Origin of the sequence: Kitasatospora nipponensis (assembly GCF_039528135.1) — a bacterium.
Lineage (GTDB): Bacteria > Actinomycetota > Actinomycetes > Streptomycetales > Streptomycetaceae > Kitasatospora > Kitasatospora nipponensis.
The window spans coordinates 1-44,745 of record NZ_BAAALF010000054.1 but is presented as its reverse complement, the minus strand read 5'-3'; the positions used below and the strand labels follow the sequence as shown (position 1 = coordinate 44,745).

25 protein-coding genes are annotated in these 44,745 nt (G+C 71.4%); 8 read left to right on the top strand and 17 right to left on the bottom strand.

The window, feature by feature from the left end; translation table 11 throughout:
• Positions 1–397 precede the first annotated feature (397 nt).
• Positions 398–2,443, top strand: coding sequence for a hypothetical protein (locus tag ABD323_RS17385; protein ID WP_344442540.1), 2,046 nt, complete (start codon positions 398–400; stop codon positions 2,441–2,443).
• 255 nt (positions 2,444–2,698) lie between these two features.
• Here ABD323_RS17385 and ABD323_RS17380 read toward each other — a convergent pair whose 3' ends face one another.
• The 5 genes from ABD323_RS17380 to ABD323_RS17360 form a co-directional block, all read right to left on the bottom strand.
• A complete protein-coding gene (locus tag ABD323_RS17380) occupies positions 2,699–3,682 on the bottom strand; it encodes a C40 family peptidase (RefSeq protein ID WP_344442539.1) in 984 nt (327 codons plus the stop codon).
• Between the two features lie 193 nt (positions 3,683–3,875).
• Positions 3,876–4,763 (bottom strand): M56 family metallopeptidase, encoded by an 888-nt coding sequence (locus ABD323_RS17375; RefSeq protein ID WP_344442538.1) that lies wholly within the window; start codon positions 4,761–4,763, stop codon positions 3,876–3,878.
• Positions 4,763–5,128 carry a BlaI/MecI/CopY family transcriptional regulator gene (locus ABD323_RS17370; protein ID WP_344442544.1) on the bottom strand — a complete coding sequence of 122 codons (366 nt, stop codon included), beginning with the start codon at positions 5,126–5,128 and terminating at the stop codon, positions 4,763–4,765. Before ABD323_RS17370 ends, ABD323_RS17375 begins: the two co-directional genes overlap by 1 nt.
• A 261-nt stretch (positions 5,129–5,389) precedes the next feature.
• A complete protein-coding gene (locus tag ABD323_RS17365; RefSeq protein WP_344442537.1) occupies positions 5,390–5,797 on the bottom strand; it encodes a hypothetical protein in 408 nt (135 codons plus the stop codon).
• Between the two features lie 44 nt (positions 5,798–5,841).
• Positions 5,842–12,147 (bottom strand): RHS repeat domain-containing protein, encoded by a 6,306-nt coding sequence (locus ABD323_RS17360; protein WP_344442536.1) that lies wholly within the window; start codon positions 12,145–12,147, stop codon positions 5,842–5,844.
• 734 nt (positions 12,148–12,881) lie between these two features.
• On the opposite strand from ABD323_RS17360, the gene ABD323_RS17355 reads away from it, so the two are divergent.
• Positions 12,882–17,489: a hypothetical protein gene (locus ABD323_RS17355; RefSeq protein WP_344442535.1), complete on the top strand. Its 4,608-nt coding sequence runs from the start codon at positions 12,882–12,884 to the stop codon at positions 17,487–17,489.
• Positions 17,490–17,806: 317 nt separating this feature from the next.
• On the opposite strand, the gene msrA is transcribed toward ABD323_RS17355, so the two are convergent.
• From msrA to ABD323_RS17340, 3 genes are all read right to left on the bottom strand, one after another.
• Positions 17,807–18,313, bottom strand: a complete 507-nt coding sequence (gene msrA, locus ABD323_RS17350) for a peptide-methionine (S)-S-oxide reductase MsrA (RefSeq protein ID WP_344442534.1) — start codon at positions 18,311–18,313, stop codon at positions 17,807–17,809.
• Positions 18,314–18,439: 126 nt separating this feature from the next.
• Positions 18,440–19,366, bottom strand: coding sequence for a hypothetical protein (locus ABD323_RS17345; RefSeq protein ID WP_344442533.1), 927 nt, complete (start codon positions 19,364–19,366; stop codon positions 18,440–18,442).
• 4 nt (positions 19,367–19,370) lie between these two features.
• A complete protein-coding gene (locus ABD323_RS17340) occupies positions 19,371–19,775 on the bottom strand; it encodes a hypothetical protein (protein WP_344442532.1) in 405 nt (134 codons plus the stop codon).
• A gap of 144 nt (positions 19,776–19,919) precedes the next feature.
• Between ABD323_RS17340 and ABD323_RS17335 the strand changes: the two genes are divergently transcribed.
• Together ABD323_RS17335 and ABD323_RS17330 are read left to right on the top strand one after the other, a co-directional pair.
• Positions 19,920–23,306 (top strand): CHAT domain-containing protein, encoded by a 3,387-nt coding sequence (locus ABD323_RS17335; RefSeq protein ID WP_344442531.1) that lies wholly within the window; start codon positions 19,920–19,922, stop codon positions 23,304–23,306.
• A 5-nt stretch (positions 23,307–23,311) separates the two neighbouring features.
• On the top strand, positions 23,312–24,736 hold the full coding sequence (locus ABD323_RS17330; RefSeq protein WP_344442530.1) for a tetratricopeptide repeat protein: 1,425 nt from the start codon (positions 23,312–23,314) through the stop codon (positions 24,734–24,736).
• 189 nt (positions 24,737–24,925) lie between these two features.
• On the opposite strand, the gene ABD323_RS17325 is transcribed toward ABD323_RS17330, so the two are convergent.
• From ABD323_RS17325 to ABD323_RS17315, 3 genes are all read right to left on the bottom strand, one after another.
• Positions 24,926–25,765 (bottom strand): putative protein N(5)-glutamine methyltransferase, encoded by an 840-nt coding sequence (locus tag ABD323_RS17325; RefSeq protein WP_344442529.1) that lies wholly within the window; start codon positions 25,763–25,765, stop codon positions 24,926–24,928.
• Between the two features lie 202 nt (positions 25,766–25,967).
• Entirely contained in the window at positions 25,968–27,575 is a 1,608-nt protein-coding gene (locus tag ABD323_RS17320; protein WP_425556038.1) for a M1 family metallopeptidase, read from the bottom strand.
• 121 nt (positions 27,576–27,696) lie between these two features.
• Positions 27,697–27,981, bottom strand: a complete 285-nt coding sequence (locus ABD323_RS17315; protein WP_344442528.1) for a hypothetical protein — start codon at positions 27,979–27,981, stop codon at positions 27,697–27,699.
• A 261-nt stretch (positions 27,982–28,242) separates the two neighbouring features.
• Between ABD323_RS17315 and ABD323_RS17310 the strand changes: the two genes are divergently transcribed.
• Complete coding sequence (locus ABD323_RS17310; protein WP_344442527.1) at positions 28,243–30,948, top strand: ATP-binding protein; 2,706 nt, start codon at positions 28,243–28,245, stop codon at positions 30,946–30,948.
• A 93-nt stretch (positions 30,949–31,041) separates the two neighbouring features.
• Here the strand turns inward: ABD323_RS17310 and ABD323_RS17305 are convergent, their stop codons facing one another.
• From ABD323_RS17305 to ABD323_RS17280, 6 genes are all read right to left on the bottom strand, one after another.
• On the bottom strand, positions 31,042–31,449 hold the full coding sequence (locus tag ABD323_RS17305) for a PPOX class F420-dependent oxidoreductase (protein WP_344442526.1): 408 nt from the start codon (positions 31,447–31,449) through the stop codon (positions 31,042–31,044).
• Between the two features lie 366 nt (positions 31,450–31,815).
• Positions 31,816–32,601 (bottom strand): HAD family acid phosphatase, encoded by a 786-nt coding sequence (locus ABD323_RS17300; RefSeq protein ID WP_344442524.1) that lies wholly within the window; start codon positions 32,599–32,601, stop codon positions 31,816–31,818.
• A 256-nt stretch (positions 32,602–32,857) separates the two neighbouring features.
• The gene (locus ABD323_RS17295; RefSeq protein ID WP_344442523.1) at positions 32,858–35,353 is read right to left on the bottom strand and encodes an endo-beta-N-acetylglucosaminidase; all 2,496 of its coding nucleotides are present in this window, start codon (positions 35,351–35,353) and stop codon (positions 32,858–32,860) included.
• A 47-nt stretch (positions 35,354–35,400) separates the two neighbouring features.
• Entirely contained in the window at positions 35,401–36,336 is a 936-nt protein-coding gene (locus ABD323_RS17290) for a carbohydrate ABC transporter permease (RefSeq protein ID WP_344442522.1), read from the bottom strand.
• A complete protein-coding gene (locus ABD323_RS17285) occupies positions 36,333–37,262 on the bottom strand; it encodes a carbohydrate ABC transporter permease (protein ID WP_344442521.1) in 930 nt (309 codons plus the stop codon). Before ABD323_RS17285 ends, ABD323_RS17290 begins: the two co-directional genes overlap by 4 nt.
• Positions 37,262–38,590, bottom strand: a complete 1,329-nt coding sequence (locus ABD323_RS17280; protein ID WP_344442541.1) for an ABC transporter substrate-binding protein — start codon at positions 38,588–38,590, stop codon at positions 37,262–37,264. Before ABD323_RS17280 ends, ABD323_RS17285 begins: the two co-directional genes overlap by 1 nt.
• A 211-nt stretch (positions 38,591–38,801) precedes the next feature.
• Here ABD323_RS17280 and ABD323_RS17275 point away from each other — a divergent pair, with 211 nt between their 5' ends.
• From ABD323_RS17275 to ABD323_RS17265, 3 genes are all read left to right on the top strand, one after another.
• The gene (locus ABD323_RS17275) at positions 38,802–39,842 is read left to right on the top strand and encodes a LacI family DNA-binding transcriptional regulator (protein WP_344442520.1); all 1,041 of its coding nucleotides are present in this window, start codon (positions 38,802–38,804) and stop codon (positions 39,840–39,842) included.
• A 64-nt stretch (positions 39,843–39,906) separates the two neighbouring features.
• Entirely contained in the window at positions 39,907–44,406 is a 4,500-nt protein-coding gene (locus ABD323_RS17270) for a glycoside hydrolase family 38 N-terminal domain-containing protein (RefSeq protein WP_344442519.1), read from the top strand.
• On the top strand, positions 44,403–44,745 hold a 343-nt coding region (locus tag ABD323_RS17265; protein ID WP_425556037.1), incomplete at its 3' end, for a DUF7158 domain-containing protein. The genes ABD323_RS17270 and ABD323_RS17265, both read left to right, overlap by 4 nt.

The window sequence follows — 44,745 nt, the reverse complement described above, 5'->3', positions numbered from 1 at the left end:
GACCTCCGAGGTCGAGCGGGCCCAAATCAAGCGCGGCACCGGCTACTGACCGTCGTAGCCGGCACCCGTCCGGCTGCAGGGGGCGCCCGCAGGCAGGCCGCCCCCTGGCGTGAGACCGGGTCGGGTGCGGTGGACATCCGTGGTCGAGGACCGGGACGCGGTCCAGGTGGACCGCCGATGCCCGAGTTGCCGCCCGGCGGGGTCCATGTCGTGATGGTGCACGTGAACGCATCGGGCTGACGGCTGCCCAGTCGCACCGGGACCGAGCAACGGCGTGAAGCTCGCGTCATCCAGTGCGGACTCGCTCGACGACCCCGGGGAGGCCACCTCCCCGACACAAGGCATGGCGACGCCGTGCACGAGGGGTCCCAGGTGCCCGGCCGACTGGAGGACGAGGATGGCACAGCAAGATGCTTCGGCTGCGGGTGGGCGCAGTGCCGTGGTGAAGATCGGCTTCGCGCTGGGACTGGTCCTCTTCGTGCAGGCCTTGTTCGCGCTGTGCCTCGTCAGCGCCCAGCAGTTGCTCGTGCCACGGAACATGCCCTTCGGCGTGACCGGGCAGCCGTCACCCGTGGTCGCCGCGGTGGCATCGAAGGTGGGGCTGGACCTGACCTCCTATCCGAACCCGTCGGCTGTGACGGACGCGGCCCAGCGGGGCGAGCTGTACGGCGCGTACGTCAGCAACGGTTCGGCCGACACGCTGATCCTGGTCCCGGCGAAGAGCTTCTTCGCCCAGACGGAGCTGGAGCCGGAGTTCCTGGCAGCGGCCCACGACCTGGGCCAGCAGGTCACCGTGCAGACGGTCAAACCGCTCCCCTCCTCGGACCCGGTCGGCGCAGTGACGTCGCTGTTGCTGGTGCCGCTGCTGATCGGCGGTTATCTGGCCGCCGTCCTGGTCTACAAGGCGGCCCACGGCATCGCCGCCGCGCCGTGGCGTGGGGCCATCCTGGTCGGCTACGCGCTGGTGGGCGCGCTGCTGACCGACCTGATCGCCGGGCTGGGGATCGGCGCGTTCTCCAGCAACCACTTCTGGTCGCTGCTGCCGTGCTTCTGGCTCATCACCTCGGCGGTGGCGCTGGCCGCTGCCGGGTTGCAGGCCATGGTGGGCAGGATGGGCACCCTGCTCGTGGCCCTGCTCTTCATCATCGTCGGAGGCCCGCCGGCCGGAGGGTCGGGTACCTTCCTGCTGCCGGTGTACTGGCGCAACATCGGAGTGATCTTCCCGGCGCAGAGCGCGGTCAACCTGATCAACCACGTGCTCTACTTCGGCGCGAGCAACATCTCCACCCCACTGATCGTGCTCTTCCTCTACGCCTTCGCCGGCATGGCCGTCATCGGCTGGTACGGCCGCATCCGCCCGGCCGGAGCGGGTGCCCCGGCCGGGCGGCCGGAAGTCGACACGACGGCGCCGACGGACCCCGCGGCGACCCCTGCCGGCCGCCGACGGGCCCTGGTCGCCATCCTCGCGGCGCTCGGCATCTGCGCCGTCATGCAATGCCTCTTCGCCACCAACTACATGAGCGCCTCGCACGCCCCCAAGGCCACCAACCTGCCGTTCGGCGCGGTCGGCACCTCGCCCGTCCTGCCCGCGGCCCAGAAGAACATCTCCCTGAAGGTCACCCAGTACCCGAACGAGGCCGCCGCCAAGACCGCCATGGACGAGGCCCGGGTCTTCGGCGCCCTGATCTCCTCGGGCACCTCGAACACCCTGATCGTGGTGCCGTCCATGAGCGACATCGCACCGCTCGATCTCGCGGTGCGGTTCGAGGAGGCGGCCAAGGCGACCGGCCAGGTGCTGACGGTGCAGCAGTACGCCCCGACGCCGCTGGCGGCCAAGGACCCGTTCGGCCTGGTCCAGGGGCTCATGCTGGTTCCGCTGCTCATCGGCGGCTACATGAGCTCGACCATGCTCATGTCCGTCACGGGCAGGGCGGCAGGACGCTGGCGCGCCGCCCAGCTGGCCGGATTCGCCGTCGTGAGCGGCCTGGTGGTCGATCTGATCGTCTGCTACTGGCTGCAGGGGTTCCCCAGCAGCAAGTTCTGGATCACCTGGCCCATCTGTACGCTGATCGTCGTCGTGGTCGCCGCCGTCGCCGCGATCCTGCAGAAGCTGCTCGGTCCCGTGGGCACCCTGCTGACGGTCGTCGTGATCATGCTGTTCGGCAACCCGTCCTCCGGCGGCGCGAACGGCGTGCCCTACCTGCCCGCCTTCTGGCGTGACATCGGGCCCTACCTGCCGCCGCGCAACGCCTACATCCTGCTGCACCACACGATCTACTTCGACGGTCACGGAACGGGCCAGGCACTGACCACCCTGCTCATCTACCTGGGTGTCGCCGCCGCCGTCCTCATCGTGCTCGACCTGCGCCGCACCGAGGCCTCGGTGCCCACCGACGCCACCGAAGCCGCAGCCATGGCCGTCCCCATCGGCGCCACGCCGTGAGCGCACCGCACTGAGCCACCGCCGACAGGACGGTATGGCTGATCAGGAGCAGGCCGACCGGACAAGGCGCCGGTGACCGAGACCGCGCCCCCGGCCGCGGGGCTGACCACGGGCAGGGAGCACGGAGCTGTGCGGGGACGGGCGGTCACGCCTTTCAGTCTTCCGCATTCGGGTTCGGTCGGCTCCTGCGGACCTGGAGGCCCAAGCCGGTCCAAGGCCAAGGCGGAGCTCGCACCGGACGTACCCGTGGGATCGTCAGGGGCGTACGGCGCCCATGTAGGAGCCGCCCATGGCATCGAGTGGAAGGACCATCACGTTCTCGCCGGTACGCGGGGCGTGGATCATCTGGCCGTTGCCGATGTAGATGCCGACGTGATGCAGGTCGCCGAAGAAGAACACCAGGTCTCCGGGTTGCAGGTCGGCCTTGGCGACGTGCTGGCCGGCATTCCACTGGTCCTGCGAGACGCGGGGCAGTGCCACGCCGGCTGCGGCCCAGGCGGCGCCGGTCAATCCTGAGCAGTCGAACGAACCCGGCCCGGTGGCACCCCACACATACGGCTTGCCGAGCTGGGCGTAGGCGAAGCGCACCGCGTCGGCGGCGCGGCCGGTGGCCGGGCCGTTGTACGTCGGCCGACTGGCGGAGCGCGACGCGGCGGCCGCGGCGGTGCTCTGGGCGTTGACCTTCGCACGATCGGCGGCGCTGAGCTTGTTGAGCAGCGCCTGCGCCTGCGCGAGCCTGTCCTGGACGTCCTTCTTCTCAGCTGCCATCGCGGTGGTGCTGCTGGCGAGTTCGGCCAGGGTCGCCGCGGCGTCCTTGCGGTCCTGGTCCATGCGGCGCTGCTCGCCCTGGAGCTCCTTGAGCAGGGCCGTGGTGCTGTCGGTCGCCTGGTTCTGGGCGGACGCCCGCTGCAGGTAGGAGTCCGGGTCGGCACTGAGCACCAGCTGGACGGACGGGTCGATCCCGCCGTTGCGGTACTGGGCGGAGGCGACGGCTCCCAACTGGGTCCGCAGCTGGTTCATCCTGTCCTGGCCGGCGGCGATGCGGTCCTGCATCTGGTTGGCAGTGGCCTGGAGCTGCTGCTGGCGGGCCTTGAGGCCGTCGTACTTCTCCGTCGAGACCTCGGCCTGCTCGTTGAGCTTGTCGACCTGCTCCTTGACGGACGCCACGGTCGGGATGGGCTCGGCGTGGGCACCGGCGGCGGAGCTCAGGACCACGGTTCCGGCTGCGGCCGTGGTCATGACCGCGATGCGGACTCGACTCTGAGGGCTCGGCTTTCGGTGGCTTCCCATCGGACAGCAGGCTCCTTCGGCTTCGACGTGCCGCGGCACCCGTGGGCAGGGCAGGCCGTGGCAGGGTGAGCCTCAGCCGCCTCACCTTCTAAGTAACTTAGTAGATAGGGGGTGGGGGAGCGCAACCACCCCCACCCGATCATCACGGTCCGCAGGCGAGCAGAACCGGCACCGCCGGCAGCACGGTGAGTACCAACCACCAGGCGGCACAGAGGGCGGGCGGCAGCGGGCGGGCGGGCTGAAGCAGTCGCCGCACCCGCTGGACCGCCGCGTGGGACCCGGCGGCCAACGTGCCGCGCGGAGTTCCGCCCCCGGCGACGATGCACAGCGCCTGCGCCAACACACGGGGCGTGCAGTGCCGCAGCGCCGCGTCATCGGCGGCCATCTCGACCAGCACGGGCACCTGCCGAGCCATCTCCCGCGCCAGCGGGAGCCGGCCAAGTGCGTCGCCCAGCGCCTTGGCGGCACCTACCCACAGATGGTGCCGACCCGCCAAGTGGGCCCGCTCGTGGGCGACGACGGCCTCCCGGTGCGCGGGCGCGAGCCGCTCCAGCGCCCCACGGGTGAGGACCACCCGACCTCCGCGGCCAGGCACGCACCAGACGGCCGGGCGATCGTCCTCCACCACACACCAGTCGTGCTCGGTGTCCTGGCGGCCGGCCACGGCCAGCACCGCGCGATGCCGAGCCCTGGTTCGCGCGGTTCGGACCCAGCCGGTACCCACGACGGCGGCCACCGCCGTCAGCACGATCGCACCGAGGGAAAGGGCCTGGTCGTGCCCGGCTGCGCCCTCGGCCGGGGAGGCGACCGCCGACCAGGACAGCCACCGACCGGGCCGCTCCCGCAGATGGCCGGGTTCCGAGACGGCGTGGACCACCATCACCACCGCCGCAGCGAAGGAGAGGACCAGCGCGGCCCACGTAGCCAGCGCGATCCGCGGTGCCCGCAGAGCCCAGGAAGAGCCGGACAGGAGCCTCGGCGCGCCCCAACCCGCGAGGGCCAGACAGAGGGCCAGGAGGGGAAGGACCATCACTCGTGCCGACCGCTGTCTTGCTCCAGCAGCTCGCGCAACGCGCGGGCCTGCTCCTCGTCCATACCCTCGACGAAGAGCATCAGCGCCGCCTGCTGGTCGGAACTCTCCGCCAGTACCTCGCGCATGAGCGAGGCCGTGTACGCCTCGCGCGAGCACACCGGCTCGTAGACCCACGCACGCCCCACCTTGTGGCGCCGCAACCACTCCTTGTGGAACAGCACATCCGCCACCGTGTTCACCGTGGTGTACGCCACCGGTCGGGACCGGTTGAGATCATCCACCACCTCCCGCACCGTGGCAGGCCGCCCCCACTCCCACAACCGCTCCATGATCTCGGCTTCCAGCTGACCGAACCCGCGCACCACCACGCTCCCTTCCGCCCGTCACCCTAGTCGCTGTCGTCGTTCCGATCTTGAGAGCTGCTGATCGAAGTGAGCCGACCCCCAGGGCCGGCCCCGACCCGCAGGCCAGCTGGAGCGCCGGCCAGCTGGGCACCAACTCGCCGAGCGATCACCACTCCGGTGGAGGCGGTCTTCCGGAGGGCTGAGCGGCCGGGAGTGCCGAAGGGGTGCCGACCTGGCCGGTCGGCACCCCTTCGGCGTTCTCCTTCCTGACGTCCTCAGCTACGAGCCGGCCGAGGCCGAGGCCGAGGGACCCAGCGGCGGCTGGTCGAAGAGCGGTCCGTAGCCATCCTTGAAGGTCACCTGGCCGGCCTTGAAGCAGATCCGGTAGATCGTGCCGTCGATCGTCGAGACGTCGTCCTGGTAGTAGACGCAACTGTCCGAGGAGGCCGGCACATCCCGCACGTGCGGGATGTCCGCGGTCTGGAGCGGAGTCCCGAGCCTCGTGGCGAGATCCTGCTGCGAGTCACCCGTCTTGACGGCCAGGTACTGGTCCTCGGAGATGTATCCGTGTCCCTTGGGGGGACTGAACCGGTCCGAGACCCAGTTGTACCCGGCGATGAGGAGTCCACCGATCACTGCCACCGCCACCACAGCGACCGTGGTCACCACGGCTGCCTTCTTGCTCATTTCGCGCCTCTCGGGGGAACAGCGGGGTCAGGGAATTGGGGGAATCAGGGGATCGTCAGGGTATTCGACTGCCCGAAGATCCAGTAGTTCTGCGCCAGGCCGCTGTCGTGCAGCCGGGTCAGGTCGCTCAGGGAGAAGTCCTTGAGCGGGGTGCTGAACTTCGAGTCGAAGTCGTAGTACTTCCGGATCTGGTAGCGGAATTCGACGGCCCCGGCGGCCGTTCGGGTGGCCGAGACCCGGTAGTCGAAGTCCGCGAACGAGAGATACCAGTCGATCTTGCCCAGGGCGTGCGACTCGAACGGGTTCTTGCTGACCGGGACCTTCCCGGCGTCACCGTTCTGCCACTGGCTGACGAAGCCCGGCTTGCCCTGCGCCGTCGAGCTCTTCAACCCGTCCTCGACGACCTGCTTCATCGCGTTCTGCACCTGCGGCACATTCGTGTAGAGGGTGTCGACCGAGTCTGCGGTCAGACCGATGGTCTCCCCCTTGCCGTTCAGGTAGTGGTCCAGCAGGGTGGACGCCATCTGGTAGTCGAGCAGCCTGGACAGCTGGGCCTCGTCGTTGAGCAGGTCCCAGTTGTGGTGGTCCGCGGCGGTCGCCTGGATCGAACCGGACTGGTTCACCACCGGGTCGTCCGCCGTCCGGCACATGTCCGAGCCCGGGCAGCTCGGCGGGTCGCCGAAGCCGGGCGGCTGCGGCACGTCGGAGGCGCAGAAGTGCCCGTTGTAGTGCTCGAACTGGCCGCAGGTCGGCTCGGTCGGCGTGTTCGGGCCCTGCGACCCGTCGTCGTGGCACGGGCCGCCGCTGCAGCCCACCGGGCGGTCGCTGCCCGTGCAGGTGTCCAGGCAGTTGCGCATCATGCCGGTCGGGTCCGAGCCGGCCACCGGGTTGCCGCCGGCGTAGTTGTACCCGCCCAGTTGCTGCGGGTCGTTGGCCTCGAACATCGGGTCCGCGTTGATGAACCGGCCGAGCATCGGGTCGTACTTGCGGGCGCCGACATCGCTGTAGCCGGTGCCGGCGTCCACCGGCTTGCCGAGGTAGCCGCGGGTCGGGTCGATCCAGTTGGCACTGGTCGTGCCACGGACCTGGCCGTAGGGGGTGTACTGCTTGCGCGCGACCTTCTGCGTGGTGCTGTCCATGGTGAGGGTGGCGGTGCCGTGCGGGTCGGACAGCACGTACACCAGGCCGCCGCCCGGCAGGTTGGAGGCGACCGCCACCGCCTGGCCGCCCAGCGAGTACGTCCGGACCGCGCCGAGCAGCACGTTCGGGGTGACCGAGGTGTTGACGACGATCTCGGTGTCGCCGGCGAAGAGCGTGGTCTGCCCGGCACCGATGTCACGGCGGATCAGCTGGTTGCCCTCCGCGTCGTACAGGTACTTGGTGACGCTGCTGCCCTGCGTGACCTGGTCGATCCGGCCCTCGTCGTCCCAGTGCAGGGTCTGCCCGGTGCCCGCGCTGGGCGTGCGGCCGATGGTCGCGCCGATCTGGTTGGAGGTGAAGGCGGTGGTGCTGGTGCCGGTGGGACCGGTGGTGCTGGTGCCGGTGAGGGTGTGCGGCTGCGGGCCGTTCGGGCAGGTGCCCGTGCAGCCGTTGGTGTAACTGGTGGTGGTGTCACCGCTCGCGCCGTTGATCGCGTGGTCGGTCTCACTGGTGCGGTCGCCGACCGCGTCATAGACGAAGGACTGCCAGTAGGCCGCGGTCCCGGTCGCGATCGTGGCACCCGTGGGGTTCACGCCCGCGGCCGGGCAGGCGCCCGTCGCCGTCCAGGCCTGGGAGAGCCGGTCCAGGCTGTCGTACTGGTAGCACTGGGTGTCGGTGACGGTGTTCCCCGTGTCGGACTGCTTGTCCGTGGTGGAGGTGGGGTTGCCTGCGGTGTCGTAGGCGTAGGAGGTGTCGTCGACGGCCGGGCCGGGCGCCTGGAATCGGCTCGTCAGAACATCGGTGAGCCGGCGGGTCTGGTCATCGCGGGTGTACGTGGCCCAGGCCGGGTTGGTGGACGGACCGAAGGTGATCTGCGAGATCTCGTTGAAGTTGGAGTAGACCACCCCACCCACGTAGGTGCCGAGCGCGCTGCTCACCGTGCTGGGCTGACCGAGCGCGTCGTGGCCGTAGCTGATCGCCTCGCCGAGCAGGCCGGCCACCCGCTGGTCGGTCTGGCCGGTCATCGACTGCGTGTTGACGGAGTAGGAGTAGGAGGTGGTGTACGTGCTCGGCAGCGGCGCCTCACTACTCGGCAGGGTGATCTTCGTGCCGGTGGACTTGCCGAGCGAGGTGTAGCCGGTGTTCGCGACCGTGTAGCCGCCGGTGGTGCCGGGGACGTAGCGCGTCGAGGACGTCAGCTTGCCGGCCTGCAGCGTGTCATAGGTCCAGCTGGCGAACTGGAAGTTGCTGTTGCTCTTGTCCGTGGAGGCCAGCTTGCGGCCCAGCAGGTCGTAGCTGGAGTCCAGTTCGACGCCGCGCGAGTCGGTCACCGAGACCTGGTCGCCCGCGTCGTCGAACCCGTATGTGGTGGTCCCGGTGTCCGCGTCGGTCTGCTGGATCTTCCGGGCGAACAGGTCGTACTGCATCTGCCAGACGCTGTTGTCCGGGCCGGTGACCTGGGTCTGGTTGCCGGCACCGTCGAAGGCGTACTTGGTCCGACTGATCGTGCCACCGGCGACGGTGTACCCGCTCTGCGAGGAGCCGGAGACCTGCGGAGCAGTGGTGTACTGGTCGAGTTCGGTCCGCTGGCCGCGGGCGTTGGTGAACGTCGTGCTCGCCACGCCGCCACTCGGCGGGACCACCGTGCTCCGGTCACCGGCAAGGGCGGTGACCGTTGCCGAGGTCTGGGCACCCAGGTGCTCCTGGGTCACCAGGTCGGCCCGGCCCATGCCGTCGTAGTCGGTGACGGTGGTGGCGGGCATGTTCGCCTGGGCGGCCGAGACCAGCTGGGCGGCCGGCGCGCCGGCCACGTTGTAGGAGTCGTTGCTGAGGACCTTCCAGCCGTGCGAGTCGTACTGGGTGTCCGACACCAGCATGGAGGAGTTCTCCGCCGTCGACTGGGTCTGACGGCTCCTCAGCAACGCGTCGTAGAGCGTCTCGCTGACCAGGTAGGAACCGTTGTCCTGAAGGTTCTTGCTGGTCACCACCGAGGGGCCGGTGGCCGAGATGGCGTACGTGAAGAGCATGTTGGCGGGCTGACTCGCCGCCTTGGACTCGTTCGGCAGCCAGACCGCGGTCGTCCGGCCCAGTGCGTCGTAGGTCAGGTCGGTCTTCAGGCCGGCCGCGTCGACCTTCTCGACCGGCAGGTTCCGAGCCGGATCGTAGGTGATGGTCGCGCTCTGGTACGTCGGGGTGGCACCCGCCGTGACCTGCTTCGTCACCGTGACCTGGGTCGGCACGCCGCCGATGGCCGGGGAGTAGCCGGTGGTCGTGGTCTCGGCCAGGCTGGAGCCGTTCGACGCCTTGGAGTTGGGGGTTCGGACCACGCTCGCCGGTCGCCCGTAGGAGTCGTAGGAGTTCGCGGCCGTCGCGGTGTAGACGGTGCTGCCGCCGCTCACCCCGGAGGCCTTCTCGGTGAGGGTCGCCTCGCCCTTGACGGGGGCGGTGCCGGCGGGGCTGGCGCCGTCCCAGGTGTAGGCGTTGCCGTCGTAGGAGGTGCGCTGGTCGGAGATCAGCGTGCCGCTCTGCGCCGCACCCGCGCTCGGGCAGTCCTGCGCCCGGGTGACCGTCTCGGCCGGGAGGGTCAGCAGCTCACCGGAGTTGGAGAGGTACTTCGTCCAGGTGCACTTGGCGGTGTTCACCGGATCCGTGATGTCACCGCGGTCGGCCACCTGGACGGGCAGGCCGGTGGTCGGCTGGCCGAGGGTGGTGTTGTAGAAGCTGTCCGTCTCGGTGTTGCGCGAACCGCCGGTCACCGCCTGCTTGGTGTAGCTGTTGGCGGTCAGCACCATCTGCGCGGTGAGCGCCGGCAGGCCGGTGCGGGCCCGGCTGGCCGTCGGGCCGATGCTGGTCGGGAGCGTCACGGTGGCGTGATCCACCGCACCGTTGTCAACCGTGTAGGTATCGGTCTCGAAGGTGCGGCCGCTGAAGGCGTTGCTGTCCTTCGCCGTGTACTTGGAGTCCTGCGAGGTCAGGGTGACGGAGCGAGTTCCGGAGTTCGGCAGGGTGTCGCCGTCCATGCCCTGGAAGTAGTACGACTTCGCAAGGGTGGTCTGGTCGTAGACGTTGACGCCGTTGCGGACGTGGAAGTTCTTGGCCTCACCGGTGCGGGTCTCGACCCACTGGTAGCCGCGGAACTGCCCGTACGTCCGGTTGGTGTCCTTGACGAGCTCGTTGTCGTCGTAGTGCCAGGCCGCCGGACCGTAGTTGTACGTCGTCAGCAGCTCCGGCATGGTGCCGTCCTGGTTGGCGTTGTGCAGGTCCTGGGTCCAGACACTGTGCACCGAGTACTTCTGGAACCAGTCGATGGTCGGGTTCAGGAAGCCCGGTGGCGTCCAGGAGACGGGGTAGCACGGCTGCGTGTTGGTGGACGGGTCCGACGGGGTGTTGGACGTCGTGCAGGTCGGGGTGTTGTAGCTGACCGTGACCTGCGCGCCGGTCTCGGTCGTGATGTTGCTGACCCGGTCGTGGTACATCGGCGAGATGTTGCTGATCGTGCCCACCCGGTTGGGCAGTTGGTCCGGCGGATCGAAGCTGGTCGCTGGATTGACGATCGTGCCCTGGCCGCCGGCGGAGGTGTCCTGGCCGGTGCGCTGGATCGAGTCGAGCCAGAGCGTCGGGGCGTGGTCGCCACCGTCCGGGTAGGACTGGTTCAGCGTGAACTTGTCGACCTGCTGGGTGGTGCCGTTGTTCTGGATCTGCGTCTGGATCGACGTCAGGCGCTTGCGCGACCAGTAGGACGGGCCGTGGTTGGTGCAGTTGGTGCTGTCGGTGCAGTTCTGGTCGATCGGGACGTCCGGCCAGTACGCGGCGTTCGCCGTGGTGAACTGCGAGTCCGCACAGGTGTTGCCGGACGGCGTACCGGCGAGGCAGCGCTCGGCGGTGGTGAAGACGATCTGCTCCGGTGCGGTGCCCGCGTAGACGGTGGAGGCGGTCATCCCGTAGTCGATGCGCTTGAGGTAGCCGCCGCGGGTGTACGTGACGCCGGTCTTCTGCATGTCGGCGCCGTACATGTTCGTCTCGGGCTGGTAGTAGTACGCGGTCGCGTTGCTGTGCAGGTCGACGACGTAGTCCAGGTTCCACCGGTAGCCCTGCACGCAGGACGAGGTGGCGAACGTCGAGCCGTTGCACGGGTCACCCGCGTGCGCACCGTAGACCGGAACGGTGTAGACCGACTGCGTGGTCTCCTTGCCCGACGAGTACCCCGGCAGCTGACTCATGCCGAAGTAGTACTGCACGCCGTTCTGCGTGACCCGCCAGTACTCACCGTTGTACGTGCCGTTCGTCCCGCCGGTGAGCTGCTCGACCTTCTCGGTCGAGCTGTCCGAGGAGGCGTGGAAGGTGTGCGTCACGTCGTCGTAGACGATCTGCGTCGACTGCCCGCCGAGGGAGAGGGTCAGGAGCTGGCCCGCCCAGCACTCGTCGCCGCTGTACTGGGGCGCGCCCGAGCTGGAGTCCGCTCCACACGACTTGTAGGTGCGCTCGACGAAGCTCTCCGGAGTTCCCCAGCCGTCACCGGCCCAGGAGGACTGGTTGTTCGTGCCCGCCGTGCGCCCGTCCTGGCTCGACGAGTCGTAGGAGAGCGAGACGTTCGGGGCAGCGCCGCCGATGGCCGGGGGCACCGGGACCGGGTAGGTGTAGGCGAACGCTCCGGTGTTCCCGGACATCGACCAGGTCCCCGCCGGGGTCAGCGAGGTGGCCGAGTAGTCACCGGACGAGCCGGAGGTCCCGGAGGTGGCTGCCAGCACCATCGCACCGGACGGGCTCGCCGTCATCGGAGCGGCCATCGCCATCGCGCTCGGAGCACCGGGTGCACTCGGCGCGCCCGTCTGGCTCAGCGTCACCTGGGCAGTGAGCGGCGAGCCGGCCTTCGCGGGCAGCGGGGTCTGGGTCTGACATTGCGCCAGCTGAGGCGTGGTCAACGCACAGGCCGGCAGCTGCACCAGGTGCAGCCGCGAGGCGTAGTCGCCGCCGAAGGCCGAGGCGAAGGACGACGGATCCACCGAGACGGAGACCGGTCCTGATGACGCGTCGGCCGACTCCGCGGTGAACAGCACACCGTGGATGCCGGCCTGCTGCGCCAGGGACTGGTCCGCCACCGTGATCTTCACCTTGGCAGGGGTCGGACCGGCTGCCACCTGCGCCCGCGCGCCACTGGCCGGCTCCGTCGCACCACCCACCAGGATCGGCAGCGCACCCGCACGCTGCATCTTCCCAACGACGGGAGCCACCGCCGCCCTCGGCGCCGGCCCGCTTCCCGCAGCAGCAGCCGGAGCACTCAGGTCGACCACCGCACTGCCCGCCCCCGGCAACGTGGCCGCCACCGTCGGGTCGTACTTCTGGAACGCGGCAGGCGACTTGCCGGTGCCCGGCGCCTGTCGGGTGTAAGGGACCTGACGGTCCCGCGGCACGGCCGGTGCGTGCGGCTTGGCCTTCGGCGACTGTGCGACGGCTCCGGTGGGCGCCAGCGTGAACGACAAGAGCAGGGCCGTGACGGCTGTCGCGCCGACTCGCCCAAGACGCCTTATTCGACGTCTCGTTGAAGGATGGTGTGAATACACTCTGTTCGCAATCTCCCGGCGCCCGCCAGTGAGATTGCCACCCCCCCGGCGTGACGCGTGCAACTGATGGGCAATCAGATCAGCGCAGGTGCGCGGCCCATACGGCGGACACGATCTCACATCGATAATCAAGAATTGGCAAAATCCTCACGGAATTTTCAAGGATCTCTGCAGTTCAAAAGCCTCATACGGGCGTTGATCACCATCAGTCGGGTCAACTCACCAGTGGCGGTGGGGCATTCCGGCGCCCCACAATGCGCCTCACACGGGTGCCTGCAAATCGGCACCCCGATGCACGAGGGGGACCTGGCCTGATGGCCTTTCAATCGCACGCGCCTGGCCACAGAGCGAGAGGGCGCCGGATAGCGCGCGCCCTCGCCGGCTTGACCGCCGCAGCGCTTACCGCCGGTCTGCTCACCGCGGCCTCAGTTCCCGCAGCCGCGGCCGCCCAGCCGACGATCCCGGCCAACCTGCCGCAGGCGCCGAAGATCGACCCGGCCGTCGCCCAGGCCCAGCAGGCCGCCGGTCAGGCCGCGAAGAAGAGCGGCAAGCCCGTCGTCGTCGATGCGCTCACCACCGAGAACACCCAGACCGTCGCCAACGCCGACGGCACGTTCACCCTCACCCAGAACGCCGCACCGGTCCGGGCGAAGAAGAACGGCAGCTGGGTCAAGGTCGACACCACCCTCGCCAAACGCGCCGACGGCACCCTCGCCCCCGCCGCCACCGCCTCCGACGTGTCCTTCTCCGCCGGCGGCAACGGCCCCATGGTCACCCTCAGCCGCGCGGGCAGGAAGCTCTCCCTCAGCTGGCCCACCGCGCTGCCCGTCCCTGCCGTCAGCGGCGACACCGCCACCTACGCGAACGTCCTGCCGGACGTCGACCTCGCGCTCAGCGCCCACGAGGACGGCGGCTTCAGCCAGGTCCTGGTCGTCAAGAACGCCGCGGCTGCCGCCAACCCGGCGCTCGGCAACCTGCGCTTCGGCCTCCAGGCCGACGGCCTGACCGTCAACCAGACCGCCGGCGGCGCCCAGGCCCGCGACGACCAGGGCCAGGTCGTCTTCCGTGCCGACCCGGCCCAGCTCTGGGACTCCGCGACCACCGCCCCCAAGCCGGCCGTCGCAGTCGCGCCACACGCGCACATGCTCGCCGCCTCCGACCAGGTCTCCGTTCCCAAGGCCGACCCCACCCCCTCCGGTATCAAGGGCCCCGGCGACGTGGCCCGCCACGCGCTCATGCCCGTCAACGTCGACCAGCACAGCCTGACCGTCACCCCGGACAAGGCGCTGCTCACCGACCCGGGCAACCAGTACCCGCTCTACGTGGACCCCTCCTGGTCCGGCAGCCCCTCGGTCGTCTCCTGGGCCTCCATCAACGACAAGGGTGCCCGGGACACCTCCGGCACCGTCGCCCGTCTGGGCTACGAGGGCAACTGGAACGGCTGCGGCAGCTACTGCTACAGCACCTACCGCTCGTACTTCGAGATGAACGACAGCGGGTTCCAGGGCGCCAACGTCACCTCGGCGCACTTCTACCCGTACTACAACTGGGCCGCCTGCTCCTGCGCCGAACCCACCCAGATCTGGCTGGACCCCGACTTCGACGCCAACTGGATCACCTGGAGCAACAAGCCCTCCGGTTCCTCCTCCTCACTGATCACCACCTCCTCGGACTGCACAGGCAACGGCGGCGGCTGCGGCTACGGCTACATCCCCAACGCCTACGACGTCACCTCCGCGGCCAAGGAGGCCGCCGGCGGCGGCCGCCGCACCTTCGAGGTCGACGCCCAGAGCGAGTCCGACCAGAACCAGTGGAAGAAGATCGACCCCACCCAGACGTACTGGTCGGTCACCTACTACGTCGCCCCGTACGTCAACTACGTCACCAGCGGGCCCATGGTCACCGCCTTCGGCGGCAACTACATGAACTCCAACAACATCACGATGACCGCCACCGGCGGCGACAGTGACGGCGAGGCGGTTCGCTCCGGCTACGAGATCTGGAACACGAGCGGCTACGGCGGCAACGCGACGACCGCCGTCGCCGGCGGCCTGTTCACCGGATACTCCGCCAGCGGCGGTTCCTACACCTACTCCGGCCTGCCCGACGGCACGTACGCCTGGCGCGGCGTCACCAACAGCCAGAGCGGCAACATGTGGTCCGGCTGGGGGCCCTGGACCTGGTTCCAGGTCGAGACCGCCAAGCCCAACGCCCCGGCCATCAGCTCCCCGCAGTTCCCGGCCAACCAGTTCGGCGCCTCGCTGAACGACCAGGGCTCCTTCACCATGACCACCTACGGCAACACCGACGTGGTGGGCTACGTCTTCGCGCTCGACGGCGACCTCGGTTCCGCCAACTGGAGCCAGCAGTCCCAGCCGTCGACCTTCACCAACGGCAGCACGATCAACCGCGGCCAGCAGTACTGGGCGCCGGCCAACGGCACAGTGGCCACCGTCCAGTTCTCCCCACTCACGGTCGGCCCGCACCGCCTCTACGCCCGCGCGCTCAACCACTCCGGCCTGCTCTCCGCCGCCCAGACCACGTACCTGTTCTACGCCGGTCTGACCACTCCGACGTACGTCTACGGCGACCAGTTGGTCAACGGCTACACCGCCACCAACGACGACCACAGCACCACCGCGCTCGCCGCGGCCCAGGCCACCGTCAGCGCCGGTGCGGTCATCCAGGTCCAGAACAACTGCTGCAACATCCAGTTCGCCGACGGGGCCCAGGCACTGTTCACCGACAGCGCCACCGGCCACACCGCGCTGAACGACAAGGTGGCGTTCAACTTCGATGTCCCGCACGACGGTTACTGGGACATCGGGGCGAACTTCACGCAGTCGGCCGGCTTCGGCCAGCTGAAGCTGGTGCTCGACGCGGGCAGCGCGAACGCCGCCACGCTGACCAACAGCTTCGACGGCTACAGCAGCTACGTCACCACCTCCTACCAGGACTTCGGGCTCCCGAAGAACTCCTCGGGAGCTCCGGTGCTGCTGACCAAGGGCTCGCACACACTGACCATGACCATGGTCGGTAAGAACGCCGGCACCGTCGGCTACGGCTACAAGGCCGGCATCGACGTGCTGCGGCTGGCCCCGATGAGCGCGACCTGCGCCATCAACAACCTGACGGCCTGCCAGAACAACACCGCCGTCAGCCAGAACTACTACACCAACGCCGGTGACGCCGACGGCAACGGCAACAGCTACTCCGCCTCCGAGCTGTCCGCCGCCGGCTGGACCCCGGGGGCGCCGCTCACGGTCAACGGCGCTCCGATGACCGTGCCGAACTACTCCAACGGCAAGGCCGACAACATCGTTGCCGGCGGCCAGACCATCACCGTGCCGGCCAGCGGCTTCGCCAACACCGGCAACGCCGTGGTCTTCCTCGGCTTCGCCACCGGCGGCAGCGTCAACGGCGCCACCGGCACCATCAGCTACGCGAGTCCCTGCGGCATCAAGACCACCCAGGACTACACCATCGACACCGCGCCCGACTGGGTGCTCGGCAACGCCTACCAGGTGTCGACCCAGCTGCAGCACCGCAACACCCCGAACAACACGCAGGACACCAACGCGCCCAAGCTCTTCGCGCTGAGCGTCCCGTTGGCCTGCCCGGGCCAGGCGATCAGCAGCATCCAGCTGCCGGTGGTCTCCAACGGCGTGAAGTCGGGCGTCACCACGCTGCACGTGCTCGGCGTCGGCATCCGGCCGACCTCGTTCACCGACACCGGCCACACCACGGCCTGGACCGGCACCTTCGCCGACCGCCAGGACACCTCGCACACCAGCCTCGGCGCGGTCACCCAGCGCTCCGCGGTGCGGATCAGCGTGGCCGGCCAGAACGCCCGGATCCACCTGTCCAACACCCTGGGCAGCCAGCCGGTGACCCTGGACCACGTGACCCTCGCGCACCAGTCGAGCGGCAACGTGCCCACCGGCACCCCGGTCGACCTGCTCTTCAACGGGTCGAAGAGCGTCACCATCCCGGCCGGCGGCGACGTCACCAGTGACTCACTGGCCTTCGCCACCACCGACCGCGAAACCCTGCTGATCTCGTACCACCTGGCCACCGCCGTCACGGACGCGGTCCACCACTACGGCTACAAGGGCAGCACCTGGTACTCGGCCGCGGGCACCGACGCCACCGCGGCCACCACCGGCACCCCGTTCACCAGCACCGACGACAACCTGTACTGGTTGTCCGGCGTCGACGTGAACACCACCAACAACACCACCGGCAGTCTGCTGCTCCTCGGCGACCAGACGGTCAACTCGGACACCACCGCGGCCGACGGCGGCCACCGCCTCAGCGACCTGATCGCCAACGACCTGGCGGCCGGCAACAGCAACGCGGTGCCCTACGGCATCCTCAACGAGGGCCAGAACACCTGGGACCTCAGCCACGACCTGCTGCCCTCCGTCACCAACAGCGCCGCGCCCTCCAACGCGAGCAACCCGGCCGACCGGTACGTGCTGAACCAGACCAACGTCCGCACGGTCCTGATCTCGCTCGGCACCACCGACATCCTGGACAACGTCGCCGCCGGTGACGTCGAGGCCCGGCTCAGTCGGCTCTCCAAGGAGATCAGCGCCTACTACTCGGAGACCGGCCTGAACAACCCGTACGGCCAGATCACCGTGTACGTCGCGACCATCCCGCCGGACCTGCGGATGACCCCGGCGCAGGACCTCGTTCGCCAGGTCGTCAACGCGTACATCCTCGGCTCGGGCGGCACCAGCTACCTGGGCGGGAACGCCAGCGGCGTGGTCGACTTCTCGGCGGCGGTCACCGCCGCGGGCACCGGTACCTCGACGGTCCAGGGCGACCTGGCCGCGAACTTCAAGTACCAGGACACGACGTCGCTGAACTACTACCCGAACACGCTGTACTACCAGGCCCTGGCCGACAAGTACGTGGCCGCGGTCAATGCCAACGGCGGCACCGTCGGCGTCCAGCCGATGATCGTCAAGTCCTCGCTCCGCTGACGCTCACCTGAATGACCGTCAAGGCCCGGCCTCCTTTCGGAGGCCGGGCCCTGACGTTGCCCACACGGCGCCGACCGATCGATCACCCGATCGACGAGCTCGTGCCGCATCTGCGACCGGGTCCGTACGGTCTTCGGCTCCTGCACTCGCAACCGTTGATCGCATCAACTTGTCCACGGTGTCGACTGGTTGACGGTGGCAGGCCAAAGGAGGCGCTGAACCGGTTCGCGCTCCTCTTCGAGGACCCCGAGCACCCCTGAGGTCGGCGCGACCGACGACCTCGAGCGGACCCCGGGCCGGCCCAGGCCAGGGCCGGCCTAGGCGTCGGCGCGGCGGGGCAGCTTCCAGCCCGGGCGGGGGAAGTGGCAGGTGTACCCGTTCGGGAACTTCTGCAGGTAATCCTGGTGCTCGGGCTCGGCCTCCCAGAAGTCCCCGGCGGGGGTGACCTCGGTGACGACCTTGCCCGGCCACAGGCCCGAGGCGTCGACGTCGGCGATGGTGTCCTCGGCGACCCGCTTCTGATCGTCCGTGAGGTAGAAGATCCCCGAGCGGTAGCTGGTGCCGATGTCGTTGCCCTGGCTGTCCTTGGTGGACGGGTCGTGGACCTGGAAGAAGAACTCCAGCAGGGCCCGGAAGTCCGTCCGGGCGGGGTCGTAGACCACCTCGATGGCCTCGGCGTGGTTGCCGTGGTTGCGGTAGGTGGCATTGGGGACCTCACCGCCGGTGTAGCCCACGCGGGTGGACACCACCCCGGGCCGGCGGCGGAAGAGTTCCTCCATGCCCCAGAAACAACCCCCGGCGAGGATGGCCTTCTCGGTCGCCATGGTTCCACTCCCTCAGTGACGGACATCGGCTTTCGCTGCTACTGACAACCTACGAGGCCGGCGTATTCCCGTGCACGCGCCGGCCGGTCCTCGTCAGGGTTCCGTAAGGACGCGGGACCGGCCGATTCAGGGCGTGATCGACGGTCGCGGGCGCAGGACGGCGTTGAGGGAGGTTGCCGCCGTCGCGTCGAACCCGGCCTGGCACGCGACTCCCAGCTGCTCCGCGACCTTGCGGATGTTGAGGTCGACCGTGCTCTCGGCCAGGGTGGCGAGTGCGTCGATCGCGGCGCGTGCCCGCAGGACGGCCGTGCCGACGAGTACGGTGCCGATGAGGGAGGCCGGCCACCAGCCGGTGGAGACGGTGACGAGCAGGTAGGCCGCCCCCCAGGCGGCGAGCCGGCCGGCGTCGGCATAGCTGTCCCGAACGCCCTGGATGTCCCCCCGGGCCTCGCTGTCGGCGACCGCCCAGATGTGCGGCCAGATCTCGGCGAGTTCGACGTCGTAGCGTTGCCGGACCCGACCGGTGGCGGTGGCCATGCGCTGGGCCGTCCAGGTCGGCCGGTCCGGTGGGCCGTCCGGGAAGAGGTGCTCCTGCTTCGCGCGCAGTCGGGCTTCGGTCGGACGACGGCGGTTCGGCGGCGTCCCGTGGAGGTGGTCGTGGACGCGCTGGTCGTGAGCCTCCTGGATGGCGCGGGTGAGGGTCGTCCAGCGACGGATGCGCCGATGGGTGAGCACCGTGACGTACCAGTGCGGCCGGTCCGGGATCCAGGCCCGCTCGAAGGTTCGGCCCACCGAGGCCGCAGCTGCCCCGGCGGCGGTTGCGAGGGCGGTCACGAGCAGCAGGACGGTGAGGAGTTCGGCCGGCTGCTTGTGCGCCTGGGAGCCGGCGAACGCGTTCAGGTAGGTGCGGAGGTACCGGAGGTCCACCGCGTGCCGGAAGCCCGAGTGTCGCGCGATCACCAGGCACATGACGAAGAGCAGGCCGGGGCCGAGCAGCAGCGCGGCCCAGCGCTCGGCGGCCTTCCTGGAGATCCCCAGGAGCAGTGTGGTCACGGTGTCACGGCAGGAGGGTGAGTGGGCGGTTGACCAGGGCGCAGCCGGCCGCGCTCTCCTCGGCGCGGGTGCACCAGCGGACCGGGCAGACCCGCAGGGGCGGTGCCTCACGAGGGGTCCGGACTCCCGGCAGCGGGCTCCACGTCCGGTCCGGCCGGGTCAGACCGTGAAGACCGCAGGGGGTCGCCGCCGCGTCGAGCCGGTCGAGGAGGTCCGTCATCCTGTCCAACGGGCGGTCGCCCGAGGCCATCAGTTCGATCACCTGTCGGAGGAGGTCGTCTGCGCCGGCCGCCGTCAGCAGGTCGGCCAGTTGATCATTGCGGCCGTACTCCCGGCAGAGCTTCTCCACCCGCTCGGCGAGTTCGGTCAGCGCGTCGTTCGAGCGTCGGCCCGTCGGGGTACCTGGCATACCATCAGTTTAGGCTAAAGCAGCGTTAGTTGGTGCCTGCATGAGGGGCTGGGGGCCGGTCGGATGCGCGACGAGTTGGTGGCGAAGGTCTTCGCGAGACTGGGCGCTGCCCGGGGCGGTTCGGGACGGGAGATACTGCTGTCGATGGACGCGTTGGCCGAGGTGGTGGCACTTCTGGGGCATCGTCGAAAGGGGCAGTTCGATCTGCAGGCCATCGGGCTCTCCGCCGGAGTGTTCCTGGAGCGCAGCCTGGTCGGACCTCCCGGACAGGACAGGCTGGAGTTGGAGATAGCGGGCCAGTTGTTCGGACCGGTCCACGCCGTGACGCCGCATCTCGTCCCCGAGCAGATGAGCCGCGTCTACCGGGCCGGTCACGACCCCCTGGCGACCTTCTCCCGCCGGACCGGGTTCGTCACCGATCCCACGGTCTGGCTGGAGCTGCACGGCGGGCCGCTCCTGAGCTACGCCGACACGGGTGACCTCGCCACCCTGAGGCTCGCCGTCGACATTCTCGAGCTGGCCCTCGTGGCTGCCACTCCGGATCATCCCGAGCTGACCAGGGTGCTCAAGCAACTCCTCGTCGTCCTGAGTGTCCTGCGCGCGGCCACTCACGAGCGGGACGTCTGCATGCGGGCCGTCGACGTGGGCGGCCTCGTGCACGTTCGCATGCGCCCCGAGGAGGCCGACCGTCCTTTGATGGACCACCACCATGACACGGCCATGTATGACTTGGCGGGGCGCGACAGGCTACGCGCGGTGGCTTCGGGAGAGGTGGACCACCGCTTCGCCCTGATGAATGCGTTGATGCAGCTCGGCCTGCTGATTGATGAGGTCCAGCCACTGCTCAGGGCACTCGACCTGTACGGGGAGCTTCCGGGGGAGTTGAAGAGCCTGGCGGTCGGGCATCTGTCGGCCGTGCTGACGAGACTTCTGGCCTCCGGCCGGGACGAGCGGGCCACCGCCGTGGCCCGCTGCCACGACCTCCTGGCCTCGTCGCCGCCGCACCGCCCGACCGAAACCGCCGTGCTCGTGGTCCTCTGCCAGGCGGCGCTGGAGGATCTGGCCGAGGAGAGTGACATCGACGGACTCCGACGGGCCGTCGGACTGAGCCGGCGCCTGCTGACCGTGGCGGAGGACGGCGGCACACAGACGCTGGCGAGGATCTACCTGGCGGCCGAGCTGGGCAGGCTCGCCCAGCAGACCCATGACCTGGACCCGGCGCGGGAGGCGGTCGCGCTGGCACGCACCGCCGTCGAGTCCATTCGGCAATCGGATCCGGCGAAGGCGAGACTCGTCAGGATCGCACTTTCGGAGGCCCACCGGACCGTCTACGAGCTGACCGACGACCTGGAAGCACTGCACGAGGCGGTCCATGAGAGCAGGATCGCGATCGAGGTCGTCAACGACGCCGATGCCGTTGCCGCCTCGGGGGCCTACCTGAGCCATGCGAAGGCCGTTCATTACGACGGCGGCCGCCGCCAGAGCCCGGAGCTGCTGGAGGAAGCACTCACCTCCCTCAAGCGGGCCAATGGGTTCCCGGACCTCCCGGCGGCGCAGCGCATGGCGATCCTGCATCTGCTGACCAGGGTTCTGGGCGACATCTTCCACCGCTCCCCGCACCGGTCGGTGGCGACGATCGACGAGGCCGTCGAGTACGGCGAACAGGCGCGGGCGCTGGTACCACCCGGCGGCCCGGAGGAGCCGATGGTGCTGTGCGAGCTGGCTCGTGTCCAGGTCCTGCGGGGCGTGGCCACGGGCGACGTCGAGCGGTTCCGGGCGGCGATCGGACTCGCCGAGCAGGTGCTGGCCCGCGCCGACGTCGCCATGGCCGGGACCCTGGTCGCCGCGGAACTGGAACGCGCCACGGCGCTGGGAAACCTGGCAAGGGTCACCGAAGACCCGAGCCATGCCCTGGAGGCGCGCGCCGGGTTCGACCGGGTGATCGACTCGCCGTACGCCCGGCTCGACGTCAGGACGACCGCGGCGGTGCTGCGCGGCCGGCTGTCGGCGCCGACAGCCGGCCGGACCCTGGACGACCTGGCGGAGATGATCGATCTCCGTCGGCTGAACGTCGCATCCGGCCCGCTCCGGGCCGACCGTGAAGACGTCCTGCGCCGCTACCGCGGGTTCACCGGGCAGCTCATCGAGGCCGGGATCGCGGCCGAGGACCCGGTGCGGACAGTCGAGTTGATCGAGCGAAGCCGCGGCCTGCTGTCGCAGGACGTCATGACCGTCCACCCGGGCGCATCCGGGAGGGACCCGTCACAGACCGCCGAACTCCTGCAGCTGACCGCCGCGTTGCGGGCCCTCGATCTGCGCGACAGTGCGACAGGGACGGGTTCCCGGCGCCGCGAGCTGGAACGGGACATTGCGCGGGAACGGCGAAGGCTGATGGACAGCTGGCGGCAACTGCATCGCACGGCCGCACCGGACGCGCAGCACTCCCTCGCCGATGCGGCGGCACAGGGCCCGATCGCCCTGATCGCCACCGGCGACGAGAAGGGGTACGCCGTCCTGGTCACCGCCGACGCCGACCAGCCCGTCCGCATCCTCGAACTGCCCGAACTGGCCCACGAGCCGACGCAGGAACGGGTGCTGACCTTCCTGACGGCCCGGCACTACGCGATGACGGACACCTACACCCTGCGGGTCCGCCTCCAGGCACAGGCGGCGGTGCGTGACACGTTGGCCTGGCTCTGGACGGCAGCCGCCGAGCCGATCCTCGCCGACCTCGGGCTGGAACGCGTGCCCCAGGGCGGCGACTGGCCGCGCATGTGGTGGTGCCCGCTCGGCTTCCTGAGCCACCTGCCCTGGCACGCCGCCGGCGACGGGACCGAGGACGGCGTGCTCGACCGAGTGGTCTCCTCCTACACGACGAGTCTGCGCGCCCTGCACTTCGTACGGCAGATGCCGGAGCGCACCGGCCCGACCCGGACGGTGATCGTCGCGCAGGCACAGGCCCCCGGGACCGCCCCGCTGCGCGGCGTCGACACGGAGGTCGCCGCGATCCGGCACTGGCTGCCCGACGCGAGCCTGCTGGCCGGGACCGAGGCGACGAAGCAGGCCTTCCTGACGGCGTTGGCAGGCCATGCGAACGTCCACCTGGCCTGCCACGCGGTGACCGACGTCCACTCCCCGGGCATGAGCCGACTCCTGCTCGCCGACCACGAGGAGGACCCGCTGACGATGGCCGAGCTCGCCGCGCTCCAGCTGGCCGGGCGTGAGCTGGCGGTGTTGTCGGCCTGCAGTACCGCCGAGACCGGCTCGGACCTGACCGACGAAGGACTGCACCTGACCGGTGCCCTCCAACTGGCAGGATTTCGCCACGTCATCGGTGCGCTCTGGCCGGTCAGCGATGCGACGGCCGGGGAGATCTTCGATGTCTTCTACTCCGACCTGACGGATGCGGGGAGTCGAGAACTCCGGGTCGAGACCTCCGCCCGCGCGCTGCACCTCGCGGTCCGGCAGTTGCGCGAGCGCTGTCCCGCGACGCCGACGGTCTGGGCCTCGTTCGTGCACACCGGGGCGTGATCGGGGTGGGCGACTTCGATCTCGGCTCGCTTCCCGGGACGGCGCTCGCCGTACTCGTGACCACCGCCTGGCTGGCGCCGGACCGGATTCCCGTCGAGCTGCTCCCGTCGACGCCGGATCGGGAGCAGGACCTGGCCGTGCTCGTCAGGGCCGGGCTGGTGACGCGAGCTTCGGACGGCGCCTGCTCCGTCGCGCCGCAGGTCCAGCGGCAATGCCGTCAATTGCTCGGTGAGGAGTGGCAGTTCACCACGATCGCAGCCATCGCCGGCTATCTCGGCGACCCCGGGTCGCCGGGCGAGACCGCGCGCTGCATCACGCTCACCCCACACCTGTCCGCCTGGGTCGGCTACACCAGAGCTGAGGATCACGGCACGGAAATCGCCCTTCTCCTCGAACGCGTGATCGACCTGCTGTTCGGGAGCGGGCTGTGGCGTGCAGCCGTGCCGCTGTGCGAGCGCGTCAACGACGTGGTCGAGCTGTGGTTCCCACCGCACTCACCGGCCAGCCGGCAGAGCAGGAGCAGGCTCGCGCGCGCCTGCAGCGAGGCGGGGCAGTACCGGCGTGCCGCCCGGATCTGGGAGGACCTCGTCAGCGTCCAGTTGGCGATCAGCGGGGTGGGGCATCCGTTGGTGTCGGACCTGGAGAGCGGGCTCGGCGAGGCCCTCCTGGAAGCAGGTGAGCACCGACGGGCACTGGAGGTTGTCGAACGGGTCGTCGCAGACCGGACGGCGAGCCTGGGAGCAGCACACCGTGACACCCTGACGGCCCGCAACAACGTCGGAGTCGTCCTCGAGAGAGCGGGTCGCCGGGACGAGGCCGCCGGCGTGTGGGCCACGCTTCTCCCGGAGTTCGAGTCGGCCCTGGGGCCGGACGACCCCGACACCGTCCTGGTGAGGTCGCGGTTGCAGGCCGCTCGGGGCGGTGCGGACGGTCCGGCGGTCGAATCCCAGGAGGCGGCGGAGGCCCGGTCGCAGGGGGAGCTCACCGCGGAGACGGTCCTCGCCGAGCTGGGACGATGGCACGCGCTGCTGGCCGGCCAAGGCCCGGACCCGGTCGAACCGGAGGTCCGGCATCTGCTCGAACGGGGTGAAGCCGCTCTCGGCGCCGGCCATCCTGCCGTTGTCGCAACTCGACGGCTGATGGCGATCGTCTACTTCCAGCAGGAACGGTGGGACGAAGCGGTCACGGAGGCCGGGGAAACGCTGGATGCGGCAGACCGATATCTGGGCCGGTCCGACGACCGCACCAAGAGGTCGGTGGTCCTCCTCATGGAGGTGCTGGTCCTGGCCGGGCGCTTCGACCTCCTCGAGCCCCTCCTGGAGGAGAGGCTCGAGGACGTGATCGAGCTCCTCGGCTTCGGCGATCCGCTGGTGCGTACACTCGCCGCTCGCCGGGCGTTGGGCGATCTGAAGCAGCCGCGGCTGTGGTGACCGCAAAAACCTCCTCGCCGTGCATCGGGCCGACGCTCAGGCGGCCTGCATCGCGCGCACAGTGGCCGCCGACGGCATGAGGTGGGGGATGGTTGAGGGCGGTGGTGGACTGCAGTGGATCGCTCGCAGCGGGTCACGCGCTCGCACCTGCGACACACCCGCTCACAGGTTGGGTGGCCGTGCAACCGGTCACCCGGTGGCCGCACCGGTGGCGCCGTCCGCGGCCACGGGGGCGGTGCCGATCACCACGGTGGCGTAGAACTCCTCGGACTCGGCCAGCCGGGCGGCCAGTGCGGCGCGGGTGAACGCCTCGACGGCGTGCGGTGCCTGGCGCTCGCTGGTCTCGACCAGCAGGCTGCCGCCCGGTGCCAGCCAGCGCCTCGCCCCGGCGAGCACCCGGCGCAGCACCGCCAGGCCGTCCTCGCCGCCGTCGAGCGCCACCAGCGCCTCGTACTCGCGGGCCTCGGGGGGCAGCAGGCCGACGTCCCGGCTCGGCACGTACGGGACGTTGGCGAGCAGCACGTCGACCCGCCCGCGCAGGGTGTCCGGGAGCGCCTCGAAGAGGTCGCCCTGGTACACCCGGCCGCCGGCGGCGGTGACGTTGCGCCGGGCGCAGGCGACCGCGGCCGGGTCGATGTCGGCGGCGTGCAGCTCGACCCGCTCCCGGAGGGTGGCCAGCGCCACGCCCAGCGCGCCCGAACCGCAGCACAGGTCGACGACCACGGCGCCGGGCCGGGTGAGCGCGGCGGCCTGCCGGACCAGGAACTCGGTGCGCGGGCGGGGGACGAAGACCCCGGCGTCCACCGAGATCCGCAGGCCGCAGAACTCGGCCCAGCCGAGCACGTGCTCCAGCGGCAGGCCGACCACCCGGCGCTCGACCATGGCGGCGAGCTCCTCGGGCGTGGTGGCGGCGGTGATGAGCAGCTCGGCCTCGTCCTCGGCGAAGACGCAGCCGGCGGACCGCAGCCGGCTGATCACGGCGGAGCGGGAGAGAGCGGGGGAGGGGACGGAGGGGGAGGGGACTGACACGGGAACCTTTCGGGATGCCTGAGGGCGCTCCCGCGGTCCGCTGAGCCCTAGCTGAGGGGAACCGCGCAGTCGTGCGAAGGGAGCACCCGACCTGGAACAGCGTTAACGGGTCTCACCTCCTCGATGGGGTCTTCTCGCCAGCGAGTCGGAACCCTACCCGACCGCGGGCGCGAGCGTCGAACCCCCGCGCCCTGACGCCCGCTCAGCCCGCGGTGGCCGGGATGTCCGGGGTGGCCGCCGCGCCTGCCGGTGGGTCGAGGGTGCCGGTGCCGCGCGGCACCGCGCCGGCCGTGCGGGCGGCCGTCGCCTGGGCCGGCGCCGGCGTCCACTCCGGGTGGCCGGGCATCGGCGGGACCCGGGTGCCGCGCAGCCAGGCGGTCAGGAAGCCGTCCAGGTCCTGGCCGGTGACCTCGTCGACGACCGCGAGGTAGTCGGCGGTGCTCGCGGTCCGGTCGCGGAAGCGCTGCACGAACGTGCGCTCGATCTGCTCGAAGGCCGCCTCCCCGACCCGCTCGCGCAGGGCGAAGAGCACCAGGGCGCCGCCGAGGTAGCGCTGGCTGTCGAAGAGGTCGGCGGCGTTCGGCGCCGCGACCGGTCCGGAGTCCTGGCGCCACTGGTCGGCCTGGCGGTAGACGTCCGCCATCCGCTGCGTCAGCGACTGCGGGCCGCCCGGCTCGGTCCAGCCGCGCTCGTAGCGGTAGAGCAGGCCGTAGAAGTCGGCGTGGCCCTCGTTGAGCCACAGGTCCGCCCAGGTGGCCGGCGTGACGCTGTCGCCGAACCAGGAGTGCGCCAGCTCGTGCATCTGGTGCGAGCCGATCCGCGGCTCGGGCTGCAGCAGGAAGCCCGGCTTGTAGAGGGTCAGGGTCTGGGTCTCCAGACCGGTGAAGTCGAAGGCGTCCGGGGCGTCACTGTCGACCGGCAGCAGCCCGTAGGTCTCCAGTGGGAACGGTCCCAACCGGGCCTCCAGCCAGGCCAGTTGCCCGGGCGCCAGGGCCAGTGCGGGCTCCAGGGCGGCGGCCCGGGCGGGCGGGACGACATCGCGCAGCGGCAGGCCGTCGGGCCCCTGGCGGCGGCGCACGGTGTAGTCGCCGACCGCGACCTGGAGCAACTCGGTGGCCATCGGGTGGAGCGGGACGTAGGTGCGCGTCACGGTGTCCTGCCCCGGCGTCGCGCCGCGGGTGCGGGCGGTGCCGGTCAGCAGGCCGTTTGCGACCGCGAAGGTGTCGGCCGACGTGGTGATCCGCACGGTGAAGCGGGCCTTGTCGCTGGGGTGGTCGTTGCAGGGGAAGACGGTGTGCGCGCTCTGCGGCTGGCCGGCCACCGCGAACCCGCCCGGCGTCGGCACCCAGCCGGTGTGCGCAAGGGCCCGGCGCGGGTCGGCGCCGTACTCCACCAGGACGCTCAGCGGGTGGCCGGCGGCGATCGGGTCGGCGGGGGTGACGAGCAGCTTCTCGTCGTGCGTCGCGAAGGCGGCCGGTCGCCCGTCGACCAGCACGCGGTGGATGTCGAGGCCGAGCGCGTCGAGCTCGAAGCGGGTCAGCCGGCGGTCCGTGCGGGCGGTGATCGTGGTGCTGCCGTCCACCGTGCGGGTGTCCGGCCGGTAGCGGAAGGCCAGGTCGTACGCCTCGACGTGGTAGCCGCTGTTCCCCAGGGCCGGGAAGACCGGATCGCCCACGCCGGGGGTCGGCGCCCCCGCTGCCTGCGAGACTGCCCGGGCCGGTGCGGCGGTGGGCAGGGCGCAGCAGCAGGCGGCGCAGAGCAGTGCGAGGGCGACGGCGAGGGGGGCGGGTCGGGCGCGCAGTGTGATCACATCCCGGGAGGTGACGGTGGGTCGGCTCCCGATCACGTTACGCGCCCGGCCCCCGCTCCTCGCCGCAGGCGGCGCGCCCGGTCGCGCGCCGCCCGGCCGGTGGCTCAGGGACCGACGTGCCCTAGTCGCCGGAGACGATGAAGCTGGCCAGCCGCGGGTGTCCCTTCGCCCCATGGGCCGCGGGTGCGCCGCTCCGGCCCGCCCGCGCTCCCTCGGTACTGCCGGCGGTGAGGGCCGCGCCGGCCGCGGTGGCCGCCACCGTCCCCGTCCCGGCTGCCGTCGCCGTCGCGGTCACGGCTGCGGCCGGGGCGCCGAGGGCCGCCGCGCAGAGCAGTGTGGCCAGCGCCGCCGTGCCGCGCCGGCCCGACCACCCGGACCGGCGGGTCGCACACTCGTGGTTTCGCATGATTCATCCCCCTTGATGGCGGGGTGCGCGGAATCGGGTGGTCCGAGCGATCGGTCGATGATCTGACGGATCGTCATATCCCTTTGCTGGCACCCCTGTTGTTCTCGGTGCTGACCGGCGTCGATGGTCCCGGCCGGATGAGGAACATCCTGGTCGCGCGGCGTCGCGCACTCCATGGCGTTGATCTGGCGTTCGTCTGGCGCTTCGGGGCGGCGGAGCCTAAGGTCAGGGCCGGGTGGGACCGGACCGATGGGGCTGAGGGTGACTGTGGACTTCGGGGGACTGCTGCGGGACCTGCGGCTCCAGGCCGGCTGGACGCAGGAGGAGCTGGCGGAGGAGTCAGGGATCTCGACGCACGCGATCAGCGTGCTGGAGACCGGGCGCCGCCGCCCGCGCGTCTCCTCGGTGAGCCGGCTGGCCGACGCGCTGAAGCTCGACGGTGCGACGCGCGACCGCCTGCTGACGGCCTCGCGCGGCCGGCAGCCGGAGGAAGGCGCGGTGGCGGGGGCGAGCGCCGGCGACCCCTCGTCCGCGGCCGCCGCGCAGCCGGCGCCCGGCGGTCCGCCCGGGCGCGTGGTGCCGAGGCTGCTGCCCTACGCCGTACCGGACTTCACCGGCCGGAGCGTCGAGGTGGCGGGGCTGCTGGAGCTGGTCGCCGGGCGGAGCCGGCAGCCCGCGGCGCCGGTGGTGATCTCGGCCATCGACGGGATGGCCGGGGTGGGCAAGACGGCCCTCGCCGTCCACGTCGGGCACCTGCTGGCCGAGGGGTTCCCGGACGGGCAGCTCTTCGTGGACCTGCACGGCTTCACCCCGGGGGACAGTCCGCTGGACGCGGGCGCCGCGCTGGCCCGCCTGCTGCGGGCGGTCGGGGTCGGCGACGACCGGCTGCCGGAGCAGGTGGAGGACCGGGCCCAGCTGTGGCGCAGCGAGGTGGCGGACCGCCGGCTGCTGATCGTGCTGGACAACGCGGCCGACGCGGCCCAGGTGCGTCCGCTGATCCCGGGCAGCCCCGGCAGCCTGGTCCTGATCACCTCCCGGCGCCGGCTGCCCGCGCTCGCGGGGGCCGTGGGGATGTCGCTGGACGTGCTGGGCCCGGACGAGGCGGTGGCGCTCTTCACCGAGATCGTCGGCCCGGCCCGGGTGGCCGGCCACGGCGAGGCGGTGGTCGAGATCGTGACCCTGTGCGGGCGCCTGCCGCTGGCCGTGCGCATCGCCGCGGCCCGGCTGGCCCACCGCGCGACCTGGACGCCGGAGCACCTGCTGGTCCGGCTGCGCGATCAGCACCGGTTACTGGCGGAGCTGTCGGTCCAGGACCACAGCGTCGCGGCGGCGTTCGCGGTCTCCTACGAGACCCTCACCGCCGGCCAGCGGCGCCTGTTCACGCTGGCCGGGCTGCACCCCGGCGAGGACTTCGCCGCGCCGGCGGCCGCCGCCCTGGCCGACGTGTCACCGGCCGAGGCCGAGGACCTGCTGGACGACCTGTACGACCACCACCTCGTCGTCGAGCACGCGCCGGGCCGCTACACCTTCCACGACCTGCTCCGCCGGCACGCCATCCGCACCGCCGACACCGAGGAGCCGGCGGCCGGCCGCCGCGCCGCCCTGGGCCGGCTGTTGGAGCACTACCGGCGCAGCGCGGTGCGGGCCACCACCCTGCTCTACCCGCACGAGACACCCTTCGACCGCCTGCCGGAGCTGCCCGGCAGTCGCGGCCTGGAGTTCAATGATGTGGCACAGGCGGAGAGTTGGCTGTCGGTGGAGCGGCTCAACCTGGTCGCCGCGGCGCTCGGTGCGGACCGGGCCGGTCTGCCGGGGGAGACCAGCGACCTGTCGAGCGTGCTGCACCGCTACCTGGACGTCCACGCCTGCTTCGGCGACGCGCTCGCCCTGCACACCGCCGCCCTGCACGCCACCGAGGCCCAACTGGACCGCGCCGGGCAGGTGCAGGCGCTGATCACGCTGGGCGCGGTGCAGTGGCGCCTGGGGCACTATCCGGTGGTGATCGAGCACTTCGAGCGGGCGCTGGCGCTGGCCCGGGCGATCGGGGACCGGGCCAGCGAGAGCCGGGTGATGGGCAACCTGGGACTGACCTACCTGCAGCTGGGTCGCTACCAGGAGACCATCGAACAGAGCACGCTGGCCCTGGAGTCGGCCCGGGAGCTCGGTGACCGGGTGGGACAGGGGCACATCCTGGGCTACCTCGGCCTCGCCCATGACCGCCTGGGCCACTACGCCGAGTCCGTGGAGCACCATCGGCAGGCTCTCGCGGTGGCCCGCGAGATCGGTGACCGCATGGTCGAGGCCCGCACGCTGTGCAACCTCGGGGTGATCCACATCCGGATGGAGCGGGACGAGGAGGGCGGCGAGTACCTGCGCCAGGCCCTGGTCCTGGTCCGGGAGGTGCGCGACCGGGTGGTCGAGGCGATCATCCTGGGCAACCTGGGTGCCTACCTGGAGCGGTCCGGCCGCTACCCGGAGGCGATCGACCACCACGAGCAGAGCATCGCCATCTTCCAGGAGGTCGGCGACCCGGCCGGGGAGGCGCGCAGCACGACCCTGCTGGGTGTGGTCCGCACGCGGCTGGGGCAGTACGGACAGGCCACCGAACTGCACCGCAGGGCCCTCGCCATGGCCCGCGAACTCGGTGACCAGATAGTGGAGTTGGACAGCACCAACATGCTGGGGGAGAACGCTGCGGCCGGTGGCGATCCGGCGGCGGCCGTCCTGCTGCACGAGCAGGCGCTCACGCTCGCGGCCGAGTTGGCGGACCGCTACGAGCAGGCCCGCGCCCACGCCGGGCTCGGCGAGGCCCACGACGCCCTCGGGCAGCGGGACCTGGCCCTCGCGCACTGGCGGCAGGCGTACGACGTCTACCGCGAGCTCGGGCTGCCCCGGGCGGACGCGATCCGGCAGCGGCTGGCGGCACTCGGGGAGGGCGGGACGGACGAGGAGGCGCCGACCCGGTGAGCCGGGGGGCGCCGGCCCGGTGGAGGGTGACCGGGCCCCCGCCGCGCCCCTGCCGCGGCGCCCGGCGTGGGCACGGCGCGCAGCGGGGGGTGGTCAGATCGAGCCGACGACCCTGCGCGGGGTGACCCGCACGACGACGCGCTCGGCGTCGTCGACGGAGGCCGGGTTGAAGTCGGCGTAGTCCTTGCCGGTGTACTTCCGGGACAGCGCGTTGATCAGCTCCTGGCCGCCCTCGGTGGTGAGCGCGGCCGAGCCGCGGACCTCGGCGTAGGTGTAGGGCGCGTTGTGCGGGTTGATCATGACCGTGAGCCGCGGGTCGTTGCGCAGGTTGACCTCCTTGCGGCGGCCGACGGTGGTGGAGAAGAGCAGGTCGTCACCGTCCCGGGTCAGCCACACCACCGACAGCTGGGGGCTGCCGTCGGGCTGGATCGTCGCCACGGTCGCGAAGACCGGCGAGTCGTCGATCAGCTTCTTCAGGTCGTCCGACAGGAGCGCAGACACGGGGCACGGCCTTTCCTCGCAGTGGTGGTCGACGCGGCGGGAACCGGGACACCTCCCCCGTCTCCCGGCTGCGTCGGGATCACCCTAGGTCGGGCCGCGCCCGCCGCACGGTGCCCCACGGCCACCGTCTGAGCCACCCGCAGCACACCGCCCGGCCCGCGCGGGTCCGTCGTCGGCCCGCTGCGAGCGGCCGCGGCCGGGGTCGGCGGGACCGGGGCCCGGTGGGCGGCGCGCTCGGCCACGGGCGGTCGGAATCCCTCGAAATGATGACCCGTGGACGGTCGGGCGGGGTGACCCGAACGTCATGGGTCCGCCCACGGCGGCCCGGCGGGGCGCGGTGGGCGGACCATGGTGGCCGGGCGCCGGTTACGGCAGGTAGTACATCGGGTTGGGGATCTTGAAGGTGCGCTCGGTGTGGCCGCCGGACAGGTCGCTCTGCTGGTCGCCGAAGTCCGCGACGATCTGGTAGCCGAGGCTCTCGATGTGCGCCCGGGTACCGGACTTGTACTGGATGGTCGTACAGGTCGGGGCGCACGGGAGGTACGGCGGCGGGGTCGCGTTGTTCTTGAGGAACAGGTGCTCGGCGTCGGCGGTCGGGAAGCCGACGGCGGCGAGGTTGGCGGCGGTCGAGGCGCGCTGGGCCTCGGGGCGGCCGGTGATGAAGAAGACGGTGTAGCCCTCCTGCGCGGCCCGGGTCGCCAGGGTGTTCATGCCGAAGACGGCCGGCATGGTCTTGGTGGCGATGTACTGGGCGTTGCTGGTCGGGTTGTAGACGAAGGTGGTCTCCAACTCGTAGTTGTAGGTGGAGAGCGAGGTGTCGTCCACGTCCAGGACGATCGCCTTCTTGGTGCCGCGGTCGTGCTTGGCCTTGTTGTCGAGGTACTTCTGCGCGTCGTTCTCGATCGCGGCGACCTGCTTGGCGTAGTTGCTGGTCGCGGACGGCCAGTGCTCGCCGCCGGCGTCCACGGTGTCGCCGTAGTACGCCTTGATCTTGCTGACCTCGTCGGTCATGTTGGTGATCTGCCGGTCGGTGCGCGGCGTCGACGAGTCGGCGATCGCGAAGCTGCCGCCCGCCACCGCGCCGCCCACCAGGACGCCGACGGCGAGCGTGGCGACCGTCCGGGAGTGGTTCTTGAGGGTTCGTCCGAGCATCGAGGGGTCAGCTCCTTCTACCGCCGCGTGGCGGGGCGCGAGTCGCCCATCGCTCGTCAGGCGGCGGCCGCCCCAGACCGTACGGCCCGGTAACCACGGTGGTCAAGAGGGAATCTATGCGCGTTGTCTATGCGCGTTGTCTACGCGTGATGCGCCTTGCGGTTGCCGGGTCTCCGGGCCGGCGCACACGGGGGTGCGCCGGGGGCCGAGAAGGGCCTCGGCGGGTGGCCCTTCGAGCGCCACCCGCCCGGTGCGGTCAGGTGCCGTAGACCTCGAACTCGTAGATCCGGGCCGCCGGGTCGCCGTTCTGGGTCGGGGTGGTGATGTTCAGTCGGGCGTAGCGGGCCGAGCCGGCGGTGATGGCGTGGGTGGAGACGTCGGCGGTGTTGGCGGTGACCTTCACCGGCGTGCTCCAGGTGGTGCCGTCGGTGGAGAGCTGGATGGTGAAGGCCCGGGTGTCCCAGGCCGGGTTCTCGCCCCCGGCGCCGGCGTGCCGCACGGTGAAGCCGCTCACCCGATGGACGGCGCCGAGGTCGACCTGGAGGTACTTGCTCGCCGCCAGGGTGCAGAACTTGTCGCTGGTGCCGCCCGTGACGCTGCCGTTGACCGCCTTGGCCGGGCCCTCCGCCGCGTTGCACGGGGTGCTGCCGGTGGCGGTGCGCCCGAGCGCGAGGTTGCCCGGCTGGCCGGTGCCCGACCAGGTCACGGTGGTGGTGGCCACCGCCGAGCGCTGGAAGGTGGCCGAGACCGCCTCGACCTCGACGGTGGTGGCGGCGTCGGTCCCGGCGCGGGTGAGCGCCGGCACGAAGTACGCGGTGCCGTCGGTGCCGCCCAGGTAGCGGCGCGAGCCGTCGGCGTCGCGCTGGTAGACGTTGTAGTGGTGCACCGCCGATGCCGATGCCGATGCCGGTGCCTGCCAGCCCAGGCGCAGCGACTTGGTACCGGCCGCGGTGTCGGTGCTGCCCAGCACGGTCACCGCGCTCGGGGCGGCGACGGTGGCGGGAGCGTCGTAGAGGGCCAACTGGCCCACGTGCACGGTGTAGTTGCCGACCGGTCCGGCGGCGTAGAGGCCGATCTGGGCGATCGTGCGGCCGGCGAAGGCCGACAGGTCCAGCGACCTGGTCTCCCAGCCGGTCCCGGTGGTGCTGCCCAGGTCGAGGTGGGTGAAGGTGGTGGGGGCGTCGGTGAAGGAGAGCGCGGCGCTCAGGTGGGTGGCGCCGGCGGCCGGTGTCTTGAGGGTGAGGTCGAGCCGGGTGGTCGCGCCCACCGGAACCCTGCTCTGGTAGAGCCGCACGGTGGCGGGGGAGTTCAGCGTGCCGGTCAGGAGCAGCGAACTGCCGCCGTTGTAGGCGTCGGTGAAGTCCAGGCTCGGGGTGAGCCCGCTGCCGGCGGGGGAGACCAGCCAGCGGTAGGTGGGCAGCACGTCCTGCAGGCCGAGGTTGTTCCAGCCGCCGGTGGCCATCACCTGCCCGTCGACGAACGAGCGGTCGCCCTGGCCGGTGTTGAAGGAGGTCACGAACGGCTTGCCGGTCACCGGCGTGGACTCGGCCTGGTAGGCGGCGAGCCCGGGCCAGGCGTCGGCGGTCGGGGCGGTGCTCGGGTCCCCGGTGGGCCCGTCCCAGAAGCGCGACTCGCGGGCGTAGTAGTCGGCGCGGTCGCTCGCGGAGTTGAAGGTCCACTCGGGGCGGTAGAGGCCCAGCGAGGTGGTGTGCGGCTGCCCGGCGGGGTAGAGCGCCGACCAGTTCACCGCGGTGGCCGAGCCGTTGGCCTCGGTGTCGACGCCGGCGTACAGGTCGTAGGGGCTGCGGCCCAGCCGTCGGGCGTCGGCGGCCGAGGAGGCGAGCTGGCCGGTGCTCCAGCCGAAGTTGAGGAACATCGAGTCGGCCACCCGCGAGCCGTTCTCCTGGAGGAAGGCGTCGTTCGAACCGTCGAGCTCGTTCTGCCAGTTGACCGAGCCGTCGGTGGTCATCGCGTCGTACCACATGAGTTCGGTGCCCGGCGCGCGGCTGTGCGCGTAGCGGATCAGGTCGCGCATCGAGGTGGCGAGAGCGGTGTTGCCGCCGTCCGTCTCCTGGTTGATGAACCAGCCGTCGAAGCCGTAGTACTGCGCGACCTGGTCCAGCTTGTCCGCCACCGGGTAGGTGCTGCCGGACTTCTGCAGGAACTGCTGCACCCACTGGAGTTGGCCGCCGTAGGCGGTCGGCGGGAAGAAGACGTTGCCGTAGACCTTGACGCCGTTGCGGTGCGCGGCGTCGATCACGGTGGCGTTGGGGGCGAGGATGATGCCCTCGCTGGCCGAACCGCCCCAGAAGACCAGCTTGTCCAGGTACTGCCAGTGGCTGAAGGCGTAGTAGTTCGGGCCGGCGGAGCCCTGCGAGGGGTTGTTGGAGGTCGGCCCGAAGGAGACCAGCGAGGTGATGCCACCCGCGCCCGCCTGCGCGTTGGGGTTGGCGCGCAGGACGGGGTCGCTGCTGCGCGGCTGGAGCGGGACGTGCGAGCGGTTGAAGGCGGCGTCGGGGTCGGTGGCCGGATCCCAGGTCAGCAGGGTGCTGGGGAACCAGGAGGAGGCGTAGGGCTGGGTGCCGGTGGCCGCGGCCGCCGGCGTGGTCACGTCTGTCCGAAGGTCCGTGGCGGCAGGCTGCGTCAGCGCGCCCGGGGCGGCGGCCGCGGCGGTGGGCGCGCCGTTCGGTGCCAGGGCGCCGGCCGTCAGGGCCAGGCCTAACGCGAGGGCGGCGGTCAGGAAGCGTTTCACGGTCAGTCTCCTGGGTGGGGGTGGGGAGCGGGTGGTGGCAGGGCGCGTCAGGCCTTGACCGCGCCGTCCGCGATGCCTTGGAAGAAGACGCGCTGCAGGGCGAAGAAGAGCACCGCGATGGGCAGCAGCGCGATGATCGAACCGGCCGCGACCAGGCGCTGGTCGTTGGTGAACGAGCCCGAGAGCGTGGCCAGTCCGAGCTGGAGGGTGTAGTGCTCGTTGGAGCGCAGCGCGATCAGCGGCCACAGGAAGTCGTCCCAGGCCCCGATGAAGCTGGTGATGGCGATCACCGCCAGGGTCCCGCGGGTCTGCGGCAGGTAGACCGACCAGAACCGGCGCCACTCGCCCGCGCCGTCCAGCACCGCGGCCTCCTCCAGCTCGTCGGGCACGGCGAGGAAGGCGGTGCGCATGATCAGGATGCTCAACGTGCTGACCGCGCCCGGGATCCAGACCCCGACCAGGGTGTCGATCAGGCCCATCGAGCGGACCGCGAGGAACATCGAGATCATCACCGACTCGAAGGGGAACATCAGGGTGGCCACGAAGAGCAGGTGCACGGCCCGGCGCCCGCGCCAGCCCCGGCGCGACATCGCGTAGCCGCCCATCGCCGCGAAGACGCAGTTGCTGCTCACCGCCAGGGCCGCCACCACCAGGGTGTTGCCCAGGTAGGACCAGAGCGGGAAGGTCCGGGCGACCTTGCGGTACGCCTGCAGGCTGGGGTGCCGGGGCAGGAAGCCGTCGTAGATGTTCTCGCCGGGCCCCTTGAGCGAGGTCAGCAGCTGCCACACGAGCGGGAAGAACATCACCAGCAGGACCGCCACCAGGACGGCGTAGCGCAGCAGCAGCGGCCAGCGGCGCCGACGCCGGGGAGTGGGGCCCAGCGGTGGGCGCACCGCACCCGCGTTGCCGCCGGTGCCGGTGCCGGTGCCGGTGCCGTGCCGCGTGGAGCGGGTGGAGCGTGCGAGGCGGGTCACGGTGCTCACGCCTCCTCCCGGCCCAGCCGCCGGCCGGCGAGGGCGAAGACCAGCGTCACCAGGAAGAGGATGATCCCGATCGCCGAGGCGTAGCCGGTCAACCCCCGGTAGCCGACGCCCAGATCACGGATCAGGAAGGGCAGCGTCTTGGCCTCGCCGCCCGGTCCGCCGCCGCGCCCGCCCAGGATGTAGACCTCGGTGAAGACCCGCAGGGCGGAGATCGTCGACAGCGTGCCGACCAGCAGCATCATCGGCCGTACCGAGGGCACCGTGATGTGCCGGAAGCGGCGCACCGCGCCCGCGCCGTCGATGGCGGCCGCCTCGTACAGCTGGGCGGGCACGTTGCCCAGGGCCGCGAGGTAGAAGACCATGTAGTAGCCCAGGCCCTTCCAGACGGTGACGACCATGCAGGAGAGCAGCAGCAGCGTGCTGTCGGTGAGGAACGGGACCGGGGAGCCGACCAGTTGGAGCCGGCGCAGCACGGTGTTGACGATGCCGTCGCTGGCCAGCAGCCACTGCCACATCAGTCCGACCACCACGCTGGAGGCGATCACCGGGGTGTAGTAGGCGGACCGGAAGAAGCCGATGCCGGGGATCCGGTCCTTCACCAACAGGGCCAGCAGTAGCGGCAGGACGACCAGCACTGGCACGCAGACCACGGCGTAGAGCATGCTGTTGCGAAAGGCCAGCCAGAACGCCGGATCGTGCAGCGCCCGGCCGTAGTTGTTCAGTCCGACGAACGAACCGCCTTGCAGGACACGGGCGTTGGTCAGCGACAGGATGACGGTGTTGACGAACGGCCAGAGACTGAAGACCAGCACCGCCAGCAGCCCGGGCAGCAGGAACAGGTAGGGCACCCACCAGCGCCGGTAGCGGGCGGCGCCGCTGGGGGCGGCGCGCCGGCGGCCCGGCGCGGCGACGCCGACCGCAGCCACTACTGCTTCTCCGCGAGCAGCTGGTTCGCCTGCCGCTGCGCCTGGGCGAGGGCGTCGGCGGGGCTGATCTCGCCCTTCATGGCCTTCTGGACCAGGGCCTTGACCGCGTCGCCGACCGCGGAGTTCCACTGCGCCGGGGTGTTGGCGTCGATGTCGGCGCTGCGCAGCGCGGTGGCGCCCACCACCCGGGATTGGCTGACCGGGGAACCGTCGCCCGGGTCGGCGAAGTAGGGGTCTGCCAGGCCGTCGGTGTTGGACGGGTAGATCGAGACGATCTTGGAGAAGGCGACCTGGTTGGGCCCGTTGGTCACCCAGGAGGCGAGCGCGTCCGCGGCGGTCGCGTGCTGGGAGGTGCGGTTGACCGCGAGCGCCTGGGTGTAGATGCCGATGTGGCCGAGCGTGCCGGTCACCGCGGGCAGCACCTTGATCTTCGGGTAGGTCTGCGGCGAGTTCTCCTTGACCTGGGCCAGGAAGTTCGGCGAGCCGGGGCCGAAGAGCAGCTTGCCGGAGCCGAAGAGCTGGTCGAGGTTCTTGCCGTCGGTGAGCGAGTCCTTGGGCATCGCGCCCTCGGCGTAGAGGTCCTTCATCCGCTGCACCCAGTGCACCGCGTCGGGGGTGTCGAAGACGAAGGACTTCCGGTCGGCGGCCAGCAGTGGGATGCCCATCTTCTGCCAGTCACCCGGCAGTCGGGAGCCGGGGTCGGCCATGAAGGCGTAGTACGCGCCGCCGGAGGCCTTGGCGGCCTGCTCGGCGATGTCGAAGTAGGCGTCCACGGTGGCGGGCGTGTGGGACAGGTCGACGCCCGCCCGGGCGGCGAGGTCGCTGTTGTAGCTCATGATCTCGGGCGTGACGTACCAGGGGTAGGCGTAGGTGCCGCTCCTGCCCGGGCTGCGGTAGGTGTCCCAGGCGCCCTGCACGTAGCGGTCCTTGGCGCTCGGGTCCAGGGCGCCGATGTCGGCCAGCTGGTCGCGGCCGGCCAGCAGGTCGAAGGAGTCGGTGTTGACGTTGACCACGTCGGGCAGGGTGCCGGCCTGGGCGTCGGTGACGAGCTTGTCGTTGTAGCCGTCGCCGGGCACGTCCTCCCACTTCACCTTGACCTGGGGGTACTTCTGCTGGAAGGCGTCGATGACGCCCTGGACGTAGTCGGTGAACTTGGGCTTCAGCTCCAGCGTGCGCAGCGTGATCTCGCCCTCGATCGCGCCGCCCGCGCTCGGGGCGGCCGAGGTCTTCTCACCGGACACGCCGCAGCCGGTCAGCGCGACCGACAGGGCGAGTGCGGCCAGGGCGGCCGCGCGCGGTCGCGCGGTCTTGGTGGGCCAACGCTTCATCTTCACTCTCCGGACCGTGGCGCCGCGGTCACCAGGTGATCGCGACTCTGCGAAGGGGGACCGGGCGCGGTTCCCCGGGTCAACCCGAGCGTTCGCGTCCCCTCCGAGGGCAGGAAGCCGGCGGTCAGAAAGGGACAACGTTGTCAATGCGTGGGGGTAGCATTGGCCTTGCACATCAGGGCTGTCAAGAGAGCGGGATGGGGAAGTGGTTGTGACCACGACCGGCCAGGGCGGCGGCCGGCGCCCCCCGGGGCTGCCGACGATCAAGGACGTGGCCGAGCACGTCGGGGTCTCCTTCAAGACCGTCTCGCGGGTGGTCAACGGCGACGGGAAGGTCTCGGCGCAGACCGCCCAGCGGGTGCGGCAGGCCGTCGAGGAACTGGGCTACGTGCGCAACGAGAGTGCCCGCCAGCTGCGCCGCGGCCGGACCGGGACCGTCGCGCTGCTGGTCCGCGCGGTCTCCGACCCGTTCTTCGCGGCGATCTGCGACGCGGCGGCCGAGCGGGCCCGCGACCACGACCTGGCGGTCTTCGTCACCTCCACCCACGACCGGGCCGAGCGGGAGCGCGAACTGGCCACCGCGATGGCCGGCCGGCGGCCGGACGGCCTGGTGATCACGCCGATCGCCGAGTCCCAGGACTACCTGCAGGGCGTGCTGGACAGCGGCATCCCGGTGGTCGCCATCGACCGGCCGGCCCGCGGCATCCAGGTGGACGCGGTGCTGGCCGACAACGCCGGCGGGGTGCGGGACGCGGTCGAGCACCTGCTGCGGCACGGGCACAGCCGGATCGGCTACCTCGGCGACGCGCCCGAGATCTTCACCGCCCGCGAGCGGGTGGCCGGTTTCCGCTCCACCGCCGAGGTGCACGGTCTGGGCCTGCGCGAGGAGGAGATCGACCTCGCCCGGCCCGACGACGAGCGGATCGCCACCCTGCTGCGACGCTGGCGGGCGGCGCCCGACCCGGTGACCGCGCTGGTCACCGGCAACAACGCGATCACCATGGCGGCCCTGCGCGAGCTGGTGGACGAGCCGCACCCGCCGGCCCTGGTCGGCTTCGACGACTTCGAGTTGGCGGACCTGGTGCGCCCGGCCGTCTCGGTCGTCGCGCAGGACCCGGCGGCGGTGGGGCGCACCGCGATCGACCTGCTGGTGGAGCGTCTGCGCCAGCCCGAACGGCCGGTGCGGACCATTCGGGTGCAGACCCGGCTGATTCCGCGCGGTTCGGGGGAGCTGACCGTAGGACAACGTTGACATCGGCCGCGCGCCCGTCCTACCGTCGGCCGACCGAGACGACTCGCTGCATCCCGAGGTGGCCATGCCCGTTGACGTTCGTTCCGTGGAGTCGACCGACCTGTTCGTCCGAGCGTCCGGCCGGCCCGGCGAACCGCGCCCGTCGCAGCGGCCGGCCCAGGTGCTGCGGGTGCGGCTGGGCCGCAAGGGGCTGCTGCGCTCCGGCCCGCTGAGCGTCACGGCCGCCGGCCCGGGCCTGCGCCAGGCCCATGCGGTGCACCTGGAGGCGGACACGCTCACCCGCCGGGGCGAGGCCGCCGTGCTGGAGCTGCCGATCCTGGTGGAGTCCGCGCCCACCGGCCGGCGGCTGCCGCTGGAGGTCACCGTCAGCCGCGCGGACGGCGCGGTGCTGGCCCGCGGAGCGGGACACCTCACGGTGGCCGAGCCGGGCTGGACCATGTACCTGGTCCCGCACTTCCACTACGACCCCGTCTGGTGGAACACCCAGGCCGCCTACACCTGTCCGTCCGAGCTGCTGGCCGCCGACGGCACCACCCGCCGGCTCTGGGAGAACAACGCCTTCGCGCTGATCGACGCGCACCTCGAACTGGCCGCCCGCGAGACGGTGTACACCTTCGTGCTGGCCGAGATCGACTACCTCAAGCCGTACTTCGACACCCACCCCGAACGGCTGGCCGAGCTGCGGGCGTTGCTCGCCGAGGGCCGGGTCGAGCTGCTCGGCGGCACCTACAACGAGCCCAACACCAACCTCACCGGCGCCGAGACGACGATCCGCAACATCGTCTACGGCGTCGGGTACCAGCGCGACATCCTGGGCGGGGACCCGCGCACCGCCTGGCAGTTGGACGTCTTCGGGCACGACCCGCAGTTCCCCGGCTACCTCGCCGACGCCGGGCTGACCGGCAGCGCCTGGGCCCGCGGCCCGTTCCACCAGTGGGGGCCGGTGCAGAAGAACTTCCGCGAGGCCAAGGGCGACGCGACCCTGATGCAGTTCCCCAGCGAGTTCGAGTGGATCGCGCCGAGCGGAAAGGGCGTGCTCACCCACTACATGCCCCACCACTACTCGGCCGGCTGGTGGATGGACTCCTCCGCCACCTTGGCCGAGGCCGAGCAGGCGGTCCACGACCTCTTCAGGATCCTCCAGCCCGTCGGCGCGACACGGAACCTGCTGCTGCCGGTGGGCACCGACTACACCCCGCCCAACCGCTGGGTGACCGCGATCCACCACGACTGGAACGCGCGCTACCTGTGGCCGCGCTTCGTCTGCGGCACGCCGCGCGACTTCCTCACCGCGGTGCGCACCGAGCTGGCCGAGCGCGGTGTCCAACCCTCGCCGCAGTCACGGGACATGAACCCGATCTACACCGGCAAGGACGTCTCCTACATCGACACCAAGCAGGCCCAGCGGGCCGGCGAGGTGGCGGCCACCGACGCCGAGAAGCTGGCCACGCTGGCGGCGTTGCTCGGCGAGGGCCGCTACCCCGAGGCCGCGATGGACAAGGTCTGGCGCCAACTCGCCTACGGCGCCCACCACGACGCCATCACCGGCTCGGAGTCGGACCAGGTCTACCTCGACCTGCTGACCGGCTGGCGCGAGGCGTACGACCTGGCCGGCGCGGTGCGCGAGGCGGTGGCCGGGCGGCTCACCGCCCGGATCGACACCCGCGGCGAGGGGACGGCGGTGGTCGTCCTCAACACGATGTCCTTCCCGCGCTCCGGCCCGGTCCGGATCGAGATCGACCGTGCGCTGCTGCCCGCCGCCGGCTACGCGCTGCGCGACGACCGGGGAGAGCGGGTGCCGCTCGTCCTGGAGGCGGCCGGCGAGCGCAGCGTGGTGCTCGGCTTCCGGGCCGAGCAGGTGCCCGGCATCGGCTGGCGCAGCTGGCGCCTGGTGGCCGACGAGGCCGCGCCGACGGGCTGGCTGACGCTGCCCGCCGACGAGGGCTGGACGATCGCCAACGAGCACTACCGGATCACCGTGGACCCCGCCCGCGGCGGCGCCGTCAGCTCGCTGGTCGACCTGGCCACCGACCGCGAGGTGCTGCAACCGGGTCGGCTGGGAAACGAACTGATGGTCCATCAGGAGTACTCCGCGCACCCCGACATGGGCGAGGGACCCTGGCACCTGCTGCCCACCGGAGCGGTGACCGGCAGCGCCTCGGCGCCCGCCGAGCAGGTGCGCGTGGAGCGCAGCGGGCTCGGCAGCCGGATCGTGGTCACCGGCACGGTCGCCGAGGTGCGCTACGAGCAGACCCTCACCCTGCACCACGGCGGCGACCGGCTGGACCTGCGGACCAGGGTGCTGGACTTCACCGGCGCCGACCGCCTGCTGCGGGTCCGGTTCCCGGTGGACGTCGAGGGCGGCCTGCCGCTCTGCGAGGTGGCCGCCGCCGTGATCGGCCGCGGCTTCGCGCTGCCCGACGTGGACAGCGCCCAGCAGCCGTGGACCCTGGACAATCCGGCCAACACCTGGTTCGGGCTGGGCAGCACCGTCCGGATCGAGATCGGCGCCCCGAGTGGCGAGCGGCTCGGCGCGCGGGCCGTCGCGATCGCCGAGGTCGTGGTGGACACCCACGAGACGGGCGCCACCACCGCCCGCGAGCTGGTGGTGGCCCTGGCCCGGGCCGGGGTCACCGCGACCACCTCCAGCGCCGCGGGCTCGCGCTACGGCTGGCTGGAGGTGGACTCCAACCTGCCGGACGTGCGGATCCTGCTCGGCGGTCCCACCCAGAACGCGCTCACCGCCGAGCTGCTGGCCGGTCGCGATCCGGCCTACCGAGCTGAACTGGAACGACAGTTGGCCGCCGAAGGCAGCGCCGCGCTCTGGGTGCCGGCCGACCGGCCGCTGCGCGAGGTCTGGCAGCCCGGCGCCGACCTGCGCGACCTGGCGGCGCTGCCCGCGCTGGTGCTGGCCGGAACGGACGGCGCCGCGCTCGTCCGCCGGGTGGCCCGGGCCGTCGAGGAGCTGGCCGACGCGCGGATCACCGCGACCACCGCCGGGCCGGGACCGGTCGAGCAGAGCGAACGGCGCACGGTGGCCCTGCTCACCTACGGCCTGCCCGGCTTCGCGGTGGACCCCACCGGTGCGCTGCACCTGTCCCTCATGCGCTCCTGCACCGGCTGGCCCTCGGGTATCTGGCTGGACCCGCCGCGGCGCACCGTCCCCGACGGCAGCGGCTTCCAACTCCAGCACTGGACCCATGACTTCGACTACGCCCTGGTGGCCGGCGACGGGGACTGGCGGGAGCTGCGACTGCCCTCGCGCGGCCAGGAGTTCAGCACCCCGCTGATCGCGCGGGCGCTGCCGGGCAGCGGCGGCGACCTGCCGGCCCGGCACGAGCTGCTCGCCGTCGAGCCCGCCCGCGACGTCCTGCTCGCCACCCTGAAGCCGACCGGCAACCCGATCGCGCGCGGCAGCGCGGTGCCCGTCGACCCGGCCGCCGCGGTGACCCTGCGGCTGGCCGAGAGCACCGGCACCGCCGGCACCGCGCGGGTCCGTTCGGCGCTGCCGCTGGGGGCGGCGCGGCGGGCGAACCTGCTGGAGGTCCCGGGCGAGCCGCTGCCGGGGCTGGGGCAGATCGCGCTGGGCGGCTTCGAGGTGGCGACCGTGACCGCGGGTCCGGCGTACGAGCCGGGGGCGGGGTCGGTGTCCGAGGCCGGGCCCGAGGCGGAGAGCGAGTCGGTCGCGCCGGGCCGCACGGACCTGCTCGGGCCGGCCGGCGAGGTAGTCCGCGCGGTGTACGCCCGCTACTGGCTGCACAACAAGGGCCCGGCGCCGATGGGTTACCTGCCGGTCTCGGTGACCCTGGACCCGGCCGTGCTGTACCTGCCCGCCCCACCGGCCGGCACGACGGCCGGCAGCGGCCCGGAGGCCACCGTCGAGGTGGTGCTGCGCAGCCAGCTGCGCGACGCGGCGGTGGAGGGCGTGGTCGACCTGCTGGTCCCGGACGGCTGGAGCGCCGAGCCGCCCTCGCGGGTCTTCGGCCTGGCCCCCGACGGCCACCAGCGCTTCACCGTGACGCTGCGCCCAGGGCCCGGGGCGGTCGAGGGGATCCACTTCGTCAGCGCCCGCCTGACGGTGGCCGCCCCCGCCGACCCGGCGAACACCGTCGAGGACGTGCTGTCGGTGGTGCTGGGTGACGACCCGCAGGCCCGGCTGATCCTGCCCGCCGCGCCGGTCGTCGAGGAGCGCGCCCAGCCCGACCACCAGGGCGTCAGCGAGGAGCAGGGCCGGCCCACCGGACTGGACGTCGAGGTGCTCGGCGAAGTGGTCGAGGTCGGCCCGGGCGGCCACGGCGAGTTCCGGCTGCGGCTGGCCAACCGCACCGCCGGCGAGATCCGGGCCGAGGTCCAGCTGGTCTCGCCGTGGGGGACGTGGACCAGCCTGCCGGTCGTGACCAGGCCGGCCCTGGTGCCGGCGCACGGCGTGTGCGAGGTGGGCTTCGCGGTGACGCCGCCACCGGACCACCCCGGGGGAGCGGCCTGGGTGCTGGCGAAGGTGATGTGGTTCGGCCGGGTGCAGTACTCGGCCTGCGTGCCGCTGCGGATCGGAGCCGTCCGATGACACTCGCCGCCTCGGGACACCAGCACCAACACCCGCACGCGCACCCGCACGCGCCGCAGGGGGCGCCGTCGGCGGAGGCGATCGCCTGGATCGACGGCGTCCCGCTCGCGCCCGCGCGGCTGCGCGGCAGGATCGACGCGCTGCGCCGCAGCTCCCGGGCCGGCCTGCTGCCGTCGCCCGGGACCGCCGAGGACCGCCAACTGCACCGCTGGGTGGCCCAGGTGCTGATCACCGAGGCGCTCTGCGAGCAGCAGGCCGAGCAGGCGGGACTCACGCTGCCGGCGCCGGGGGAGGCCCCGCTGGCGGCGGCGGCCGCCGTCGAACTGGGGTCGATCGTGG

Coding starts and splice junctions, on each gene's coding strand:
- ABD323_RS17375 (WP_344442538.1), bottom strand. CDS start 4,763: ATGGTCCTTCCCCTCCTGGCCCTCTGTCTGGCCCTCGCGGGTTGGGGC.
- ABD323_RS17280 (WP_344442541.1), bottom strand. CDS start 38,590: ATGAAGCGTTGGCCCACCAAGACCGCGCGACCGCGCGCGGCCGCCCTG.
- ABD323_RS17360 (WP_344442536.1), bottom strand. CDS start 12,147: ATGCAGCGTGCGGGTGCGCTGCCGATCCTGGTGGGTGGTGCGACGGAG.
- ABD323_RS17380 (WP_344442539.1), bottom strand. CDS start 3,682: ATGACCACGGCCGCAGCCGGAACCGTGGTCCTGAGCTCCGCCGCCGGT.
- ABD323_RS17335 (WP_344442531.1), top strand. CDS start 19,920: ATGGACGCGTTGGCCGAGGTGGTGGCACTTCTGGGGCATCGTCGAAAG.
- ABD323_RS17340 (WP_344442532.1), bottom strand. CDS start 19,775: ATGCCAGGTACCCCGACGGGCCGACGCTCGAACGACGCGCTGACCGAA.
- ABD323_RS17365 (WP_344442537.1), bottom strand. CDS start 5,797: ATGAGCAAGAAGGCAGCCGTGGTGACCACGGTCGCTGTGGTGGCGGTG.
- msrA (WP_344442534.1), bottom strand. CDS start 18,313: ATGGCGACCGAGAAGGCCATCCTCGCCGGGGGTTGTTTCTGGGGCATG.
- ABD323_RS17300 (WP_344442524.1), bottom strand. CDS start 32,601: ATGCTCGGACGAACCCTCAAGAACCACTCCCGGACGGTCGCCACGCTC.
- ABD323_RS17315 (WP_344442528.1), bottom strand. CDS start 27,981: ATGCGAAACCACGAGTGTGCGACCCGCCGGTCCGGGTGGTCGGGCCGG.
- ABD323_RS17385 (WP_344442540.1), top strand. CDS start 398: ATGGCACAGCAAGATGCTTCGGCTGCGGGTGGGCGCAGTGCCGTGGTG.
- ABD323_RS17270 (WP_344442519.1), top strand. CDS start 39,907: ATGCCCGTTGACGTTCGTTCCGTGGAGTCGACCGACCTGTTCGTCCGA.